Raw genomic sequence first — 57,030 nt, 5'->3', positions numbered from 1 at the left:
AGGATATGCGCTCTACTATGGATAAAGGGGCGCAGGAGATCATTGCACTGCTCGCGCGCGCGCTGGAAAACGGTCGCAATAGCCACTGTTTACATTTCACCGGCCAGCCGTTGCCACAGGCGCAGGTGCTTTACGCCCTGTGGTTGGGCGCCAATTTACAGGCCAAAATATCCCGTAGCGCCGCGCCGCTGGAAAATGCGTTGGCGCATGTTAAGACCATCATTACAACGCCTGAGCAGTAACAGGCGTTTTCATTTCCTTTATTACAAGACGACCGGTCTACTTATACCAGGAGCCACTATGTCATCAGCAAAACTGTTTACCCCCCTCAAGGTGGGCGCCATCACGGCGACAAACCGGGTATTTATGGCGCCTTTGACGCGTTTGCGGAGTATTGAACCGGGCGATATTCCTACGCCGTTAATGGCGGAATATTACCGTCAACGCGCCAGCGCCGGATTGATCATCAGCGAAGCCACGCAAATCTCCGCACAGGCGAAAGGTTACGCCGGCGCGCCGGGATTACACCGCGATGAGCAGATCGCTGCCTGGAAAAAAATCACTCAGGGAATGCATGCTCAGGGCGGTCATATTGCGGTACAACTGTGGCATACAGGCCGTATTTCACACGCCAGCCTGCAACCAGGCGGACAAGCGCCTGTCGCGCCATCCGCTATCAATGCGGGAACCCGCACCTCTTTGCGTGATGAAAACGGTCAGGCAATCCGCGTAGAAACTTCCACACCGCGCGCGCTGGATACTCACGAGATCCAGAGGATCGTCAACGACTTCCGCCAGGCTATCGCCAATGCCCGAGAAGCAGGCTTCGATCTGGTGGAGCTGCACTCCGCGCACGGTTATCTGCTACATCAGTTCCTCTCACCTTCTTCTAATCACCGTACCGATCAGTACGGCGGCAGCGTAGAGAATCGCGCCCGTCTGGTGCTGGAAGTGGTTGATGCCGGCATTGAGGAATGGGGCGCGGATCGTATCGGCATCCGCCTTTCTCCTGTCGGCACTTTCCAGAATGTCGATAACGGCCCAAATGAAGAAGCCGATGCCCTCTATCTTATTGAAGCGTTAGGCAAACGCGGCATTGCTTATCTGCATATGTCTGAACCAGACTGGGCGGGCGGCACGCCTTATAGCGAAGCATTCCGTAAAAAAATCCGCGCGTGTTTCCCCGGTCCCATCATCGGCGCTGGCGCCTATACGCCAGAAAAAGCGGAAACGCTGATCGAAAAAGGGCTGATTGACGCCGTGGCGTTTGGTCGCGATTACATCGCTAACCCGGATCTGGTGGCGCGTCTGCAACGTAACGCGAAACTCAATCCACAGCGTCCCGAAAGTTTTTATGGCGGCGGCGCGGAAGGCTACACTGACTACCCTACTCTGTAATTCCATTGATAGCGGCCTCACATCGCCGCTATACTTTGAATATCTTGACTATTTTAAGGACAACGAAAATGCGTTTATTGCATACTATGCTGCGCGTCGGCGACTTGCAGCGTTCCATCGCTTTTTACACTAACGTTCTGGGCATGAAACTGCTGCGTACCAGTGAGAATCCGGAATACAAATACTCGCTGGCCTTTGTGGGATATGGTCCGGAAACGGAAGAAGCGGTCATCGAACTTACCTATAACTGGGGCGTTGAGAGCTACGACATGGGCAATGCGTATGGGCACATCGCGCTGAGCGTTGACAATGCCGCTGAAGCCTGTGAACGTATTCGTCAGAACGGCGGCAACGTGACCCGTGAAGCAGGGCCGGTGAAAGGCGGTTCAACCATCATCGCCTTCGTTGAAGATCCGGATGGCTATAAAATCGAATTGATTGAAGCTAAAGACGCAGGCCGCGGTCTGGGTAACTGATTCCCCGTCGGGCGCAGGTCACTGTGCCCGTTGTTTTACTGCATCCCGGCGTAAAATTTGCCATAATGCGCGCTGCATTTTTTCGTATTAAGAGACTCAGATGTCCGATAACGCTCAACTTTCCGGTCTGTGCGACCGTTTTCGTGGTTTTTATCCTGTCGTCATCGACGTTGAAACTGCAGGGTTTAACGCTAAAACCGATGCGCTGCTCGAAATCGCCGCCATCACGCTGAAAATGGATGAACAAGGCTGGCTGATGCCGGACATGACGCTGCATTTCCATGTGGAGCCGTTCGCTGGAGCCAACTTACAGCCGGAAGCGCTCGCGTTTAACGGTATCGATCCCTCTAACCCACTACGCGGCGCGGTGAGTGAATATGAGGCGCTACATGCTATTTTCAAAATGGTGCGTAAAGGTATCAAAGAAAGTGGCTGTAGCCGCGCCATTATGGTCGCGCATAACGCCACTTTTGATCACAGTTTTATGATGGCCGCCGCAGAGCGCGCCTCGCTGAAACGTAACCCGTTTCATCCGTTCGTCACCTTTGATACCGCGGCATTGAGCGGACTGGCGCTGGGACAAACGGTGTTGTCAAAAGCGTGCCTGGCGGCGGGTATGGAGTTTGACGGCGAAAAGGCCCACTCTGCTTTGTATGATACCGAGCGGACAGCGGTGCTGTTTTGTGAAATCGTCAATCGCTGGAAGCGCCTGGGCGGCTGGCCGTTACCCTTGCCGACAGACAAATAACGTGGCTAACGACGCCGCTTTTGCTCACTATGACGGCAAAAAAGCGACCTTTACAGGTCGCTTTCCCCTTTCACAGATTATTCTGCGTCCGGCTCCTGAGTTTTATATTTTGCGGCAGTTTCTTTAATAAGCTGCTGCAACTCACCACGCTGATACATTTCAATCACAATATCACACCCGCCGACCAGCTCGCCATCCACCCACAGTTGTGGGAATGTCGGCCAGTTGGCGTATTTCGGTAATTCTGCGCGAATATCCGGGTTTTGCAGGATATCAACATAGGCAAAACGTTCCCCACAGGCGGAAAGCGCCTGAACGGCCTGCGCAGAGAAACCACAGCTTGGCAGTTTTGGTGAACCTTTCATATACAGGAGAATCGGGTTTTCAGCGATCTGGCGCTGGATTTTTTCGATAGTGGTGCTCATTGTCTCGCTTCCTTAACTTCTTTTACGACCGAAGCCTGTCATTGTAACGGGTCAGGCTGGCAACGGAAAATAACATTTTCATCATGCCTTATTATTTTACCGTCTGCGGGAATAAGTTGCATACAAAATATCTTTTAAGCGGGTTGCCACGCAGTGATTCGTAGATAACGCGTTCGTGTTTAGCATTAATTGCTATTTTTTTTACATCTGTTAACGAAACACAGCTTCAGAAACCAAAAGCAATTACCAATCTGTGCTTTTGTAGATTAGAATTATCAGGTTTTGTAAATCATACGCAGGCATGATCGCCTGCCTTTAACAGAGGATTGCTCAGTGGCGCGGATAAACAAAATCTCGATCACGCTCTGTGCTTTACTTTTTACTACTCTCCCTTTTACGCCAATGGCCCATGCTTCCAGGCAAGCCAAAGCGACGCCTGCTGTTTCTCATGTCACTAAAACGGCAGATAAAAAGAAAAGCACAACGCCCAAACAGATCAGTAAGACCAACAAAAAAAACGTAAAAACAACCTCAAAAACCAGCCGTTCTTCTTCCGCTTCTACGCCAAAACGTACCATCGCTTCCACGAAATCTCGTCATACGACACATCGCCGTAACAGAACCGCGCCCACGTCAATCGCCGCCCTCGACGTGACGGAAAAATGCACGACGCGTAAAGGCCGTAAGCCGCACTGCGTGAAGGGGAAAGGAACATTGCCGCTCTCTATTGCCGATGCGCATCGGACTAAAGTACAAAAAGCGACGAAAACCGCGATGTCCAAGCTCATGAATCAGATTGGTAAGCCGTATCACTGGGGAGGCGCGTCGCCGCGCACCGGTTTTGATTGCAGCGGTCTGGTTTATTATGCCTATAAAGATTTAGTGAAGATCCGTATCCCCCGAACGGCGAATGAGATGTATCACCTGCGTGACGCGGCGCCCATTGAGCGCAGCGAGTTGAAAAACGGCGATCTGGTGTTCTTCCGTACGCAGGGGCGCGGCACCGCCGATCACGTTGGCGTCTATGTCGGCAACGGTAAGTTTATCCAGTCTCCGCGCAGCGGTCAGGAAATTAAGATCACCTCGCTGAACGAAGAATACTGGCAGCGCCATTATGTCGGCGCCCGCCGGGTGATGACCCCTAAAACAATTCGCTAATATTTTATCCTGTCGTTTAACGACAGGATAACTTCTTCTTTTGCGCCCCCGCTCAATTTGCTACCCTATCCTTACGCGCACCAGGGTTATTGTGCGTGCGCAATATTAATAATAAGGAGAGAAGCAATGTCGTTCGAATTACCTGCATTACCGTATGCCAAAGATGCTCTGGCGCCGCATATTTCTGCTGAGACGCTGGAATATCACTATGGCAAACATCATCAGACTTACGTGACCAATCTTAATAATTTGATCAAAGGCACGGCGTTTGAAGGCAAATCGCTGGAAGAGATCGTGCGTGCTTCCGAAGGCGGCATCTTTAATAACGCCGCTCAGGTGTGGAACCATACGTTCTACTGGAACTGCCTGGCACCAAATGCTGGCGGCGAACCGACCGGGAAACTGGCTGATGCTATCGCGGCATCTTTTGGCAGCTTCGCGGAATTTAAAACGCAGTTCACAGATGCCGCTATCAAAAACTTTGGTTCCGGCTGGACATGGCTGGTAAAAGGCGCTGATGGCAAACTGGCTATCGTCTCTACCTCAAATGCCGGTACGCCGCTGACCACAGATGCGACGCCGCTGCTGACGGTTGATGTGTGGGAACACGCGTATTACATCGACTACCGCAACGCCCGTCCAAACTATCTGGAGCATTTTTGGGCGCTGGTTAACTGGGAATTTGTCGCGAAAAATCTCGCCGCATAAGTCTGAGCACGCAGAAGGTACGCCTTCTGCGTTTTAGAGAGGGATAGAATAGAGGAAACGCCCTCCCTCAGAAGAGAGGGAATCAGTGCAGAGCGGCCGTTAATCCACCTGCGACAATCAAGCCCAGAACAATAAGCGTAGTGATCAACGAAAATTTCAGGTCGGTACTCATCAAGTTTTCTCCTTTTTATTCCCACACAAAAAGTGATATAGCGCATTTTTGCACATTCCCGCACAAAAATCTCTCATGTTTTATATTGATAACTGTTTTTAACGCTTCCCCTTTTCCTCAAGATCAGACAAAATTCCAGGCTTACTGAATTAGCGTAACGGCCATTGACCCCTTCCTGACGTTCCGTGTCGTTTTTCCGGCATGCCGCAACCCTGACGTTGCGATTAGGGTGTGTGTAGGCAAACGTTTACCTGGCGTTTCTCAGGAGCTTAGCGAGGGTCTGGAGTGAAATGTAATGGCAACAATTAAAGATGTAGCGAAACGAGCAAACGTTTCCACTACAACTGTATCACACGTAATCAACAAAACGCGTTTTGTCGCTGAAGAAACGCGTAACGCGGTCTGGGCAGCGATTAAAGAGCTGCACTACTCTCCCAGCGCCGTCGCGCGTAGCCTGAAGGTCAACCATACCAAATCGATAGGCTTACTGGCGACCAGCAGCGAAGCGGCCTATTTTGCAGAAATTATCGAGGCGGTTGAAAAAAACTGCTTTCAGAAAGGCTATACGCTGATTTTGGGCAACGCCTGGAATAACCTGGAAAAACAGCGCGCCTACCTGTCCATGATGGCGCAAAAGCGCGTGGATGGCCTGCTGGTGATGTGTTCTGAGTACCCGGAACCTCTGCTTTCCATGCTGGAAGAGTATCGCCATATTCCGATGGTGGTGATGGACTGGGGTGAAGCGAAGGCCGATTTTACCGATACGGTGATTGATAACGCCTTTGCAGGCGGCTATATGGCGGGTCGTTATCTGGTTGAGCGCGGTCACCGGGATATCGGCGTTATTCCCGGTCCGCTGGAGCGCAACACCGGCGCGGGTCGGCTGGCAGGCTTCATGAAGGCAATGGAGGAGGCGCTGATCAACGTGCCAGACAACTGGATTGTTCAGGGCGACTTCGAGCCGGAGTCCGGTTACCACGCGATGCAGCAAATCTTATCGCAGTCACATCGCCCTACCGCCGTTTTCTGCGGCGGCGATATTATGGCGATGGGCGCGCTTTGCGCGGCAGACGAAATGGGGCTTCGCGTACCGCAGGACGTTTCGGTGATCGGTTATGACAATGTGCGTAACGCCCGCTTCTTTACCCCGGCGCTGACGACGATTCACCAGCCCAAAGACTCTTTAGGCGAAACCGCATTTAATATGCTATTGGATCGCATCGTCAATAAGCGCGAAGAGTCACAGTCTATTGAAGTTCATCCACGCCTGGTTGAGCGTCGCTCGGTCGCTGACGGCCCGTTCCGCGACTATCGACGTTAATCCCCGCTGTCGGGAGCCTCTTCAGGCTCCCGCAACCACTCCCGATTCAACGTTTCGCTATCGCCCAAATAATCCAGCAGCCATGCCAGCGCGGGCGAGGCCTCGTTTTGCTGCCACGTCAGGCAACAGGCCGCATCGGGAAACGGATTCTCTAACGTCAGCGCCACCCATTTTCCGCTGTCTATCCACTGTCGGGCAAAGTGCGTCGGCACCATTCCCACGCATAATCCTGCTGACAGGCAGGTTGCCGATGACTCCCAGTCCGGTACTACAACCCTTTTTTGGTTATCCAGCAACCAGGTAATCCGTTTCGGTAAGGTTCGCGAGGTATCTTCTCTGACCAGCGACGGCCAGTTGCGCAGGGTATCATCGCTTAACGGTCCCGGCATCGCCGCCAGCGGGTGATCGCTTGCCACTACGCAACTCCAGCTCAGGGTACCCATATCCCGAAAAGCATAACGTCCCCCTACCGGAATCGCCTGCGTCGCCCCAATAGCCAGTTCGACTCGCCCGTCGGAGAGCGCGTCCCAGACGCCGTTAAACACCTCCTGAAAAACCAGCAGTTCCACATCGTCAAAATGGCGATAGAAATCGACGATCATCTGCCGGGTACGTTCTGGTCTGACGATATTATCCACCGCAATAGCCAACTGCCCGCGCCAGCCATTAGCAATTTGCTGACACTGTTGACGAGTGATCTGCATTTTTTTGATAACAGAACGCCCTTCTTTTAAAAACCAGACGCCAGCAGGCGTAAGTTCAACATCACGGTGACGTCGTACAAAAAGCGGTACGGCCAGCCACTCCTCTAACTGACGAACGGTGTAACTGACTGCCGAAGGCACACGGTGCAGTTCCTGCGCCGCCGCGCTAAAACTGCCATTGCGCGCCACGGCGTCAACCACTTCAAGCGAGTATTCCGACCACATAATTTGCCTACAAAAATTTTGAATTCACTGGACAAATATTAACGTTTCACAACCGTAATTTCACTCCCTACACTCTGCGACAATGTCTGTCTGATAAGAAAGAGAAACAAATATGCAACCTGGAAAAGGTTTTTTAGTCTGGTTAGCCGGTCTTAGCGTGCTGGGGTTTCTGGCTACGGACATGTACCTGCCCGCGTTTGCCGCCATACAGGCGGATTTACAAACGCCTGCTGCCGCTGTCAGCGCCAGCCTCAGCCTGTTTTTAGCTGGCTTTGCCGTCGCACAACTACTCTGGGGACCGCTATCGGATCGTTATGGCCGTAAACCGATTTTACTGCTGGGGTTATCCATCTTTGCGCTCGGAAGTCTGGGGATGCTGTGGGTAGAAAGCGCGGCAGCACTGCTGACGCTACGCTTTGTGCAGGCCGTCGGCGTTTGTGCGGCAACGGTAATCTGGCAAGCGCTGGTGACCGATTATTATCCTTCGCAAAAAATTAATCGTATCTTCGCCACTATCATGCCACTGGTAGGATTATCCCCGGCGCTTGCGCCCTTACTGGGAAGCTGGATACTGACGCATTTCTCATGGCAGGCGATTTTCGCCACGCTGTTTGCGATTACGTTGTTGCTGATGTTGCCAGCGCTGCGCTTAAAACCATCGGTAAAAGCACATGCCGAGGGACAGGATAAACTCACTTTTGCGACGTTGCTACGCTCTAAAACCTATCGCGGTAATGTACTGATTTATGCCGCCTGTTCCGCCAGCTTTTTTGCGTGGTTAACGGGTTCCCCGTTCATTCTCAGCGCGATGGGTTACAGCCCGGCAGTGATTGGCCTGAGCTATGTTCCTCAAACCATCGCTTTTCTGATTGGCGGATATGGCTGCCGCGCGGCGCTACAAAAATGGCAGGGTTACCAATTGCTTCCGTGGCTGTTAGGGCTGTATGCGCTGAGCGTTATCGCCACCTGGGGAACGGGCTTCCTGAATAATGCCTCACTGGTGGAGATCCTGATTCCGTTCTGCGTAATGGCGATTGCTAATGGCGCAATCTACCCTATCGTCGTCGCGCAAGCGTTACGCCCTTTCCCTCAAGCCACGGGGCGTGCTGCGGCGCTGCAAAATACGCTGCAACTGGGGTTATGTTTCCTGGCAAGCCTGGTGGTTTCATGGCTCATCAGCACGCCGCTGCTGACCACCACCAGCGTAATGCTCTTTACCGTTGTTCTGGCGGCGTTAGGCTACAAAATGCAGTCTCATGCAGCGTGCAATGAGGCCGGATTTGCGCATGCCGATGTCGCCCACGAGAAGTCTCACTAGAGGTTTGTTAACCCCGGTTAATTAGCACGCTAACAATTTTCGGTTGAATCATCAAAAATTGCGGCCTATACTGATTCCCGGTTGTTTATATTACGATAATTATTAGGCATTAACGGGAACCGGAGCGTTCCCGATTCACCACGGATGGCCTTTTCGGCAAGGGTTCCTCCCTTCCTCTGTTCTACGTCGGATAACTGGCTCACGGAATTGTCCGTGGGATTTCTCACAAAGCCAAAAAAGCGTCTACGCTGTTTTAAGGTTCTGATCACCGTCCAGTGATGGAGAAGCTATGAGTTCATCGTGTATAGAAGAAGTCAGCGTACCGGATGATAACTGGTACCGAATCGCCAACGAATTGTTAAGTCGTGCGGATATTACAATTAATGGTTCCGCCCCGTCTGATATTCGTGTTAAGAATCCCGATTTTTTTAAACGCGTCCTGCAGGAAGGCTCGTTGGGATTAGGTGAGAGTTACATGGATGGCTGGTGGGAATGCGAGCGTCTGGATATTTTCTTCAGCAAAGTCTTACGTGCCGGTCTTGAAAATCAACTCCCCCACCATGTTAAAGATACGCTCCGCATCCTCGGCGCGCGTCTGATTAATCTACAAAGTAAAAAACGCGCCTGGATTGTCGGCAAGGAACATTACGATCTTGGTAATGACCTTTTTTCCCGTATGCTCGATCCCTATATGCAATATTCTTGCGCCTACTGGAAAGATGCCGATACGCTTGAAGCTGCACAGCAAGCCAAGCTGAAATTAATTTGCGAAAAGCTACAGCTACAGCCAGGGATGCGTGTGCTGGATATCGGCTGCGGCTGGGGCGGCCTGTCGCAATATATGGCGACCCATTATGGCGTTAGCGTGGTGGGCGTAACAATCTCCGCTGAACAGCAAAAAATGGCGCAGACGCGTTGTGAGGGTCTGGATGTTTCCATTCTCCTGCAAGATTATCGTGACCTTAACGATCAGTTTGACCGAATCGTCTCCGTCGGCATGTTCGAACATGTCGGGCCGAAAAACTACAACACCTATTTTGAGGTTGTCGACAGGAATTTAAAACCGGATGGTCTTTTCCTGCTCCATACTATTGGTTCTAAAAAAACCGATCATAATGTCGATCCGTGGATCAATAAGTATATTTTCCCCAACGGTTGCTTGCCGTCTGTTCGTCAAATCGCCGAGGCCAGCGAATCACACTTTGTAATGGAAGACTGGCATAACTTTGGCGCCGACTACGACACGACTCTGATGGCGTGGCATGAGCGCTTTATCAATGCCTGGCCGGAAATTGCGGGCAATTATAACGAGCGCTTCAAACGTATGTTCAGTTATTATCTCAACGCCTGCGCCGGTGCGTTTCGCGCACGTGATATCCAGCTTTGGCAGGTCGTATTTACGCGCGGCGTTGAAAACGGTCTGCGCGTTCCTCGCTAATCACCGCCCCCCGCATTTCATGCGGGGGTTTTTATTTTCCGTTAGCCAATGTTGGCCTGATTTCTGACCGCATTTTCTCGTGCAGCCAGTACGCGTTCTACGGTATCGACAATCGCCTGCGTTTGCGGATCGATCTCGATATTCACACGTTCACCCAGTTTTTTTCTGCCAAGCGTAGTACGCTCCAGCGTCTCCGGAATCAGATGCACGCAGAAGCGCGTTGGCGTTACCTCGCCGACGGTCAAACTAATACCGTCGACGCCGATAAAACCTTTGTACAGGATATACTTCATCAGTGACGCATCCTGCACCTTAAACCATACCTGATGGTTATTTTCGGATGTCAGGATTTTCGCGATCTCCGCCGTCGTAATAATATGCCCCGACATCAGATGTCCGCCGATTTCGTCGCTGAATTTAGCGGCGCGCTCTATGTTGACCTCGTCACCCACCTTCAACGCGCCCAGATTGGTGATGCGCAGAGTTTCTTTCATCAGATCAAAACTTATCTGATTGCCGTTTATTTCAGTCACGGTCAAACAGCATCCATTATGCGCCACGGATGCCCCCGTCTCCAGCCCCTCCAGCATGTAGTCCGGTAACGTCACCACATGGGTGCGAAAGTTGGGTTTTTCATCAATCGATACCAGTTTCGCGGTACCTTGTACGATCCCCGTAAACATATCTTCAACTCCTGAAATAAATAAAAGCAGAACTGCTCAGCACAATAGCAGGTGGAAAAACAGCTTGCCAGCAATGCCCCGTCAACAACTGTTTTTTCACTGGAGAAATAGTAATACCCCGCTACAATAGACTGAAATTTCCCCTGCTATTTCTTTTGGCTGCCACTACGGCGGCTTTTTAGTCTTTCATATAACAACAAAATAAAAGGTGAATACGTGCAGAAGTATACCAGTGAAGCGCGTCAGTTATTAGCGTTAGCTATACCGGTGATCCTTGCGCAAGTGGCTCAGACCGCAATGGGATTCGTCGATACCGTCATGGCAGGAGGCTATAGCGCTACGGACATGGCGGCCGTCGCTATCGGCACCTCTATCTGGCTTCCCGCCATTCTGTTTGGACACGGCTTACTGCTGGCCTTGACGCCTGTGATTGCACAGCTCAATGGCTCCGGCCGTCGTGAGCGTATCGCGCATCAGGTTCGACAAGGATTCTGGCTGGCGGGCTTTGTCTCTGTGCTGGTGATGATCGTCCTGTGGAACGCCGGATACATTATCCGCTCCATGCATAATATTGATCCGGCGCTGGCCGATAAAGCCGTGGGCTATCTTCGCGCGCTACTGTGGGGCGCGCCGGGATACCTTTTCTTTCAGGTAGCGCGAAACCAATGCGAAGGTCTGGCCAAAACCAAACCGGGTATGGTGATGGGATTTCTGGGCCTGCTGGTCAATATTCCGGTGAACTATATATTCATCTATGGGCATTTTGGTATGCCGGAACTCGGCGGCATCGGCTGCGGCGTTGCCACTGCGGCAGTCTATTGGGTGATGTTTATCGCCATGCTTTCTTACATTAAACACGCGCGTTCAATGCGTGATATTCGTAATGAAAAAGGCTTTGGCAAACCCGATAGCGTCGTCATGAAACGCCTGATTCAACTGGGGCTGCCGATTGCGCTGGCGCTGTTCTTTGAAGTCACGTTGTTTGCGGTTGTCGCGCTGCTGGTTTCGCCGTTAGGTATTGTGGATGTCGCAGGTCATCAGATTGCGCTTAACTTTAGCTCGCTGATGTTCGTACTGCCGATGTCGCTGGCTGCGGCGGTAACGATTCGAGTGGGCTATCGTCTGGGCCAGGGCTCGACATTGGGTGCGCAAACCGCAGCACGCACCGGTTTAGGCGTCGGCGTTTGTATGGCTGTGGTTACTGCGATCTTTACCGTCACTCTGCGTAAGCATATTGCTTTGCTCTACAATGACAACCCCGAGGTCGTGGCGCTTGCCGCGCAATTAATGCTGCTCGCTGCGGTTTACCAGATTTCCGACTCTATTCAGGTTATCGGCAGCGGTATTCTGCGCGGTTATAAAGATACGCGTTCCATCTTTTTTATCACTTTTACCGCCTACTGGGTGTTAGGCTTACCCAGCGGTTATATCCTTGCGTTAACGGATCTGGTGGTTGATCGCATGGGACCGGCAGGGTTCTGGATGGGGTTCATCATCGGCCTGACCTCGGCGGCGGTGTTAATGATGCTACGGATGCGCTATCTACAACGTCAGCCGTCCTCCATTATTTTGCAGCGCGCTGCGCGATAATACGGCAATAGCCGTCGCATGGCGGCTATTTTCTCGACATGTTGCATATTTCCACCGCAATCAGGTGATTTCAGGAAGAAAATTGCGATTTCCCTCTTGCCTCATTGCGGTTGTGACGCTAATATTCGTCCCCGTTGTCACCTACAACGTTGCGTTCATAGCTCAGTTGGTTAGAGCACCACCTTGACATGGTGGGGGTCGTTGGTTCGAGTCCAATTGAACGCACCATCATTTTAATGCGTCTGTAGCTCAGTTGGTTAGAGCACCACCTTGACATGGTGGGGGTCGATGGTTCGAGTCCATTCAGACGCACCAATACATTATCTTTCGCGATTGTTTGATTTTATAAGGCGCTATCTGGTGTTTATTCCAGGTTAAAAAATATTATATTCAGTATCTCACCTTTATCGCCAAACAAATCAATTATCTGTTCTACACTCTATTGCCTATCTTAATATTCGCAGTGGTTTGAAGAGGTATACCGAAGGCATTTATTATGTTTCAGTAGAATGCGCATAATCTATCTTCATCACCATACGTAACAAAGCTGCAACGGGTTCAAATAAAGTTTCAGGAATTTTATCTCCACGTTCCACTTCAAAAAATAATGAGCGGGCCAGATCAACATTTTCAACAACAGGAATGCAGTTGCGTTCTGCGATGTTAACAATATAGTTAGCTTGAGTATCACTACCTTTTTCCAGAACGCGTGGTATTGGCATATCGGTGGGATGATAGCCAAGACAAACTGCAATATGCGTTGGATTACGAACTACCGCAACAGATTGTTTAACAGATTGAGCTAAACTACCACTTTGTATTTCACTCTGCATTTCCCGACGCCGTGTTTTCATTTGAGGGTCGCCCTCCAGATCTTTATGCTCCTGTTTTACATCATCTTTACTCATTTTTAGATCTTTTCTAATCTTATAATATTGGAAAGAATAGTCCAGTATGCCAACGACTATATAAAAAGCCATCACCCCTACCCATAACCATTTTATTAAACACGAAACCACAGGCAGGGTACAGGCTAACCCACAGTACGGTAGCGCCCGAAAAGTACTGGCATAATAATAAAAGAAAAAGACAACGATAAGAGATAATATGATAACTTTCAAGCTGGATTTACATAATTCCACTACGCTATGTAAAGAGAATATCTGCTTAAAGTTACTTACAGGATTTATATGATCGCTTTTAAAACCAATGGCTTTACTGGCAATCACCAACCCCACCTGAAGAAACACGCTACCAATAGTGGCAATTATTATCCCTGCTCCCAGAAACAGAATTGCAGAAGTCAATGAATCCACTAAAGAATAACTCAATTGCGTTAATGCATAAGCAAATGGTTTATTTATTAATTGTAATGTAAAAGTCACTGATTCAATAAACCTCAAGATAATATATTCAGTAAAGAAATTAAAATATAAAAAAAGCGCAATAAGCTGGAACAATGACGTTAGCTCAATGCTTTTGACTACCTGCCCTTCCTTACGGCCGTCACGTAATTTCTTTTCTGTGGGTTGCTCTGTTTTTTCGCTCATACTGCTGGAAACCAATTTTTCAGATAAATATAAAATTTATCGCTCTCAATCAAATAGTGATGAAGAGCATAAGGGAATGATATCAAGAGCATTAGTAGAACCAATATACTTTTGAGCGGCATTGAGAAGAAAAACACATTCAATTGTTGCGCTGAGCGGTTTAAAAGACCTAACGCCAGGTCAGCTAATACCATACATATTATGGCAGGAAGAGAGAAGCTGATACATAGTTGATAAAGTGTTCTCCACTCTATCTGTATATATTTAAGGAATTCGCGGCCGAATAATAAATCATGCCCCGGAGGTAAATATTGGTAGGATTCATACAAAATGTTTAATATAAATTCCATACCACCACTTATAAAAAAAATCACACACAGAAACTGACTGAAAAGCAAGCCAAAGAGTGAGGTTTCAGCTTCCATTGTGGAGTTGAATATTGTACCCATTGTCGCCCCCCGTAAAGTATCAAGCAGAAACCCAGCCATATCAACTGCCCAAAAGGGTACCGCTGCACAAAATCCAATCAAAAAGCCAATAATTACCTCTCCTGTAATTAACCCCAACCAACTGTAGTCTTTACCAACATGTATAAAAATATGTTGTTGATAAATAATCGGCAATACGGGAAAGGTAAGAGATATAAGAACGCCATTACGTAAAAGCGCGGTCCCCAAACTACCAGTTTTTAGTAGTGGAAGTAATAAAGAAAGGCCTAATGGTCTAATAAAAGCCACAGCCAATACAATAAGCCATTCATTGAGCTGGTGCGTCATTCAACCATGCTCTCCAATTCGTAGCATTATTTGACGAGTATAATTTAGCAGAATGCCGCTAAGCCATGGATAGCTGACCATTAAGGTTATTGCAATTGCCAATAATTTAATCATGAATTGTAGCGTTTGGTCCTGTATTTGAGTCAGGGCCTGAACAAGGCTTACGATGACACCAACTAGCGATGCCACTAACACCACGGGCATAGAAGTAAAAAGAACGATCCATAAAAGTTGTATTACAAATTGCGTCAGCTCAGAATCGTTCATGAAAAGCTCTGTACTAATTGCGCCAGTGTCAGATCCCAGCCACCAGCCAGTAAAAATATCAGCAGCTTAAACGGTAATGAAATGGTCATAGGCGATACCATCATCATTCCCATAGCCAGCAATATATTTGAAATAAGTAGATCAATAGCCAGAAAAGGAAGATAAATAAGTAATCCAATCCGAAATGCCTGCGTTAATTGACTCACAGTAAATGCCGGAATTAATATCAGCAAAGAATCAGGATTTATTTTTCTTTGTATGTCTTCAGGCCAGGTTCATTTTATCAAATTCCGAAAATAATTTGCTTCCTTTTCTTCAGAGTTTTTTTGCAAAAATTGTCGATAAGGCGCTAATGCTTTGCTGTCCCATTCAGACATCCAGAATGGAGCGCCAGCGACCTGAACGGGATGCCAGCGCTCTTTTACAGCTAATAGCGTCGGTCCCATAATGAATAAGGAAAGTACAAGCGCAAGGCCATAAAGTGCAATATTGGGGGGGACTTGTTGAATACCCAGAGCATTTCGTAAAATAGAAAATACCACCGCCAGTTTAAGAAAAGAGGTTCCCATTACGATAGCGAGAGGCAGTATTGAAAGCAGAAACAATATACCAATCAGTTGCAAAGGCGAATCGGGTAAGGACATATATTAATCTCATGACACGACCGGAAATTAATTATACCGTTTGCATATTGTTTTTTTATCAGGTTTATACTGTATTTTGGGATAGATACCAACGTGTAATACGCACCATGAATTCATTCCCACAGGCAATCAACTCACCTTGTCCAATAACACGATCATTTACCCTTATCGTCACTTCTGGTGCAAAGCATCCCCCTACAGGCAAAACGTCCCCCGTTTTAAGTTTTCGTAATTGTCCGATTTCTACACTCGCACGACCGATCTCAAAGAGCACACTTTGCGGTATCTGCTCGAGTTCGATAGAAGACTCTCCATCACTCTTTAACAATGGACTCCCTTGCGCAAGCAGCGTTTCGATATCTTGTACTAATTCATCAAATTTCATCATATTATCCGCTGTCAGCAAAACCCTGGCATATATACCCCCAGGTAATTGAATAACAAAAAAACCGAGCCTGATATCACCAAAGCAATGAATCCGAATGCCCATTCCGATTTCGATAGACTCAAGTTCAGTTAACGTAAGCTGGCACCAACCCAAATATACGGCAACCACTATGGGAGGAGCTGGATAAATCTGTTGACGGTCAGCAGAAAATTCTCCGACTATATTTCGCAAAAACGCAGTTGGCCACTTAAAAATAATGCCATGAAACTCATGTTCCTCAACTATCCATTTGATATGCAACGTTAGCTGATGTGGTACATTACTGCAAGATGTCGGAGGCTCGTTCTGGCAGAGGGTCGCATCACTGGCTTGTAATAATGGCGCCAGCCCCCATTCAGCTATTCCATATAGCAATTCAGGATCGATAGCTGATCGATTAGCTGTGCCAATTAACTCTTCACACCAGCGCTGCCAGCATTGTTCTGCAATCCATACCCTACCCAGCTCATTATTATAATTTATGGTAAATAACGTCCCTTCCTGTACCGGATATTGTTGCATACTCAATGTCAGCGCACCAATGGTAGCACCTTCCGTTGGGAGTATATCCATCCACGGACGCTCTTCATTCGCTATTCTTAACATAGAATATCTCCAGGCAGATTACATACCCCATATTCAGCAACTGAGATTCCAGCCACTGCTTTAGCATTTTCATCGAACGATAAATCTCATGATGAGGAACATTAATTTTAAGTTGAATTTGCTCTCCTGATTCACATACTTCACATTCTACACCGTCAAGATAACCGCCAATAACGCGAAAGCGTTGCGTGAAAACTACATTCTTATTCAACAAGGTAAGGTTATTCTCACTAACGGGTAACGCCTGGTAAATGAGTTGCTCAAAGTCCGTACGTCCCGCTTCCGCCTCGTTATCATCCTGATAAGATTTACGTGGCACCCCAAGACTTCCTTCAACTTTGGTAATACGCATCGTTTAATACCATAGTGATTTTTTCTTTTTTTTTCATAAGCGCATTGAAATTCTCCTGTAATTTGCTTCTCTGGGAGACAAGCAGTTGATATTGATTCTCTAACTGCTGCCGCTGGGTCAAAAAGCTCTGTGCCTGAGTGAATAGCCCGGCCATTTGTTGTTTCTTATCCAACAGTAAATGACAAGATAACGTTCCTTGCCAGTCCATTAACTCTTTCAACCTGGCATTCACGGCTAAAGTACGCGTCTGGCAAATCTGTTGTTCAGAAATAAGCGCCTGTTGTTGCAGATCAAGTACGGCAAGTTTGCCGCGTAATTGCTTTTCACGTCGCGCTATTATTCCCAGCAAGGTTTCCAGGATCACTCGGTGAGTATTTGTTGTAATTTTTCTATTAGTAACTCGGGTCCGCATACTTCATCCTTATTTTGTCGCAAAAATGTGCAAATATTCGGATACGTATCAATGGCTTTATCAGCCGCAATATCAACCCCTCGCTGGTATTCCCCAATGCGTATTAACAGCTCAACTTCCTGGTAGAGCGCCAGGTGTCGCCGCAGCGTTATCGCCAATTGACGATGCCCATGACTGGTAACGACTGGAAAAACGCGACTTAACGTTGCCAACACGTCAATTGCAGGATAATGCCCCATTTCTGCAAGCCGCCGGGATAGCACAATATGTCCATCAAGCAGTGAACGGACTTCATCCGCCAGCGGCTCATTCATATCATCGCCTTCAACCAGTACCGTATAAAACGCGGTAATACTACCTTTTTCTCCCATTCCTGTACGTTCTAAAAGTCGTGGCAATGTACTAAAGACGCCAGGTGGATATGCTCCAGAAACAGCGGTCTCCCCGGCGGCCAGAGCGATTTCCCTTGCGCCCCTGGCATAACGCGTCAGTGAGTCGGCAAGCAAGACGACTCGCTTTCCATCATCGCGAAAAAACTCCGCTATCGTGGTAGCCACAAACAGCGCTCTCACCCGCTCTAAGGCTGGTCTGTCAGAGGTTGCGACAACAATAACACAACGTTTTCGGGTCTCTTCATCCAGTGTAAAATCAATGAATTCGCGGACTTCTCGTCCACGTTCACCAATTAAAACCAGAACATTAATATCTGCACCAGGGGCATTACACAACATCGCCAGAAGCGTACTTTTACCCACGCCTGGAGCAGAAAAAATTCCCACTCGTTGCCCTTCGCCACAGGTCGCAACGCTATCTATAGCGCGAATCCCCGTCATTAATGGTTGAGTGATAGGCCGTCGAACCATCGCGGGAGGAGGCATTGCATCATAGTCTTTCCAACAAACTTCTGGCAGTTCGCGGCCATCAAGGGGACGACCAAGACCATCAATGACTCGCCCTAATAACGCTTCTCCCACAGGAACCTGATGACGTCGCCTTAAGGCCATCACTTGCTGCCCACAGTGCAGTCCGGTAGTACTCGTAAAAGGAGATAGCAATGCTTTGCTGCCGTTAATCCCCACGACTTCAGCAAGTTCTCCGCCTGGCTTTATACAGCACAGTTCTCCCATAAATACCCCAGGCAACCACGCATTTAACAACGTTGCGCTAATATCCTGAATTCGGCCCCATCGCCGATAACCATCGGGGGGAGGATATTTCAGCCTCAGTCGTTGCATCAATTCATTCTTCATTGTCCGCCAACTCCTCTTCGCTAAGGTCAATACTTTCTACCACTTGTACAAAGCTCTCCTCTCCTAATTCCTGCCAAGACAAAATCGGTACGTCGAACAAGGTGGCTTCTGTAATTTTTCGCAAGAAACGTCGGGTGTCGACAGAGGTGACAATGAGCAATTGGGCTGAATGCTTGAGCGCTTGCTCGATCAGTTGCAGAATCTGCGACTTATGACGAGACGACAGCGCAGTATAGGTCCCCATTGCCGTCTGGCGAATGGATTCACGCACGAGATTCTCAATACCCTCGCCGATCCGCAAAATCGGCAACGGTTTTCCTTCCGGATTAAGACGACGTAGAATATGACGACGAAGCGCGATACGGACATATTCTGTCAACATCAGGACATCTTTTTCACGTGGCGCCCAGTCAATTAACGTGCCGAAAATAAGGCGTAAATCTCTAATAGAAACCCGTTCTGATACAAGCCGCTGCAAAGTTTCAGCGATTTTGTTGATGGGTAACTGACGCTGAAGCTCTTTTACCAGTTCAGAGTAGTTTTTTTCCATTGCATTCATCAGATAACGCGTTTCCTGAACACCAATAAACTCTCCCATATAACGAAGTAATGCACATTTTAGTAGGGCAGTGATACGTTGGCTGCCCGCGAAAACGTCCAGCCCAAAACCTTGCGCCTTATGGCCCATGTCTTTTGAAAGCCAACAGATCTGCCCCATTCCGTTCGGTAACGTCTGGCTGTTACCCACCACGCTAGCGTCCGCGCCCATCAATAAATAATCCGCCTGGGCGGGAATAGATAAACTAAATACGGGTTCCTGATATAGCAGTACCGTCAATTTTTCGGTGGGCTCAGGCAAAACTTCAATATTAACTTCAGGAAGAGGGACCCCGGTGTCCTCAAATAATAACCATCTCATGGCATCAATATCACGTATCAGGTCAGCAGAATGTAACATCGGTGTAAGACGTAAGATTAGGGGACATGCACCGGGAGCCATACTATCTTTTTCCGGCGCCTCTACTCCACTTACGGAGACCACCGTTTTTTTGCGGCGAATGAGGATAATTGGCAACGTCAACAAAGCTGAAAAAAAAGCGAGAATGATAAAAGGGAAGCCTGGAATAAAAGCGAGGAGCATCAAAACAACAGCGGTTAATATGAGTGACTGAGGTTGTCTGGCAATCTGAGAACTCAACTCTGTCGCCAAATTTTGGCGTTTCTCGCCAGGAACACGGGTAACAATAATCCCCGCGCTAAGTGAAATAAGCAGGGATGGAATTTGCCCACATAAACCGTCCCCGATTGAAAGTACGCTATAAGTGTGAACAGCATCACTCATCGACATATCATATTGTACGATAGCGATTATGATACCACCGATAATATTCACCAGTACGACAATAATACCGGCAATCGTATCACCTTTAACAAATTTCATCGCACCATCCATCGCGCCGAGAAAGCGGCTTTCCTGCTGGACGTGCTGTCTTAATTTACGGGCGTGGTCTGCATCAATGACTCCGGCACGCAGATCGCCATCAATACTCATTTGTTTGCCTGGCATACCATCAAGTGAGAAACGTGCGCTGACCTCCGCTACCCTCTCGATACCTTTTGTAATGACAATAAACTGTACGATAGTAATGATAGTAAATACGACCAACCCAACGGTGAGATTTCCCCCTACGACAAACCTACCGAAAGCGTCTACGATATTACCGGCGTTGTGTTGCAACAATACCAACCGTGACGTGCTAATTGTGAGTGACAAACGATATAACGTGGTAATAAGTAATAAAGACGGAAATACAGATAAATCGAGTGGGTCGCTAATATAAATGGCGATTAATAGCAGGATCACTGAAAACATAAGGTTGATAGTAATCAGGATATCGACCATCCAGGTCGGTAAAGGTAACAACATCATCACAATAGCGATTAATAACACCGTCGCCAGAACCATATCCTGCCGACCCGCACATACTTTGAGCCACTGTTGCGCCCTGATTCCCTCACCTAAACGTGAACGCATTGCGACTCCAGGAATTTTATTTGTCGATGATGTAATCGTAACCAGAGCTCGGCAGAGCTAGAGGGAGGAGGAGAACAACTAATCGCAAGCCCATCGCGCAACAAAAATAATCGTTGAGGAATGCCCATAAACCCCGCAGGTTTCCAGTTAGTCAACGCTTTAAACAGCAGGTCTTCGTCTAAGAAGGTCTGCTGGAGTATCTGACATAAGTGAACACGACCATTCTGATAGTTTAGATAGGTTTCATATTGTCCTTGCCGCCAGAACATATTTGGTGATAAAGGCCGTTCAGTTAACCCTGATAATCGAATAAAAAGCTGAATATTACGTTCAGTAATGAGATCCCAATCCATTCTGTCGCCTCAATGATGAGCCACAAAACAAATTTACCGAAATGTTGAAAACCTGGTATCAGAATAAAACCTGATTTACCTTTAATTCACGAAGAGTTTCGAGGATTTGTTCACGTTGATCTTCATCGTTAAAACAATTATCTGGTATCAGCATAAACTGCGCATCAAGTTGTTGGAGTAACCGATTAAACATCCGCGATGAAGGAACTACAGCGGTAAGTCTGTCAAGCAACCAATCACTGAAAAGCCAACGCTCACAAATGATATCAAGTAGCAACGGCAGTAATGTATTAGGCGGCAACTGGCAAATCCATTCCTCACGTTGGCACTCTTTTTCAAGGCCAAGGAATAACAGCAAACGACGCAAACGTACTAATGCTGCAGCCAAACGACTTTGCTGCGAGGATTCGATACATATGCTAAGTTCAAATGCTATTGCTCTTAGCAAAATACGGACCCGCTCACAACGATCCGGCCAGTCAGCCACGCGTCTAAACCACTGCGATAAGGGCATTTCATCGTTGTCTATCGACTGTTGCATAAAACGTTTCAGAGAGGCCAGCGTAGCAGTATCCACTTCGCCAAGTTCCATTAAACTAAAAACGGCAAGTTCCCATCCCTCCTCCGCTGTGAGCGTATCCAGTTGCGATTGCAAATCTCGTTTTTTCTTTTTTGACAACCCGCCAGCAGTAAGCGCCATTGCAAGAGAGATAATTTGATGCGCATTCTGCAAATTAGGATCGCCATTTTCTTCGGTAAGCGGACGCAATGTTACGCCATTATCCTCCTGTATTTGTTTTATTAAACGCAGCAACGCCTGCTGTCTGCGCTCCAGTTTCTCAGCATCAATAAATTTATATTTTTCCCGGAGTTTACCACTCAGCGCCATCCCTATTTCTTCCATCGTCTCATAGAGCGCAGTCCCCGTCGTTTCCTGTAATTCCTGAAGAGCCAACATTGAAGGCGAGGTAACCTCTTGTTCCTCTATAAGCTGACCAGGGGTAAACTCTGTAGGAGGCGTTATTTTTATTTCATTAACTTTAATATTCATCACTACCTCTATTATCTTCACCGTTACGTAGCCATTTCAGTAACGCATTGAAATGGCGAGAGAGTGAAAATTCAACTGAATATCGAGTTGAGGAAAGCTCAGCCTGATCGGTAGAGAAACCAGGCTCGATAATCAGCGTAAACCGTTTTCCAAAAGTTTCACGCATCAATGCCTCTTTTTCAGGGTGAATACGCAAATAAAGCCCCCCCTCTTCCGCCATAGCCGTGGCCTGGCGTGCCAGACGATGACACATAACACTGTCTACCGACTGTTGGTCGAACCAGGCCATCAGAATCTGTTCTATACTATTTTTAATATGATGCTCAGCTTGATCGACCAATAAAAGAAATTGACTTTCATCTTCTTGTAGATGTTTTACATATTGTTCTAACCACTCCACCTCCATTTTTTCCAGCGTATCTTTACGCAACCGCGATATTTCCTGCTGTAGCTCCATTTTTTGTTCACGCTGGTAACGATAGGCGTCCCGGATGATTTTTTCAGCCTTCCGGTAAGCAGCATTCACTACAGCTTGTGAAACTTTATTGGCCTGTTGCTCTTGCGCGAATAAAGTTAATTGTAAAGTTACCCAGTGTGATTCAATAATATTTTGAGCCGGCAGTTTATGGTTAATTTCCATTAACGGGAGTGAAGTGAAACTCATAGTAAATGCTCCATAAAGATAATCTCGGTAAGAGAAGTCTTCGGCCAAAGTATACGCAGTGGGGGGGGTAATAACACTAATAACGCATGTAAAACCACATCGTCATACGCTTCCCGATTAAGAATGGCGGTACCGATTTGCAACGCTGTTTGTTGCATCGCTTGCGGAGAAAGTAATTTGCCATCTCTTTGCCCCAACCAACCATATAGTTGCCAGATCTCATCCTCGCTAAACCACTGTAGAAGCAATTGCCGATACTCTGGCAGCATAAAATAGTCACTGCACCTGAGTTTGAATAACCCCAGTCCAAATGCAAATGCAGATATACGCGGCGCAAGACGAACCTGACGTTTTTGCCTGTCATTCAACCGGGCTGGAATAACAGAACTTCTCCTTAGTCTATACAATGATCTATTAAGCAGGCGATCCAACTCTGGTCGATCGCCATAACGCCAGCAACTGGAAGGATGAAAGCCCAGTTTACACAGCCATTCCGGTACAGCATAGCGAGCAGGCTGCCAGAAATAACGATAAAGTTGCAAAACCTCCGGGTCAGGTCGGCTCAGAAACGGCGTCTCAGGAAAAAATAGCCGATCAGGATGCCGCCCCCCAATAGCAGTCCTGTCATCGATAACATCAACTGATAAGGGTATTGGATCAACCACTTCACCACCTTTCCTTTATTGGCATTGATAACGTCCATAATCCAGAACGCTTGTCTCGCTGGTACGTCAGGTACCATCCTGAATTCAGCAGGTTGCATCAAGATACTGATCTTACTGTATTGCAACCCAGGGATTGACATCTCGATTAAATCTTTGATTTTTACCCGGAAGGCCTCCATATTGACCTGAGGTGAATATTTTATAAATACGGCGACAGAGCTCGGAGAAGAATGACTTCCCTCATCATAATCCGGTAGTGCAATGGTAACTTCTGCATTAATCACTCCCTCCATCTGACTCAGCATTCCTTCAATTCTTTGCTCTTTTAAAAAATTAATCTTCTGCTGTTCTTCCTGGGGTGATACCACTAACTGATTAGCTGGAAACATCTTATCTGCCGTCGTAAACTGGTGATGCGGGTAGCCATGAAGTCTAAGTAGCTCAACCGCATTAATAAATTGCGACTGCTCGACATGTAAGGTAATGCCATCCTCCTCCTGCTTTTTTTCCGCATTGATGCGATGCTGCATTAGTAATGCCAGCATCTGATTCGCCTCATCTTCCGGTAATGAACGATAAAGATCCACATCACATGCCGTAAGAAGGAACGCCAAAGCAATAAGAAATACTATACGATGAACCTTCATGTCATACTTACCAGCTTATTAAGCGCTTGTGATGCTGAGCCTGATATCCTGGCAAGAAAATCTACACCCACGGTCAATTCCATATAATCCATTTGCCTGGTCAGCATAACAGGAGGTAGTAAGACATTGGCGTTATTGACTGACACATCATCTGTCATTAATTGTTTAAAAAGATTAATTTGCTCCTGACCTGCCTCCGTAGAGGACATTACAGAAGATTGAGTGTTTACAGGCATTCCTCTGCTGATATCAGAAATATTCAATTTTTAAACTCCTCATTTGGCGCAGGAAATAACAAACGTAACGCCATAGCCTCTGGTAAATCAATACCCGCTAAAATTTCCCCGGCTTTTAGCGGTTCATTTAATCCCGCCAGCAATAATGCCAGGCATACCAACTGTAATTTTTTATCCGGAACAATAACAGATAGCGCTGGCAACATCGCATGTACCTGGGAAACAAGACTATGGTTAACGCCAGCAAACATAATTTCCAGTAGCAACCGTCGAACATCGTCGCTAATAATTTCAGATTTTAGCAATAATTCCACTAAGCATGTCCTTGATCATTTTGATCATTGAACTTTCGTAATTAATAAATGTAGAGTACTGCTGCAAGGCAAATTGCACTTTAATCATTGATTCTGGGTTGAGCAAATCATTGCCATTCATTTTGTCATTAATGGCCTGTCCCGCCTGGCGCGCCATGTGGGAGAGCATATCCACTAATTGTGCAATATCCATAATACTTTTCCTTAAAATAAATACATCGTAAGGATACTGGCAACATATCAAAATTTAGAAATAGATGAGCATCAGGTATATACCTGAAAATGGTCACTCCGGCGCACTTTGTTCTGGCATCACCTGAGCCAGCAAACGATATAATGGGCTACTGACCTGCATACCGGTCATTGCCATCCCATCCATACCAAAGCGAGTAAAACTCATTAGTCCGTAGGTAATATCATTAATACGCTCTAATAAATGAGACTGTAGTCCCAAAGTGCTACTCCAGTATGAATGCGTCATCACCGTCGCGGTTAAGGCTAATCTACCTCCCAGAGAGACAGCTTTAGCAATGGCCATACTTTTTCGTTGATTGACAAAGCAATTAGCAATATAAAAAACGGCGTTTCCTATACTATCGTGAGCCACAGGCAAGTGATGTTTATGGTGATAGATAAGACAGGCGACATCCGCAATGGCAATAGCAAGGCCAACTCCCGCCAGGGCCAGGAGTGGTGCGCCTCCACCGCTTAGCACTGTTAACGCTATTCCGGCGGAACAACATAAAACCTGTCCGCCCAAAATGACCATTTGCCAACTAAAAATTTCTTTTGGAAAAACCGCTATCATTCGTTTAGCAAGCCCGGTCAATAATCGTTCTTTTCCTTGTTGAGGATCTATTCTACCGATTTCTACATCCCTGGTGGTTTCCGGATGCGGCAATGAGGGACATGGAGATGAATCCGTAGGCGCGTAAACAGGAAGTTGCCCTCCCACCTGAGCATTTGGGCTAACAGGTTTCATGGTTCTCCGACTCCACAATATTGATTACCCATACTTTCCATTGATGCAGGTAGAGTAACTGATTTACAGGACTCTATAATTTTTTCCGCCAATAACACACTGGGATCGGCAGGAAACTCATCAAAAGTATTTTCCTGATCGGCACTTGGGGTTCGGGCAAGGTAATAATCCAGTACCGCACCTATCGCTGTCAGACTAGCGGAGGTAATGACAGTCCCCATCTCCAAAGAGGCCGCGATATTTTCAGCGGCAGGCAGTGGAAATAGTAAGGGTATAACCAGGGAAGAAATAGCGATTCCTGAACGTATTAATAAAGAAAGACAGTTGGCAAGAGTGTTAGCGCAGGTAAGGTTTGCTCCACATTTTAACGCCAGCTTACTGACCACAAGAGCAACGCTATCACTGGAAGTTTGTAACGGCTCCTTTTGCTGACATATCAATTGATAATTATGATACGCACAGCAAGCATCCCCGGTGGCAATCACTAGCGCAGCACCCGCAAGAATAACAATGGGTAACCCTGCCCCGCCAGAAATTACCGCTGCAGCGACCGATAATCCGAACACGACTGTCGCACCCAGCGCACGAATAGTGTATTGAATAAAATGCATAGCATAATCCCTCTGTTGCTTTACCTGTTCAGGCGTAAGCAACACAGATGTTATGGGGGCATCAGGGACTGGAATTTCAGGGGGAGTAAACGATGTCCCCTCCGCTTGCATATCGGAAGGAATACTATTATTCCCGGCTATATTGCTTGCCGCTGGTGGAATATGAACCTCCATATTTCGCCCTGTTATTTAAGCAATAAGAGTGTCAAACATTGTTTGAGCATTCTGGCGAATCTCACTCCATGAGGCATCCGCATAACTCATCTTGATTGCAGTTTGGAAAGCCTCCCTCGCCAGCCCTGATTCCCCCATCATTTTGAGACAGACGCCTGTTTGGTAAACCGGTTCTGGATGACTGACATCCAGCATCAATGCATGGCCATAGAAATTGATGGCCGTTGAGTATTCTTTAAGCATCATCCAGGCGCCAGCTAATGCAATATGGGCACGCCAACTCCATGGCTGGGCCATCACCAGCCAGCTAAAATCGATTACGGCGCGCGAATAATCCCCCTCCTGCCATGAGGCATAACCTCTGGCATAGACGGTTTCTGGATCAACAGATAAGAGCTGTTCCAGAATTTCTTCCGGTACTTTGTTTTTCTGATTTTCACTCATCATCATACCTATTGATTGCTATTTTTCCCTTAATAGAGGTTTACGCCAGGGATGTCATTTAAAAACGCCGCTGGGTAAGATGCTCGGCGGATAAAATTGTCCAGCTATCGCCATCCAGCAGGCTAAAGGTCGCTCCCATTACTGTCAGGATGCGCAATAATTTCCTGCGTAACAATGATTGTTTTTCATCCAGAACATCGGTGATTATTAACATCTTTAAACATGTTAACTGCGGGTGATGAACAAATATCCCGCGTAAAAGCCCCAGTAAGTGAAACAATTGCTGTGGTCGGGGCTGCCCGGACGTCAGGCGCCTTAACTCACAAATAATCATTTCCTCTGCCTCAATACGATATACCACCAGGTAAGGCGATAATATAAACTGCTGCCCAAGCAATATAGAGGTTTCCCCTAAATATGCAGGCTCAGTTAACACCTGATGCCGGCGCAACCATTGCTCTATTTCTTGCACTATTTTTACCTCGTTAATGCCCGGAGCATTTGAGCAAGAATATCGACCATTGACGTCCCCCTACCCATGATTTGCTGCATGATTTCAACCGCTTTATCCATAATATCCATCAAGCTTTTGTTATAAGAGTTGGCCCCATTTTGTTGCAGGTCGGCAATCGCTTTATCTTGATCGCTTTGACGTTGCGCTACACCAGCCCCCAGGCCCATGACGCCCCCAGCAGTGTGTCCCATGGCTTGACCTAATATAAGGCCGGTTTCCCCGCCTGCAGCCCCGAGTCCTATCGTCAGCACTCCTGACAACATTGCGCTACCCGCAGTAATCATTGATGCTGTAAACGTTTGATCAATCGTTTTCATTTGCGTCTGTAAGACATTGACCTGCAGTTCCCAAGTCAACCTCTGCCTTGTCTCGTTATAGGTACGCATAATATCGCGCAGCTTTTTGGCAAGCTCTATTAGCTTCGTCCAAATTACATCAAATAACAGAAGCAATGATTCAGTATCCACTCTCTCCCCGGATTGAGATTGAGCCGAAGAAGGCGCTAACAAGGAAGACAACATTGGTGATGCTGGTGCTACGTTACTCGCTTCCATATTTTTATCCTCGGATTAAGCGCGCCAGCCAGCCATTTTCGACTGAACGCTACCATAATTATCAATGGTATCTAATGCATCTTTAAGCGCTATGCCGCTACCTTTATAAAGCGCCTGTAAGCGTTTTTGTTCCATCTTTTTTTGGCCTTCCGTTTGTTCTATTATGAAATCCAGAAACCATTGCTGAGCCATTAATTGCTCTATTTTTTTTTCGAGCTTCGCTTTTTCTACTTTAATCACGCCTGTATTTATCTGATTACCTCCCTCGGTTACACATCTGATAGCCTGTAAGCCTTTAAATGAACAATCCCTCAGTAATGCATTCATAATTTTTTTAAACATATTGAAGAGGACCTTATTACGAAAACTTTTTGACAGAAAGTTTTCCCCTTCTTGCGCACATTTTTCCATGGCTTCTTTTGCCGCTTCTTTCGCCATGGCTTTCACCCCTGCTTTGGTAAAGCTTTTTCCTGCGCTTCGCGTCATATTTTGTTCTACGTCATGAGAAAACTCGGCAGACTCCTGTGCCATCTCATCCGTCATCACCATTTCACGTTCCAGCGGCTCAAATTGTTGGGAAAATTTTTCGCTCACCGCGTCGCCAAACTCTTCAGCCAACGCCTCCATTTCTGCTTCGCCTGCACCTACCATACGCTCAGCGATTTCTTCGCCGAAACCGGAGTCAAGCACTTTTGCAGCGGCGCCAGCCAAGCCTCTCGTCGCCATAAAAGCACGGCCAATCTGGAAAACATCCAGTGCCAGCGCGACAGTTTCACAGCCAAACTGAATTTTACTTGTAACGTCAATAATCGCCTGACAGGTATCGTGGTCAGCACCGAACATCATTGCTGTTTCGGCTCCGGCTTTAATCATTCCTGCACAACCTGCGGCCATATAGGCTACACCGCTAGCCATTTCTGCAGGATTACCGGACAGAAAACCTTCCACCACTTTTAAGGCGCCAAGCACGGTTTCAAATATGCCGGTAATCCAGTCAAAAATAGCGCCAAAAATGCCCGCTTTACGTGCTTTATCCTCCTGCTCTATCGCTTTCTGGATCTGCTCCTGATACTCCTTCACCTGCTTATCACGTACTGTATTTTGCACCTCAGTTGCTCGATCAAGCTGTTGGCATAACGATTGAGCGCTACTACCGAAGACGCTAATTATTAATGTCGTCATCATCATTGATAAAACCGTGGGATTCATCTGCATAAAGTCAGGCAATGATGATGGGCTATTATGATCTCCGGGGACGGCATTAAGCAGTTGCTTCAACGCGTTGTTTGCCTCTGGAAGGCTAATTTTCCCTGCTGCCTCACACGCTACTCTGGCATTGTCACAAGTAAAATCTACACGCGGCTGGCGTTTTCCCAGCGATCCCGAGGAAACACAACTGACATTGCTTAAATGATGATGTAATAAGGCGTTTACTCCCGCGGCGCTATCGCCATTACTGTGGATTCGATTCATTCTTAGCTCCTGTCAGAAAGTTGCTGTAACATCTTTTCTGCACGCAGTCGGAGGATTTGATGTTCACTGGCCTCGCCGCAAATACGCACCACGGCCCTTAACGCTTTCCTTGCATAACGAACGTTATCACACGCGAGATAGCATTCCGCTGCGGCCCAGGGCGCCTGCGGCGCATCCAGCTTAATCTGTGCCGCGCGTCCATAGGCGTATATCGCTTCTCCCCAGAGTTTTTGAGCCTGGCAGCATTCCCCTAACCGAAACCAGTAGTCAAATGACCAGGCATCATATATCGTCAGCAATTGAAAAAGTCGCGCTGCGCCGGCGAACTCGTTTACATCCATAAGCTGCATGGCATAGCGATACAGAGTATTAAGCGGCTGTGTCACATCCTCATCTAACAACATACGCAGCGAGCCGCCACGCCGGAAAAATCGTATCGTGTCATAGGCTTGCTGTAAGGTCGGCTCTTTTTTCATGAATACGTTTTCTGCGCTATCATACTGGAAATCTCCCCCCACTTACTGATAAGCCCCGTCAGTTGGGTAAGGACAGCATTAAGCTGCTGAGACATTTTTTGAATTGTTAACTGTCCCTGACTCATAAGATCGGTATTCCGGTTGGCGTCATTATCCAGAGCCGCTTTGACTGCCTGCAGGCCGCCTTTATCCAGTTTCCCCTTAACACCATATTTAGCTATATATTGATCAATGGTCATACCATTAACGAGAATACCATGGTCACGCATGTATTTAATTACATCCTCAGGCACCTCCTCTGTGGTTTTGGCATCTCCTTTGGCTGCTTCAGCAATAACCGCATCCATTTCATTTGACTTTTCCTGGGTATTTCTGGCACGTTCAGCGTTCTTCTGGATCTGTATAAACTTATCGTTTGCGATAGCCTGAATAACCATAAGGAGAATAAGTAAAACACCATACCCTTCGGCAAAAGGATTTTGCTGGGATAAGTCATCCTGACTCCCGGTATCTGTATTGCTGACGCCAAAATCATTATTAAATACAATAGGGTTATGATTTCCCCAAAAGACATTTCCTGAAGACATTGGGCTTTACCTTTTTGTTTTGCCTGGCGGTATCTCCACCAGGGATTGAGTATTAAGTTGTTGCAGCCGTGCTTCAAGTTGTTTAAACAAAGTTACTATTTTCTTTAAGTCTCTCTCGGCCTCCTGGTTAACCCCGGTAACGCCTTGTGGAAATAACTTATCAAGGATAGGATCTGTCTCACTGTTTTTTTTGGGATACTGCGCCCTTTCAGAAAGCTGTTGACTCACCTTAGCCCTGATTTGATTAAATTTTTTAAGGTAGTGATTTAGCTGCATGAAACTTTGCTCTAAATCGCGATATTCACTAAAAGCAGCCTTTTTCTTTATCATCATTATCCTCCTATATAACGATAGAGAAATTAACGTGCTAACTAAGCGTTTTTTCGCTTCCTCCCACAAGCGCACAGTTATGGTAACGATAATAAATGGTGTTGATGATATTTTCAGCCTGATCGATTGCTTCAATCAATAAGGTGTTTTGCTGATATTGCTGCGGGTCCTGTATCTTACTGTTGTTCTCTTCTAATTCCCGCCGGGCAGCCCTTAATTGTAAAATTATTCCTTTGGCCTCTTCACGCGAATGAAGCAGCAAGTCTTCTAACTGAGTCAGAGTTGTCATATTTCACTCACTTAAAATCTAATGGATAGTTAATCAAAGTATCATCATTTTTAATCGTTACCACATCGGCACTCAGATGGACAATTTCTCCCCCATCGGGTAACAGCGCCCCTACGCGTAAACGCTCCTTATTGGTTAGTAATAAATAATCACCATGACGGCTCTGCACAAAGCCAGCTACTGGTGCGGGCAGATATTTTCCTCCATCATGAGAAGGCGCAATATCCTGATAGATTAAAGAAAGAGCAGGGTCCTTTTTCTTTAATGCTGCCAGCATTTCTTGCAGAATACGTTGATGAGATTCATCCAGTACGCCACTGATAACAAAAGAGCACCGTATTGGCGTAACATTAACAAGGCCCACTAAACCGTTCTCTATTATCGCAGCAATAATATCATTCCCCTGAGATTGATGAGAATAACTAATCTTCCAGTGCAACAGCCCGGGGATATCTGCAAGTAACGGTTGAACCTTACGCCATCGCTGATCCATCCGTATATCATCATGAATTAACACACTACCAGGCCCTTCGCTGGATACTTCAGCATGGGGGTAATCCATTTTTATCAAAATATCCTGCACTTCTCGTATCAATAAGTCATCACAGATTACACTATCCCGGTACATAACCCCCCATGATTCGAGCGTCGCTCTCACCTTTTGCATCTGTTCGTTTGACGAGCAATAACCTGACAATTGCAGGCTTCCATCTTCTTTCCATTGTGCCCGGACATAATGAATGTTGCTTTTATCTAATAAAAGCTTAACCCGCAAAGGTAAATCATTTACCGTTTCAGGCTGACCACCAATACTTGACAAGGCCCCCATTCCACCGATGAAAATCAAGAATACGCCAGCCAACCACCAATGCCGTAATCTGGAAATCGGTATTTGGTAACTGGCAAGATCACAATCCGATTTACCAAACGCCATAGCAATCCCCGCAACCTGCAAAACCCCACTGGACGGTAGCGGCTTATTTTGATTGAATCTGCGTCCATTAACTCTAACCCTGGCTTTCCCTGCATCAACAAACAAACTCTCTTCCTGTTCTCTCAGTACAATCTTTCCATTTATAGTAAGCGGAATACAAATATCACACCCCTTCTCCCCCAGTGACAGGCGTCCTTCATTCAGCCATACTTCCCGGCCTTGTAAAAGGCGATCTAAAAAACGTATTTTCCAGGAACTCGTCGGATTAGCCATGAGATATGCCATTATTTACTACTGAAGCTTTAATTAAAAAAAGCCTGATTACACTATGTACTTGAGTCGTATCATTGCGAAACAAATGCCCTAAGACAGGAATATCGCCTAATAAAGGAATTTTATTTTGCGAACGGATTTGCTTACCTTGTTTAAATCCTCCCAGCAATAGACTTTGTCCGGCCAATAATGTGGCTTGCGAAGCAATTTCAGAATTTTGCACCTCGGGTAGCGGATTTGTTTCGCTTTGTGTATCACTTTGTTGACCATCCTGAATATTGAGATTCAGCATTATTTTTTGCATGCCATTATCGTTTAATAACCGAGGCGTAACGCGCAGCAAAGAACCCGTCGTGATGGATTCAAGCTTAGCCACTTTTTCCCCCTGTAGTTTAGTATAGAAAGTAATATTCTTATCCAGTACAGCCTGGATATTATTTAAAGTAACGACAGATGGTTGGGAAAGTACATAAGCCTGAGAACTTTTTTCCAGTGCATTCAAACGCACCATAAAGTTTGAAGTATCGCTGATTACCGTTGAAAAACCGCTAGTACCACCGTCATTCAGACCCGAATTGAAAGCAATCTTCTTCCCACCCAGCGACACTGCCGTCCCCCAGTCGATTCCTAACTGGTTAATATCTCCAGCATTAACATCAATAATTTTCACAGAAATCTCTATCATTTGTTGGCGTTGATCTAATTCTGTGATGAGTTTCCGATACCCCGCCATATTGGCCGCATAATCACGAACGATCACTGCATTTTGTCGTGGATCGGCAGCAAACATAGGTAATGCCTGTGTCGCGGGTGAACCATCACTCGGAGATGCCGCCGGTACGCCAGATTTACTCATCTCACGTAATACACTCACAACGCCAGGGACCACGACAGCTTGATCTCGATATTGGTATTGAGTATCCATCGCAGTAGCATACTTAAGTGTGTATATATTCACACTTACCGCACTATCTTTTCGTTTGACTAACGCATTATCCAGTACTGAAGCTAATTGAGTAATGCGAGTCAGACAACTGGGAACACCGCTCACCTCCACTGCGCTAGTACCGGCAATTTCTTTAACCACGCATCCCGGTGATGAAAGGACATTCTGGCTACGTAAGTAATGAATGAACCGTCCAGTAGGTAAGATATTGAAAGTGATAACCTGATGTTTTAATAATGATGTGGGATATACATATAGCATATTGCCATCAAACCAGGTAAGTAGATCATATTGTGTTGCCAGGTTATTCAGAATATCCACTGGCGGTTCTGGAGAAATCTTCCCACTAAATGTGGCTGTTATTGATGGACTAATAGTAATAGCTGTATCATAGTTCTCTGAAAGAAGATGTAAAACCTCTGCTAATGGCATTTGTCTGGCATAGAGGGTAAAGTCATTACCTTTCCATGATAGCTCATCACTCTTTGCCGTACTGAGTATAAATAGTAACATTAAGATTAAGCTTCTATTTGCTATCATTTTATAGCCCACCCGAATAAAGTTTATGACGATTGCGTATTACATTTTTTAAAACACAAGTTAAAGCCAAATGTTTTTCTATCTCGATAGCAATAAGCTCAGCGTCACTACTTGTGGTATAATAACCGTTTAACCATCCTCCATCCGTTGTGAGCTGTATAGCATAATCATGGATGTCTGGGTGTGCTGCAAGCAGTAGTGTCACATAGGCAAGACAAGGCTTAGGTAAGCTTTCCAGGTCATTTAAGAACAAAGAAATAGAAAACGCTTCTGAGAAGAGTTCTCCCCTGGCAGGATGTCCATCAATAGTCATTATCCAGAATCGACTATTACCTTCAGTCTTAATATCCCGGATCAATGGAATGCCTTTTAAAACAGCCAGCATGAACCCCTCCTCATACATAAAAAAGAGTTTCTATCAAATTCGCTCACAACCACATCCGTAAAAAGCCTGATTCACATTTATTTCAACGATACTCTTCTTATACAATATCAGGATATTGTCTACATATACATTGTTCGGCGCACTCCTATCACTCAGATTTCCCTATAGATTCACAATTATATTTTTGCCACTGACACGACTTATTACAATTAGAAAAATTATTTATCAAATAAACTGTTACGATGTTTTTGCGTTACCTCGTATTAGAAAGTAATTGTAGTCATCGAGTGGATTATATATGAAGAAATTTATCTACCTAATGTAACACACTCGATTAATCTTCTATTGAAACTATATGTACTGCGATAGTGATCAAGTGCCAAAGATTTTGCAACTGGCAACTTAAGGAAAGCATTATGAATTTGCTGAATCTCAAGAATACGCTGCAAACATCTTTAGTAACCAAGTTAACCTTTTTATTTTCATTAACAATAATAATTATTTGGATGCTATCTGTATTTTCAGCGGCTTATATATCAATGGTTCAGAAACGACAGCATATAATAGACGATTTATCCATTATCTCCAGAATGAATATTGTACTAATCAATCAACGTTTTGAAGAAGCTGAGCGTGACGCCAAAAAATTAATGTATCAATGCTTATTAGCTACTATTAATCGCCATAGCGATACCTTCCCTGGGCTTAGTCGACACCTGTCTGTCGATTCCCCAAATTGCACACCGACGCTAAACCGGGATAAGCATCGTGTCTTTCTTCCATCCTATAATATCGATAAAAGAAGTTATCATTACGATAGCTTTATTCTTAACCATAAAAATGAAATCCCATTATTACCGGCTGATAACTCTCCAGGATACTCTACTCTACAGCTTATGAGACTAATACGTTTTCCTTTATACCCAACCCATGCAGACTTCTACTGGAGTAAGCCAGAATACATAAACGGCATAGGATGGAGTGTTTCCGTTGCGTTTTCCGCTCAGCAGGGAGTATTTTTTGGGATGACTATTGAGCTTCATGATCTCATGTCTAATAGCCATCCACAATTAGATGATAGTATTCAAGTATGGATAGATCAGAATAACCACTTATTACCGTTTTCATACACATCTCAAAAAATACGTACACTGTTAGAACATGTAACGCTGCATGACGGATGGCAACAGATTCCCGGTTTTCTAATATTACGCACGCCCCTGCATGGCCCCAGATGGAGCCAGGTTATTCTATACCCATACGATAATTTATTTAGCCGCATCTTAAAAACTATCCTTCAACAAATCCCCTTTACGTTAACAGAGTTGGTGTTGATGACGTCGGCTTTTTGTTGGTTACTTCATCGCTCACTGGCCAAACCGTTATGGCATTTTGTCGATGTCATCAATAAAACTGCAACTGAGCCGCTAAGCACACGTTTGCCAGAAGAAAGACAGGATGAATTAGGCAGTATTGCCTGCGCTTTTAACCAACTACTTGATACCCTACAAGTACAATACGACAATCTGGAAAGCAAAATCGTAGAACGCACCCAGGCTCTAAATAAGGCAAAAAAACAAGCCGAACAAGCAAGCAAACGTAAAAGTATTCATCTTACGGTAATAAGTCATGAGTTACGTACCCCAATGAATGGCGTACTCGGTGCGATTGAATTATTACAAACCACCCCTTTAAACATAAAACAGCAAGGATTAGCAGATACAGCCAGGTACTGTACATTGTCTTTGCTAACTATTATTAATAATCTGCTGGATTTTTCACGCATCGAGTCTGGTCATTTCACATTGCATATGGAAGAAACGGCGTTACTACCGTTACTGGACCAGACAATGCAAACAATCCAGGGACCAGCGCAAAGCAAGAAGTTATCATTACGTACCTTTGTCGGCCAACACGTCCCGCTTTATTTCCATACCGATGGTATCCGTTTACGTCAAATTCTGGTTAATTTACTCGGAAACGCAGTGAAATTTACCGAAACCGGAGGGATACGTCTAACGGTTAAGCGTCATGCGGAACAATTAATATTTCTGGTTAGCGATAGTGGTAAAGGGATTAAAATGCAACAGCAATCTCAAATCTTTACTGTTTTTTATCAAGCGGACACAAATTCGCAAGGTACGGGTATTGGACTAACTATTGCTTCAAGCCTGGCTAAACTGATGGGCGGTAAACTAAAACTAAAGAGTATTCCCGGAGTTGGAACCTGTGTATCGCTAGTATTATCCTTACAAAAATACCAGCCGCCGCAACCAATAAAAGGGACATTGCCAGCCCCTATCAGCCTACATCGTCAACTTGCTTGCTGGGGGATACGCGGTGAACTACCCCACCAGCAAAATGCGCTTTTCAATGCAGAACTTCTGTATTTTCCTGGAAAACTCTACAATCTGGCACAACAGTTAATATTGTGTATACCGAATACACCAAACATAAATATTTTGGTACAACCCTGGCAGTTGCAAATTCTTCTGGTTGATGATGCCGATATTAATCGGGATATCATCGGCAAAATGCTTGTCAGTCTGGGCCAAAATGTCACCATTGCAGCCAGTAGTAACGAGGCTCTGGCTTTATCGCAACAGCAGCGATTCGATTTAGTACTGATGGATATTAGAATGCCAGAAATAGATGGCATTGAGTGTGTACAATTATGGCATGATAACCCGGCTAATTTAGATCCTTATTGCATGATTGTGGCGCTATCAGCTAGCGTAGCGTCAGAAGATATTAGTCGTTGTAAAAAAAATGGGATACATCATTACATTACAAAACCTGTGACCCTGGCTACCCTGGCTCGCTATATCAGTCTCGCTGCAGAATACCAGCTTTTACGAAATATCGAATTGCAGGAGCAAGATCCGAACCGCTGTTCAGCGCTACTGGCGACAGATGATATAGTCATTAATAGCAAGGTTTTCCAGTCACTGGATCTCTTGTTAGCTGATATTGAGAATGCTGTGTCTACTGGAAAAAAAATCGATCAGTTACTTCACACATTAAAAGGCTGTTTAGGTCAAGCAGGGCAGACTGAATTGGCATCCTATGTAGCAGACATTGAGAATCGCGTAAATATGGGGAAAATCATCACTATAGAGGAACTAACCGACTTACGTCAGAAAGTACGTATGATCTTCAAAAACTAAACCATCACTTAATGTTTATCTTAATTTTCGCGGAGGCAGCAAAATGAAAGAGTATAAAATCTTATTAGTGGACGATCATGAAATCATCGTTAACGGTATTATAAATGCCTTATTACCCTGGCCTCATTTTAAAATTGTAGAACATGTTAAAAATGGTCTTGAGGTTTATAATGCTTGTTGTGCATATGAGCCTGACATACTTATCCTTGATCTTAGCTTACCGGGAATCAATGGTCTGGATATCATTCCCCAATTACACCAGCGTTGGCCAGCAATGAATATTCTGGTTTACACTGCATATCAACAAGAGCATATGACCATTAAAACGTTGGCCGCAGGTGCTAATGGTTATGTTTTAAAAAGCAGTAGCCAGCAGGTTCTGTTAGCGGCGTTACAAACGGTAGCAGTAAACAAGCGTTACCTTGATCCGACGTTGAATCGGGAAGCTATCCTGGCTGAATTAAACGCTGACACCACCAGTCATCAACTACTCACTTTACGCGAGCGACAGGTTCTGAAACTTATTGACGAGGGGTATACCAATCAAGGGATCAGCGAAAAGTTACATATCAGTATAAAAACCGTCGAAACGCATCGAATGAATATGATGAGAAAGCTACAAGTTCATAAAGTGACAGAATTACTTAACTGCGCCCGAAGAATGAATTTAATAGAGAATTAGCCAGGGGTATCCTATGGTATTGAGCATTTTGTCATATTTTGATGAGCCTTACGCCATTCAGTATTGCTCATCATCTACAGAAGCCATGCGGATGCCCTACTATGCCACACAATTTATCACTACCTTAATCTCCGGTTAGTCGTGATATAGTAAAATCCCTTTATTTAATGGGCTTCATCATGTCGTATTCTATCGGCGAATTTGCCAGACTATGCGGTATCAATGCCACTACGCTCAGGGCATGGCAGCGACGCTATGGTTTGTTGAAACCGCAGCGTACTGACGGCGGACATCGCTTGTACAGCGATGACGATGTTCGACAAGCGCTTAGTATCCTCGACTGGATGAGAAAAGGCGTGCCGATAAGCCAGGTCAAACCTTTGCTGTCGCGTCCAATCATTCGCCTGGGCGATAACTGGATAACGATTCAGGAAACGATGCTTCAACATCTCCACGAAGGGCGAATTGACGCGCTACGGCAGTTGATTTATGACTGCGGCCGCGAATATCCCCGAGCGGAACTGGTGACCTACTTATTACGTCCGTTGCGCAGCAAAGTGTCAGCGCATCTTCCCGCCGTGATGACGCTGCGCGAAGTACTGGATGGCATCATTATTTCTTACACCTCTTTTTGTCTTGAAGGCGATAGAAAAGCGCCAGGCTACAATGCATTTATTAGCGGCTGGCATCTCTCAGATCAGTGCGAAATCTGGCTGGAAGCGTTGACACGTACCGGACAAGGGTTGCGGATCGATGTTCTTCCTTCCCCACCAGCCGTACTGGCGCCCGAACTTTTCGCCCAGAGAAAATGGTTTCTGGTGACTACCGGAAAGCTCACTGCCGGGCAGAAAAAGCAGCTTGCCCAATGGCGCAACGTTGTCGTTTCGCTTGAGGTTATCACGCTATAAGCCCTTAAATGCACTTTCCACCTTCATTCTATCTCATTGATATTCCAATACATAAAAAATAATCCTCACGAAAACTTAGACAAAAAAACAAAATTGTGTAAGTTTTAAATCAATGCAAGATAACATCTTGCGCCATTCGGCGTCAGTCGTCGTGCTTTCAATGAGGGGGAAATCATGAATAATAAACCCGTAGTCGGCATTAGCGGATGTCTGACTGGCGCCGCGGTACGCTTTGATGGCGGACATAAACGTATGGATTTCCTCATGAACTCTCTGGCGCCGTGGGTGACCTACAAACCGATCTGTCCGGAGGTTGCGATCGGCCTGCCCGTTCCTCGCCCTGCGCTGCGTCTTATCCAGATGACCTGCGGCGACATTCGGATGCGCTATAGTCATGTCCCGCACGATGACGTCACCGATCGGATGAACGCCTTTGCCGATCGGTTTTTACCAACGATGGGCGAACTGACGGGATTTATTGTGTGTGCAAAATCGCCCAGTTGCGGAATGGAGCGCGTTCGCCTGTATGATGAAAAGGGTAATCGGGGCCGCAAAACTGGTACCGGACTGTTTACCGCCGCAATAATGGCCAAATATCCCTGGCTGCCGGTAGAAGAAGATGGTCGTCTGCACGATCCGGTATTACGCGAAAATTTCATCGCACGCATCTTCGCGCTACATGAATTAAATGCGCTACGCGCGCAGGGCCTGAGTCGTCACAATTTGCTCGCATTTCATAGCCGATACAAACTACAGCTTCTCGCGCACCACCAGGCTGGCTACCGCGAAATTGGCCCTTTTGTTGCGCATCTGCATGAGTGGGACGATCTGGATGCCTTCTTTGTCTGCTACCGGGAAAAACTAATGGCTATCTTGCGCCATCCCGCTTCACGTAAAAATCACACCAATGTGCTGATGCATATCCAGGGCTATTTTCACCGCGCGCTGAACAGCAGGCAACGCGTGGAATTGCGCGAGGTGATTCTCGGCTATCGCGCGGGCCAGCTACCGATCCTCGCGCCGTTAACGCTACTGAAGCACTACCTGGCGGAACATCCGGATGACTATCTGCGCACGCAGAATTATTTTGAGCCGTACCCTGGTACGTTAGGGTTGCGTTTAGCCATCACCTGATAACCCTACGCATCGCTAACGGCGGGCAAATAGCCCGCCGTGATGACAATATCGCGAATGCTCAAAGGCGATACTACTATCATTTCGTTATTGCCAACAGGCCGTTTCCACCATGATACTGGCTATGACCCCGCCAGAGCGTTAATCACCGCTTCCATAGCCTGTTTTTCTAACGCGCTACGTTGGATACGTTGATTCGCCAGCGCGGTTCGTAACATACCCGCAATAACTATATGCTTCGGCTCCTGCCCCAGATCGCGCATTTCCAGCACGACTTTGCCCACCACTCTGCACATCTCGCGGTACAGTTCGTCATCTTTTGTCGGTTTTGCCATACGTTTTACTCGTCGCCAGCTCAAACCAACAGAATATAACAGTCTTCGCTATTAAACAAAATTTGATGCAAATCAAAGAAATGACGCAGTTTATTATTCATGAATCATACGTTGTTCGTATTCTGGTCTCTGGCGAGGCCAGTTTTTCGAAACGCCTAATCAGTTCCGCCAGGCTACCGGCCTGCATTTTTTCCATTACTCTGGCGCGGTGCACCTCTACGGTACGCACCGCGATATTCATCGCTTCCGCAATTTCACGGTTCATAAATCCTTTTGCCACCAGGCTGGCCAGTTCACGCTCTTTCGGCGTCAATTGCTGGTAACAAAGCATAATCTCACGACGCACCACCGCTGCCGATGAAACCGTCAGCGCACGCTCCAACGCCGCCTGTAGCGGTTTTACCGATACCGGTTTTTGCAGAAAATCGACTGCGCCGCGTTTCATCTGCTCCACGGCCATCGGTACATCGCCATGTCCAGTAAGAAAAACAACCGCCAGGGTACTTCCGCACTGGCGCAACGCATCATGAACGCCCTGCCCATCCAGGACCGGCATTCGCATATCCAGTAATACTACACCGGTCTGATAGAGACTGGCCTGCGCCAAAAAATCCGCCCCCTGCCTCCAGCATTTTACGTCATATCCCAGACTTTCCAGTAAAAACGCGCACGCGTTAGTAACCGCCGTATCATCATCCAATAGATGAATTATCGCCATCCCTGCCTCCATTTTCATGTAAGAAATGTATCGTGACTACCGTTCCCGCCAGGCCGTCCGGTGCGGTCTGGTTCCTGATGCTGATATCGCCACGACCATACCGCACCAGCCGCTGGCAAATCGCCAGCCCTAAGCCCATCCCCTCTTTGCGAGTGGTCATAAACGGCTGAAAAGCCTGACGTAATAGCGCCTGATCGATTCCCCCGGCGTTATCCTGTAAAACAATGCTGACGCCATTTTCAGTGCGTTCAGCCACGACCCATAAATGGGTGGCGCCTGCCTGAGCCGCATTAAGAATGATATTCGCCAGCACCTGTTCCAGCAGCACTGACGGCAGCGTTACGCGCAGCGCGGCGCTAACCTCGGTACGCAGAGTCACTGACGGAAACTGCTGCGCCATACGCAACAGTTGCCAGACGTGATCAATCGCCTCGCGAATGGCTATCACCTTCCACTCTTCGGTCAGCACCGGGTTGCCCTGCGCCTGGCTGACCCAGTGACGCAGGTTACGCAAAGTGTCCGCACCGCGTTGCGCCTGCTGGTCAATTTGTTCCAGCGCCGGCAGCAAGGGATGCTGTTCATCTGCAACGCGCAACCGAATCAGGCACCCCTGGGCGTAATGTCGAATCGCGGAAAGCGGTTGATTAAGTTCATGGGCAAATCCGGAGGTCATTTCACCTAACACGCTCATTTGCCGGGCGGTCTCCAGCGCCCGCTCATGCTGATGGAGTACCACGCTATTACGTTCCAGTTGTTTTCCGCGTCGACGCACCAGCAGCATGACCCAAATATAATTGAGCGTGAGCAACAGAAATGCCAGCGTCATGCCGCCAACCATCAACTGATGTTGAATTAACCAACTTTTGACATCCAGCCACAGTCGACGCTGCTGAGGGTGCTGACGAACATCACGCAGCAACGCTTCCACCTGACTGGTTGACGCAGGCGCGCCCCAGTGAAATGACGCGGCGGCGGGCGAGTTGAATAGCGCCCGCGTTACGCGATCCGCCAGCGCATCACTTACCGCGGGTAGCGCCGCGAACGACCAGTCAGGATATAACGGCGTACTGGTTAAACAAGGAAGGGTCGTCGGTCGGGAAAGCAGCGCGATAAAATCCTTTTTATTAATCAATCCTTCCTGATCCATATTTTCTAATAGGCACACCGGCACAATTGCCACCTGCACCGCTTTTTCGCGCAGCATATAGACTAAGGCATCGCCAGGAAACCCGGTAAAACGGAGATGGAAATCGCGCTCCGGGCGTAAGCCCACGTCGCTGAGCGCTTTATAGCCTAATAAATAACCGCCAAATGCCTGAGCATCAATCGCGCCGACTGTCTTACCGATCAGATCGTGCGCCGTGGTGATCCCGCTATCGCGCCGGGTAAGGATCACGCTACCAATGACATTGCCAATCGTTTTCCCATCGCGCGTAGAGCGCAGGGAAGCCAACCAGCGGAGCGGCGCATGGCTGTTCAGTTGGACAAATTGCGCCGGGTTGGTTATCACAAACTGTACGGTTCCCCGGTTAACGGCCTCCTGCATTTGATGCAGATCCAGCGGCTGGATGTGAAAGGTTTCGCCGGGAAGCTGTTGATTTAATGTTTTTGCCAACGGCTGCCAGTGGCTGCGCGTAGACGCCTCGCCGCGCATGGCCAAAATACCGATGTTCCACGTCCCTGCCCATGCGCCATGACAAATTAGCCCTACTGCCGCCAACACCGCCAGGCGACTTACGGTTTTACCTCTCACCCCAATATCCCTGTCAATTATGTTGTTTTAGATCAACAACAAGCCGGGTATGTGGTTAACCACAATAGAGCTCTCCCCGTCTCGATTTTTACACTGTAAATCATCGACATTCTTTATTCATTACACATGAACCAACATCGTGACAAATGTTTCATTGTTGGCAATGTGGACGGGAGTCAATATGGACAGCAGTAAACGGCAATTTCTCCAGCAACTTGGCGTCCTGACCGCTGGCGCCTCACTGGTTCCGCTGGCTGAAGCGAAATTTCCTTTTTCGCCGGAGCGACATGAAGGCTCTCCCCAACACCGCTACGCCATGCTTATCGACCTGCGACGCTGTATCGGCTGCCAGTCCTGTACCGTAAGTTGCACTATTGAAAATCAAACGCCGCAGGGCGCGTTTCGTACGACAGTGAACCAATACCAGGTCCAGCGTGAAGGCAGCCAGGAGGTCACGAATGTGCTATTACCACGTCTGTGCAACCATTGCGATAACCCTCCCTGTGTGCCGGTCTGCCCGGTACAAGCCACCTTTCAGCGGGAAGACGGCATTGTGGTGGTGGATAACAAACGCTGCGTCGGCTGCGCCTACTGTGTACAAGCGTGTCCTTACGACGCCCGATTTATCAATCATGAAACGCAAACTGCCGATAAATGCACGTTTTGCGTCCATCGTCTGGAAGCCGGGCTGCTACCCGCTTGCGTAGAGTCCTGCGTCGGCGGCGCGCGTATTATTGGCGATATCAAAGATCCCCATAGCCGCATCGCCACCATGCTTCATCAACATCGCGACGCTATCAAGGTATTAAAGCCGGAAAACGGCACGTCGCCCCATGTTTTCTACCTGGGTCTGGACGACGCCTTTGTCACCCCCTTAATGGGCCGTGCGCAGCCCGCGCTTTGGCAGGAGGTTTGAATGACGCATTCACTCATCATTGAAGAAGTGCTGGCTCACCCGCAGGACATTAGCTGGCTACCGTGGGCAGTACAATATTTCTTTTTTATTGGCATTGCCGCCTGCGCCGCACTGTTTGCCTGTTATCTTCACTGGCGGAAAAAAGACGCCGCGACAGAAGAAAATCGGGCATTACTGATTGCCATTACCTGTGCGATTACCGCACCGCTGGCGCTGACGGCGGATCTGCACCAGACCGCGCGCGTCTGGCATTTCTATGCCTGGCCGACCCCCTGGTCGTGGATGCCCTGGGGAGCATTATTCCTGCCGCTGTTTACCGGATTTCTCGCCCTGTGGTTCCTGGCGCAGCAGATGAAACGATTATTGAATAAAAGTTACAACGTCACTAAATGGTTGGCGTTAGCCAGCGCGCTTTGCGCGGTGGGTCTGCTGATTTATACCGGCCGCGAAGTCTCCGTTGTGCTGGCGCGCCCGATCTGGTTTAGCTACGCCTTCCCCGTGGCGATGTTTCTTAGCGCCTTACAGGCATTCTTCGCCCTGATGATTGTCGCCGCCCGACGCGACTCGGTAAGGCTGCCAAAAATACTGTGGGGACAAATCTGGACGCTGGCGGCGCTGGGGCTGCTTGTGGCCATGTGGGTCAGCGGCGATACCCTTTCCGGCACGGCAATCCGTCAGTGGATTACCGTCGCCCTGTCAGCCAAATATTACGCTGTCGGCTGGATAGCGCTGTGGGTATTAACACTGCTGTTCTGTAGCCTGGCGCTACGTCATCCCTTATCGCAGCTAAGACGCGTCCTGCTGGTTCTGAGTGCACTGGCGTTATGTTGGCTGATGCGCTGGACATTGTTGATTCAGGTACAAACCGTACCCAAGTTCAACGCGCAATTTAACCCTTACTCGTTACCAGGCGGAACGGATGGCTGGCTGGCTATTCTCGGCACCTTCGGCCTGTGGATCGCGCTACTGATTATTATTCGTGAAACGCTGAACGGACTCACCAGGAGATTACAACATGGCTAATTTAACCCGTCGTCAGTGGCTAAAAGTCGGTCTCGCCGTCGGTGGGATGGTCACTTTTGGTTTGAGCTACCGTGATGTGGCGAAACGCGCAATTGATGGCCTGTTAAACGGGACGTCCGGCAAGGTAACGCGCGACCGCATCTTTGGCAATGCGTTAATTCCGGAGGCGCAGGCGCAAACGCACTGGCAGCAAAACCCACAACAAACCATCGCCATGACGCAATGCTTCGGCTGTTGGACACAGTGCGGTATCCGCGCCCGGGTTGATGCAGATGGCAAAGTGATTCGCATCGCCGGCAATCCATATCACCCCTTGTCGCAGGAACACCCGATTGATCCGTCCGTCCCTTTTAGCAAAGCCATGGAGCAACTGGCGGGAGAAAGCGGTCTTGACGCCCGCTCAACCGCCTGCGCGCGCGGCGCCACGCTGCTGGAAAGCCTGTACAGTCCGCTACGACTGCTTGAACCAATGAAACGCGTGGGTAAACGCGGCGAAGGGAAATGGCAGCGCATCAGCTTTGAGCAGCTTATTGAAGAAGTTGTGGAAGGCGGCGATCTGTTTGGCGAAGGTCATGTGGACGGACTGCGCGCTATTCATGCGCCGGATACGCCAATCGACGCAAAGCACCCCAGTTTCGGGCCAAAAACCAATCAGTTATTGGTCACGAATACCAGCGACGAAGGCCGCGATGCGTTTCTGCGTCGTTTTGCGCTAAATAGCTTCGGCAGCAAAAATTTCGGCGCGCATGGCGCCTACTGTGGACTGGCTTACCGGGCTGGCTCCGGGGCGCTGATGGGTGATCTGGATAAAAACCCGCATGTCAAACCCGACTGGGAAAACGTAGAGTTTGCGCTCTTTATGGGCACCTCCCCGGCACAGTCCGGCAATCCATTTAAACGCCAGGCGCGCCAGTTGGCGAGCGCCCGGCTGCGTGAGAATTTTCAATACGTCGTGGTCGCCCCCGCGCTACCGTTATCAACGGTGCAGGCCGATCCTCGCGGTCGCTGGCAACCGGTCCTGCCCGGCAGCGATTCGGCGCTGGCAATGGGGATGATCCGCTGGATCATGGATAATCAACGTTATAATGCTGATTATCTGGCGATTCCCGGCGTACAGGCGATGCAGCAGGCCGGAGAGCAAAGTTGGACCAACGCCACGCACCTGGTCATTGCGGATGAACTTCCGACGCTTGCCGGACAACACCTGACGCTGCGGCATCTTACGCCCGATGGCGAAGAGACCCCCGTCGTGCTTAATACCGACGGCGAGTTGGTCGCTGCGTCCACCTGTCAACAGGCGCGGCTTTTCGTGACGCAGTACGTTACGCTCGCTGATGGCCAACGGGTCACGGTGAAGAGCGGGTTGCAACGCCTGAAAGAGGCGGCAGAAAAACTCTCGCTGGCGCAATACAGCGAACAGTGCGGCGTGCCGGAAGCGCAAATTATCGCGCTGGCGGAAACCTTTACCGGTCACGGACGTAAAGCCGCGGTCATCAGTCACGGCGGCATGATGGCCGGCAATGGGTTTTATAACGCCTGGTCGGTCATGATGCTTAACGCGCTGATCGGCAACCTCAGCCTATCCGGCGGCGTCTTTGTCGGCGGTGGCAAATTCAACGGCGTAAGCGACGGCCCCCGCTACAACATGAACAGTTTTGCCGGAAAAGTGAAACCGTCCGGGTTAAGTATTGCCCGTAGCAAAACCGCTTATGAAACATCGGAAGAGTACCGCGACAAAATTACCGCCGGGCAATCCCCTTATCCAGCCAAAGCGCCATGGTATCCCTTTGTGGCAGGCCAGCTTACCGAACTGTTGACCTCTGCGCTCGAAGGCTATCCTTATCCGCTTAAGGCCTGGATTTCCAATATGAGTAACCCGTTTTACGGTGTTCCCGGTCTACGCGCCGTCGCGGAAGAAAAACTAAAAGACCCTCGTCGACTGCCGCTCTTTATCGCGATTGACGCCTTTATGAATGAAACGACGGCGCTGGCGGACTACATTGTGCCGGATACGCATAATTTTGAGAGCTGGGGCTTTACGGCGCCCTGGGGCGGCGTAGCCAGTAAAGCCACTACCGCCCGCTGGCCGGTTGTCGCCCCCGCCACCCGCCGAACGGCGGACGGGCAACCTGTCTCAATGGAAGCATTTTGTATTGCGGTAGCAAAACGGCTCCGTCTGCCCGGCTTCGGCGACCGGGCGATAACCGATTCGCAGGGCAACGCTTTTCCACTGAACCGGGCGGAAGACTTCTATCTGCGCGTAGCCGCTAATATCGCCTTTATGGGCAAGACGCCAGTTGCGCCGGCAAATCAGGAAGATATTACGCTTACCGGCGTCACCCGCATTCTGCCAGCGATTCAGCACACGCTTAAACCTGATGAGGTCAGTCGCGTAGCGTTTATCTACTCCCGTGGTGGCCGGTTTGCGCCAGAGGGTAGCGGCTATACGGATCAACAATTGGGTAACGCCTGGGAAAAACCCTTACAGGTCTGGAATGCGGATGTCGCCGCCCATCGTCACGCCATCACCGGGGAGCGCTTCAGCGGTTGCCCGGTCTGGTATCCGGCGCGTTTGTCGGATGGACGAGCGATTGACGACCAGTTTCCCGTTGGGCAGTGGCCGCTGAAACTGATTTCATTTAAATCCAATACCATGTCCAGCTCAACAGCCGTCATCCCGCGCTTACACCATGTGAAGCCAGCAAACCTGGTGGCGCTGAATCCACAAGACGGCGAGCGTTATGGACTGCAACATGGCGATCGGGTACGGATCATTACGCCGGGCGGTCAGGTCGTGGCGCAAATCAGTTTGTTAAATGGCGTGATGCCTGGCGTCATCGCCATCGAACACGGATATGGCCACCGCGAGATGGGCGCAGCGCAGCACTCTCTGGACGGCGCGCCCATGCCGTATGATCCGCAAATCAGGGCAGGCATAAACCTTAACGATCTGGGTTTTGCCGATCCGACAAGAACCGTCAACAATACGTGGCTCGACTGGGTTTCCGGCGCAGCGGTACGTCAGGGGCTGCCGGCAAAAATCGAGCGTATATAACCCCGGGGCCGGAGAGCGACATCGTTTATTTCATCGACTGATAAGCGAACGCTGTCCGGCTTCGTATACTCACTGAATCGTGCAAGCCCAACTATTTTAAGTTCATGCCGTCATATTACATAGAAAATATATGACAACACTCATAAAACTATTTCCCCCTTCTGTAAGCAATTAATATTTAACACATTGCCTGCGCTTCTGGTTATTTACACTTATTTGGGGTTACTTCCGGTTCAGCGCATAATCTGTGATTGAATTCACCGCATGACAACATTGCCATAAATACAATTCAACTCACTACCCGGAGGCAATATGTTTAAAGAAGAAAGACGTCATGCCATCATTAATTTACTGATAAAAGATAATAGTGTTAGCGTCAGTAAACTTTCAGGCCTTTATAAGGTCAGCCAGGAGACTATTCGTTCCGATCTGCGCTTTTTTCAGAAATCCGGTATGCTTCAGCGTTGCTATGGCGGAGGGATTTTAAACCATGACGCGCTTAGTAAGCTTATCACTGAAAATAAGATTGATATCTCCAGCACTATCGCCACGCCAATCCATCAGGATGCAAAACTGCGCCGGGAAAGCACAAAAAAGCAGGCAAGGTATGTGTCTTAGGTTCATTTAATATTGATGTCTCAGCAACCGTGCCGTGGTTTCCGCAAAGCGGAGAATCCATTCTGGCCAGTCATTTTGGATTCTATCCTGGCAGTAAAGGAGCCAACCAGGCGTTGGCGGCAAACAATGCCGGTGCTGCGGCACATTTTATTTTTAAAGTGGGCAAGGATCAGTTCAGCGCATTTGCGATGAATCATATTATTCAATCAGGCATCGCCTCATACAGCGCATATCAAACAGATAAAGCGCCAACCGGCAGCGCATTGATCTATGTCTCCTCCGTTGATGGCGATAATATTATCGCCATCTATCCTGGCGCCAATATGATGCTCACCACGCAAGAGATTAACGAACAATACCGTTATATCGCCGAGTCTGACGTTATGTTAATGCAGCTCGAAACAAACATTGAAGCACTGACTGAGTTTATTCGGTTGGGAAAACAAGAAAATAAAACAATTATCCTGAATCCTGCCCCCTATACAAAACAGGTGACGCATTTATTATCTGATATTGACATCATCACGCCGAATGAAACTGAAGCCTCTTTTTTATCCGGCGTAACCATTACTGATATTAATGATGGGAAAAAAGCCGGAAATATTATTCTGCAATCCGGGGTGAAAAAAGTCATCATTACCCTTGGCGCCCGTGGTTCTCTGCTCTGTGAGCACGCCCGCACGTTGTATATTCCTGCGTGGAGCGCCGTGGTAAAAGATGCCGCTGGGGCCGGCGACGCTTTTAATGGCGCTTTAGCCGCCGCGCTGGCGCGACAAGCAGACCTGGTCGCTGCCATTCAATATGCCTCCGCTTTCGCTTCTCTGGCGGTGGAACAAGTCGGTGCGTCGAGTATGCCTCAGCACTTGCAGGTTTTACATCGAATGCGTACCCAATCTAATAAAGTAATTAACATTAATTAACAGGTGACATAATGAAAATTTTATTTATTGGCGAGTCATGGCACATTCATATGATTCACTCTAAAGGTTTTGATAGCTTTACATCGAGCAAATATGAAGAAGGCGCAGACTATTTATTATCCTGCTTACGCCAGGGTAATATCGATGTGGACTATATGCCTGCCCATATTGTGCAAACTCGTTTTCCACAAACCGCCGAAGCGTTAGCCTGCTATGATGCGATCGTCATCAGTGATATTGGTAGCAATACCTTCCTGTTACAAAACAGAACGTTTTATACTATGAATATTATTCCTGATGCGTTACAACTTATCGCAGATTATGTTGCTGAGGGCGGTGGCCTGTTGATGATCGGCGGGTATTTATCCTTTACCGGAATAGAAGCGAAAGCCAATTATAAAAATACAATTCTGGCGGAGGTGTTGCCGGTTGATATGCTGGACGTAGATGACCGCGTAGAATTACCGCAAGGATGTAAAGCAGTAAATACAGCGGTAGAACACGTTATTACCCAGCCGTTTAGCGAATGGCCGCCGCTGTTAGGCTATAACAAGCTTATCGCCAAAGAAAAAAGTCATACCCTTGCTGAAATTAATGGCGATCCGCTGTTAGTTATGGGCACCTATAATAAAGGGAAAGTATGTTGCTTTGCCAGTGATTGTTCGCCGCACTGGGGAAGCCCACAATTTCTGCAATGGGAACACTACGCCACATTCTGGTGTAATGTTCTACTCGCGATAAAAAAATAATATTACCCAGGCGAACATGGATTTCGCCTTCCCTGCCACACACTGAGTAGTTAAAAATATGAATAATACTTATCTCTATGGCGAAATGTTTTCTGAAAGCATATTGACGAGCTATCGAATTTATGGCGACAGAAAATCATTACTCACGCCGCTAATTATCCTTCATGGCGGCCCTTCTGGCGGCTTTGATTATTTATTAAATTATCGTCATCTGGCTGATGACGGGCGCATGGTAATATTTTACGATCAATATGGTTGCGGTCGTTCAACACATTTTCCTCATGCCGATGCGTCTTTCTGGACTATTGCGCGTTACCTCCGTCAATTAACCCAATTAATTGATCACCTGGGTATTGGGCACGGGTATTCTATACTGGGACATTCCTGGGGCGGAATGCTTGCCGCAGAGCACGCCTGCTTACAGCCTGCCGGGCTTCGCGGGGCGATACTGGCCAGTTCACCGGCCAGTATCGCCCTGTGGCAACAGGAAGCCATGCGGCTCTTTAACGCCCTGGCGCCGATGTCCGATGACAATATCAAAGACGTCATTATGCCCGCCGTCATTTATCAAAACCCACCAGAACAGCTCGTCGCTTACTATGCCAGACACGTTTATACCCTCGCGGAAGAAACCGTTCATGTTCAGATCTCTAATGCGCAGTTCGCCGCCGACCCTACGGGTTATCACATTTTATGGGGAACCAATGAACTGGCGGTAAATGGCAAGCTTGCCAACTGGGATATTACGCCCCATTTGCGCCAGATACGTTGCCCTGTTCTGGTGCTACGCGGCGAAAACGATCAGGCAACCGAGCGCGTCGTCTCTCCGCTTCTCTCTCACATTTCAGACTGCCGCGCGGTCACTATTCCCCACAGCAGCCATAACCCGCATGAAGAAAATATCGCGCCCTGCCTCGCAGCGGTAAGCGCGTTTTTACGCGACCTGGCATAAAAAGCCATTAAGGTATTTATCATGAAAAAAGTCAAAAAATTGTCTCTCACTGATTTAGTGCTTTATGGTCTGGTGTTTATGGTGCCTATCGCGCCAGTCTCTCTTTATGGCGTCGTTTATAATCTTTCGCACGGTATGGTTGCACTGGTTTATATTATTGGCGCTATTGCGATGTTTTTTACTGCATACAGCTACTCTACCTTATCGCAGCATATTTCATCGTCGGGTTCGGCCTATGCGTATGCCGGCGTATGCATTAATCCCGCCGCAGGGTTTCTTACCGGATGGATATTATTGCTGGATTATCTTTTGTTCCCTACACTCGTGGCAGTGCTGGGCGGCGTCGCGGTCCACGCTATTTTACCGCAAATCCCGGTCTGGGTCTGGCCGTTGATTTATGTGGCTATCGGCACCGGAATCAACTATCTCGGTATACAGCAAACGGCGAAATTCGATAAGTTACTGGTCGTTATTCAACTCAGTATTCTGGCGATTTTCGTTCTACTGATTGTACGTCTGATGATGCTGGACAGTAGTCAGATAACGCTTTCCTTCCGGCCTTTTTTCGATTCACAGTGGTTCACCCCCGGACTAATCGCGACGGCGATTTCGGTAGCTGCGCTGAATTTTCTCGGCTTTGACGCTATCAGTACATTAAGTGAAGAAAGCGAAGGCGGGGGGCGCGCCGTCAGTAAAGCAACGCTGTTAGCGTTAGTTTTAGCGACGGTACTGTTTATTATCGTTGTGGCGTTTGCGGCTTTCGCCACCGGTAACGTCGACCGCTTCGCGGAAGGTAATGCGACGAATGAAGCATTTTTCACCATTGCCGGCAACGTTGGCGGTATCTGGCTTAAAGTGGCGTTTTCCATCATCGTGGCGTTTGTGTGCGCCGTCGGCAACATTATTACTGCGCAAACGGCGGTGTCCAGAGTGCTATTTTCAATGGGGCGCGACCGAATGTTGCCCGCCTTCCTCGCTCACATCCATACCACGCGTAAAACGCCGGATTATGCCATTCTGTTTACCGGCGGCGTCACCCTGCTGCTCAGCTACCTGTTTTCCGGCAAGATTGAATCTATCTCCACGCTGGTGAACTTTGGCGCACTTTTCGCTTTTTTTGTCGTAAACCTGTGTGTGTTTATTCTGTTTAATTTCCGGATGAAAGCCCAGCGGCGCATTTTTGCCCATGTTATTTCGCCAATCATGGGGATGATCGTCATCGGCTACGTCTGTTTAAACATGAACATTCACGCTTTGATACTCGGAATTAGCTGGGCGGCGATCGGGATAGCGATTCTGTGCTATCGAAAAGCGCACAACCAAAACATCGCCATCGACCTGGAAGGCAAAAAGTTGCTTGATTGACATCATACGCAACAATACTCCCTGTTGCGCAACGCCGCCCATGTTCGGGCGGCGTCATCGCCAGATACATTGTAAACATTGTAATAACAAACCGTTGTGGATCTGCACAGATGTCCTGTGAAACAGGGTTTTCATTTTCCTTTTATGTAAATTTCAGCGTATAATGCGCGCCAATTGTCTCTTGAATGGTTTCAGCGCATTGGACTGTAAAACTCAACGACTAAAACTATCCCCTTTCCGTTGGGCTGAAACGCGAGCACACATTCCTCTGCACGCTCTTTCGATGTCACCTATCCTTAGAGCGAGGCATCATCACTTTAGCAACACAGGCTTAGCTTCCGGGCCGTGCGCGCCTGAAGCCAGATTTTCATATCCTCCTCAACTTAAAGACTAAGACTGTCATGAAAAAGACGAAAATTGTTTGTACTATCGGTCCGAAAACCGAATCCGAAGAGATGTTAACCAAAATGCTGGACGCGGGCATGAACGTGATGCGTCTGAACTTCTCTCATGGCGATTATGCAGAACACGGTCAGCGTATCCAGAACTTGCGCAACGTGATGAGCAAGACCGGTAAAAAAGCCGCTATTCTGCTTGATACTAAAGGACCAGAAATCCGCACCATTAAACTGGAGGGCGGCAACGACGTTTCTCTGAAAGCGGGTCAGACCTTTACTTTTACCACCGACAAATCCGTGATCGGTAATAATGAAATCGTTGCCGTCACCTATGAAGGCTTCACCTCCGATCTGTCAGTTGGCAACACCGTACTGGTTGACGATGGTCTGATCGGTATGGAAGTAACCGCCATCGAAGGCAATAAAGTGATTTGTAAGGTGCTGAACAACGGCGATCTGGGCGAAAACAAAGGCGTTAACCTGCCGGGCGTTTCTATCGCTCTGCCCGCACTGGCTGAAAAAGACAAACAGGACCTGATCTTTGGTTGCGAACAGGGCGTTGACTTTGTTGCGGCTTCCTTTATCCGTAAACGTTCTGATGTTGTCGAAATTCGCGAGCATCTGAAAACCCACGGCGGCGAAAACATCCAGATTATCTCCAAGATCGAAAACCAGGAAGGCCTGAACAACTTCGATGAAATTCTCGAAGCTTCCGACGGCATCATGGTTGCGCGTGGCGACCTGGGTGTAGAAATCCCGGTTGAAGAAGTGATCTTCGCGCAGAAGATGATGATCGAAAAATGTATCCGCGCACGTAAAGTCGTGATCACGGCGACTCAGATGCTGGATTCCATGATCAAAAATCCGCGTCCGACCCGCGCGGAAGCAGGCGACGTTGCGAACGCCATCCTCGACGGTACGGATGCAGTTATGCTGTCCGGCGAATCTGCAAAAGGAAAATACCCGCTGGAAGCCGTTTCTATCATGGCGACCATCTGCGAACGTACCGACCGCGTCATGAGCAGCCGTCTGGATTACAACAACGACAGCCGTAAACTGCGCATTACGGAAGCGGTATGCCGCGGCGCGGTAGAAACCGCCGAGAAACTGGAAGCGCCGCTGATCGTGGTAGCGACCCAGGGCGGTAAATCCGCTCGCGCCGTGCGTAAATACTTCCCGGACGCCACCATCCTGGCGTTGACTACCAATGAAGTGACCGCCCGTCAGTTAGTGCTGAGCAAAGGCGTGGTGTCGCAGCTGGTGAAAGAAATTAATTCTACTGATGATTTCTACCGTCTGGGCAAAGATGTCGCCCTGCAAAGCGGCCTCGCCCAGAAAGGCGACGTTGTAGTGATGGTCTCCGGCGCGCTGGTTCCAAGCGGCACCACTAACACCGCCTCTGTTCACGTACTGTAATAATTGTTATGTGAATTAAGTTGTTTAAAAAAGCGCCCTCGCGGCGCTTTTTTTATTTAATCGATAGCTGCTATTAATAAAAAATCAAATCGGATTTTACTATCTAATTGCAGATTATCTAAGAAGAATCCGATGGAAGCCCCCTGTTTTATTTCGGTTTTTAGGGACTTTCATGCTTTTCGATGCTTCTTTGAGCGAACGATCAAAAATAAGTGCATTCCCATCAAAAAAATATTCTCAACCTAAAAAAGTTTGTGTAATACTTGTAACGCTACATGGAGATTAACTCAATCTAGAGGGTATTAATAATGAATCGTACTAAACTGGTACTGGGCGCGGTAATCCTGGGTTCTACTCTGCTGGCTGGTTGCTCCAGCAACGCTAAAATCGATCAGCTGTCTTCTGACGTTCAGACTCTGAACGCTAAAGTTGACCAGCTGAGCAACGACGTGAACGCAATGCGTTCCGACGTTCAGGCTGCTAAAGACGACGCAGCTCGCGCTAACCAGCGTCTGGACAACCAGGCTACTAAATACCGTAAGTAATAGTACCTGCGTAATAAAAATGGCGCACATTGTGCGCCATTTTTTTGTCCGTCTGTTTGCCGCGAAAGCTACTGCGTCGCGCGCGTTTGCCCCTCTTCCCCGACAAAACCGTTCTGAGCGGATTCGACTGCTGTCGTATTTGCCACCGACGTCTGCCTGGCGCTCACGCTGACAGGATACCCGGCTCGCCGGTATAGCGCCTTATCGACCAGGCGACTATCCACCCCTTCCGCGTTTCTGAACGAGGTAAACTCCGTAGGCAGCGCGTAAGGCATCGTCTGCACGTTTTGCTCTTCTTCCGGTGATAGCGGCCTGTGCACCTCTACATAACGAATGCCATTCGGCTCGACAGAGAATTTCACCGGCTGGTTAATCACTTTTACCGGCGTCCCCGTTCTGACCTGCGCAAATAACGCTTTAATGTCAGGCGCATTCATGCGAATGCAACCGGAGCTCACGCGCAGGCCAACGCTATCCGGCGCGCTGGTGCCATGAATAAGATATTCTCCATTACCGTGCGCCAGACGCAGCGCATAGCGTCCCTGCGGGTTATTTGGCCCGGCAGGGATCACCGGCGGTAGCGTGATCCCCCGCTCAAGCGAACGTTGGCGTATGCCCGCCGTCGGCGTCCACGTCGGGTTGGGGATCTTTTGCCCTATCCGGGTGTCCATGACGGGAGTCTCCAGTCCCTGCAAACCGATGCCGATGGGATACACCTGAACGCGATTTTCTCCCGGCGGGTAATAATACAACCGTAGCTCCGCGAGGTTGACGATAACGCCTTCCCTGGGCGCATCCGGCAATAGCATCTGCGAGGGAATGGTAATTAACGTACCAGGCTTAGGCACCGGCGCAATCGTATTGTTCGCTTCAAGAATGAGCATCGCCGCCGTATCAAAACGCCGGGCGATAGCCTGCAGGTTTTTATCACCTTCCTGTACGGTATAGGTTTGATTCTGACCAATAAGACGGCTGCCTTCGGGCGGCAATGGATAATCAACCGCCCAGGCCGCCTGTAACGCGCTATACGCGCTGATAAATGTAAGAGTAATGAAAGACGCACGTTTCATACCAAACCTCCTGTATTCCTGGTGATGTCCCCTGCGACGACTGATAGCGCTTCGCTTATCAGAACAACAAAATACACGCTCTGTCCACTCTGGATAAAGCGACGTCGCCGTCCGGCAAAGGATTTGACATCAGGTAGAACGCTGTCTGTATAGTTTAGCTAAGAGTGGCGGCCTTAGCGCGAATTGCGCGAATCATTGCTTCCAGCCCCTGAGAACGGGAAGGCGTGAGGTGCTGCGCAAGCGCCATTTTTTCAAACCATGGCCGTACATCAAAATGCACAATATCCTGCGCCGTCATTTGGTGGTACAAAATAAACACCACCGCCATAAGGCCTTTAACGATCGCCGCGTCGCTGTCGCCCTGCAATTCGATAATGCCGCCAGCGTTTCGCCGCATCACGATCCACACCTGGCTCTGACAGCCCTGAATCGTATTTTGCGGATTACGATCCTGCGTATTTAATTCCGCCAGGCGCTGCCCCAACTCAATAATATATAAATATTTCTCTTCCCAATTAGCGCAACGCATAAAGTTACGCAGCAATTTTTCTTTATCCGGTAGCGCAGCCATAAAACCTCACTGTTATCCTAATAAACGGTGGATACGCGTTAATCCTGCCACCAGTCGGTCCACTTCTTCATGGGTGTTATACATCGCCAGCGAAGCCCGGCACATTGCCGGCACGCCATACCAGGCCATGAGCGGCATCGCGCAGTGATGCCCCGTTCGTACCGCGATACCGTAATTATCAAGGAAGCTGCCAACGTCATAAGCATGGTGTTTACCCAGGTTAAAAGCGACGACGCCCAACCGCTGCGCCGGACCATATAGCGTAATATCAGGCACCTGCGCCAGTTGCTCCAGCGCATAGTGCATCAGTATCTGCTCATAATCGCCAATCTTATCCAGGCCCAGCGACGTCACATAGTCAATTGCCGCGCCGAGACCGATGATACCGCCAGTATTCGGCGTTCCCGCTTCAAAACGCCAGGGCGCCTGCGCCCATGTCGTTCCCTGCGTCAGGCTAACAGTCGCGATCATCGACCCGCCCCCTTCCCACGGCGGCATCTCTTGCAGCAACGCCTCTTTAACATACAGAATACCGATGCCGGTCGGCCCGTAGAGTTTATGGCCGGAAAAAACGTAAAAATCGCAGTCCAACGCCTGGACGTCAACAGCA

The 57,030-nt window shown here is 48.0% G+C and carries 61 protein-coding genes, 2 tRNA genes and 2 pseudogenes (2 of these 65 only partly in view); 25 read left to right on the top strand and 40 right to left on the bottom strand.

The genetic code is table 11. The features are described 5' to 3' along the window. The 4 genes from ACE15A_RS10050 to rnt all read left to right on the top strand — a co-directional run. On the top strand, window positions 1–242 hold the 3' portion of the coding sequence (locus tag ACE15A_RS10050) for a TetR/AcrR family transcriptional regulator (RefSeq protein WP_023248104.1). It extends 358 nt beyond the left edge of the window; the window shows 242 of its 600 coding nt (coding positions 359–600); its start codon lies off the left edge, out of view; its stop codon occupies window positions 240–242. A 58-nt stretch (window positions 243–300) separates the two neighbouring features. After that, window positions 301–1,398 (top strand): alkene reductase, encoded by a 1,098-nt coding sequence (locus ACE15A_RS10045; RefSeq protein ID WP_064055788.1) that lies wholly within the window; start codon window positions 301–303, stop codon window positions 1,396–1,398. Between the two features lie 68 nt (window positions 1,399–1,466). Beyond that, window positions 1,467–1,874: a lactoylglutathione lyase gene (gene gloA, locus ACE15A_RS10040; RefSeq protein ID WP_001237787.1), complete on the top strand. Its 408-nt coding sequence runs from the start codon at window positions 1,467–1,469 to the stop codon at window positions 1,872–1,874. A gap of 100 nt (window positions 1,875–1,974) precedes the next feature. Further along, window positions 1,975–2,622 (top strand): ribonuclease T, encoded by a 648-nt coding sequence (gene rnt / locus ACE15A_RS10035; RefSeq protein WP_001282270.1) that lies wholly within the window; start codon window positions 1,975–1,977, stop codon window positions 2,620–2,622. Between the two features lie 77 nt (window positions 2,623–2,699). Here the strand turns inward: rnt and grxD are convergent, their stop codons facing one another. After that, entirely contained in the window at window positions 2,700–3,047 is a 348-nt protein-coding gene (gene grxD / locus ACE15A_RS10030; RefSeq protein WP_000108176.1) for a monothiol glutaredoxin 4, read from the bottom strand. 333 nt (window positions 3,048–3,380) lie between these two features. Between grxD and ACE15A_RS10025 the strand changes: the two genes are divergently transcribed. Then, entirely contained in the window at window positions 3,381–4,205 is an 825-nt protein-coding gene (locus ACE15A_RS10025) for a C40 family peptidase (protein WP_023248102.1), read from the top strand. A 126-nt stretch (window positions 4,206–4,331) separates the two neighbouring features. Continuing rightward, complete coding sequence (gene sodB, locus ACE15A_RS10020; protein WP_023248101.1) at window positions 4,332–4,913, top strand: superoxide dismutase [Fe]; 582 nt, start codon at window positions 4,332–4,334, stop codon at window positions 4,911–4,913. Window positions 4,914–4,995: 82 nt separating this feature from the next. Here the strand turns inward: sodB and ACE15A_RS10015 are convergent, their stop codons facing one another. After that, on the bottom strand, window positions 4,996–5,085 hold the full coding sequence (locus ACE15A_RS10015) for a YnhF family membrane protein (RefSeq protein WP_000102276.1): 90 nt from the start codon (window positions 5,083–5,085) through the stop codon (window positions 4,996–4,998). A gap of 295 nt (window positions 5,086–5,380) precedes the next feature. On the opposite strand from ACE15A_RS10015, the gene purR reads away from it, so the two are divergent. Further along, window positions 5,381–6,406 carry an HTH-type transcriptional repressor PurR gene (gene purR, locus ACE15A_RS10010; protein ID WP_000190992.1) on the top strand — a complete coding sequence of 342 codons (1,026 nt, stop codon included), beginning with the start codon at window positions 5,381–5,383 and terminating at the stop codon, window positions 6,404–6,406. On the opposite strand, the gene punR is transcribed toward purR, so the two are convergent. Continuing rightward, window positions 6,403–7,335, bottom strand: a complete 933-nt coding sequence (gene punR / locus ACE15A_RS10005; protein ID WP_023248100.1) for a DNA-binding transcriptional activator PunR — start codon at window positions 7,333–7,335, stop codon at window positions 6,403–6,405. The genes purR and punR overlap by 4 nt on opposite strands. Before the next feature lie 112 nt (window positions 7,336–7,447). On the opposite strand from punR, the gene punC reads away from it, so the two are divergent. Both punC and cfa read left to right on the top strand, forming a co-directional pair. Further along, the gene (punC, locus tag ACE15A_RS10000; RefSeq protein WP_023248099.1) at window positions 7,448–8,653 is read left to right on the top strand and encodes a purine nucleoside transporter PunC; all 1,206 of its coding nucleotides are present in this window, start codon (window positions 7,448–7,450) and stop codon (window positions 8,651–8,653) included. Window positions 8,654–8,942: 289 nt separating this feature from the next. Further along, entirely contained in the window at window positions 8,943–10,091 is a 1,149-nt protein-coding gene (gene cfa / locus ACE15A_RS09995; RefSeq protein ID WP_023248098.1) for a cyclopropane fatty acyl phospholipid synthase, read from the top strand. A 41-nt stretch (window positions 10,092–10,132) separates the two neighbouring features. Here cfa and ACE15A_RS09990 read toward each other — a convergent pair whose 3' ends face one another. After that, window positions 10,133–10,774, bottom strand: coding sequence for a riboflavin synthase (locus ACE15A_RS09990; protein WP_053508074.1), 642 nt, complete (start codon window positions 10,772–10,774; stop codon window positions 10,133–10,135). Between the two features lie 216 nt (window positions 10,775–10,990). On the opposite strand from ACE15A_RS09990, the gene mdtK reads away from it, so the two are divergent. The 3 genes from mdtK (at window position 10,991) to ACE15A_RS09975 (ending at window position 12,679) form a co-directional block, all read left to right on the top strand. Next, the gene (gene mdtK, locus ACE15A_RS09985; RefSeq protein ID WP_023248097.1) at window positions 10,991–12,364 is read left to right on the top strand and encodes a multidrug efflux MATE transporter MdtK; all 1,374 of its coding nucleotides are present in this window, start codon (window positions 10,991–10,993) and stop codon (window positions 12,362–12,364) included. A 151-nt stretch (window positions 12,365–12,515) separates the two neighbouring features. Beyond that, window positions 12,516–12,592 (top strand) — tRNA-Val (locus tag ACE15A_RS09980). Window positions 12,593–12,602: 10 nt separating this feature from the next. Continuing rightward, window positions 12,603–12,679, top strand: a tRNA-Val gene (locus tag ACE15A_RS09975). A gap of 179 nt (window positions 12,680–12,858) precedes the next feature. On the opposite strand, the gene ACE15A_RS09970 is transcribed toward ACE15A_RS09975, so the two are convergent. The 30 genes and pseudogenes from ACE15A_RS09970 to spiC form a co-directional block, all read right to left on the bottom strand. After that, entirely contained in the window at window positions 12,859–13,914 is a 1,056-nt protein-coding gene (locus ACE15A_RS09970) for an EscU/YscU/HrcU family type III secretion system export apparatus switch protein (protein WP_129382413.1), read from the bottom strand. Next, window positions 13,911–14,690, bottom strand: coding sequence for an EscT/YscT/HrcT family type III secretion system export apparatus protein (locus tag ACE15A_RS09965; protein ID WP_053508075.1), 780 nt, complete (start codon window positions 14,688–14,690; stop codon window positions 13,911–13,913). The genes ACE15A_RS09970 and ACE15A_RS09965 overlap by 4 nt, the downstream gene beginning before the upstream one ends. Next, window positions 14,691–14,957 carry an SPI-2 type III secretion system apparatus protein SsaS gene (gene ssas / locus ACE15A_RS09960; protein WP_023248094.1) on the bottom strand — a complete coding sequence of 89 codons (267 nt, stop codon included), beginning with the start codon at window positions 14,955–14,957 and terminating at the stop codon, window positions 14,691–14,693. Continuing rightward, window positions 14,954–15,601 (bottom strand): annotated as a pseudogene (ssaR, locus tag ACE15A_RS09955) (SPI-2 type III secretion system export apparatus protein SsaR). The gene ssas and the pseudogene ssaR overlap by 4 nt, the downstream one beginning before the upstream one ends. 64 nt (window positions 15,602–15,665) lie before the next feature. Continuing rightward, window positions 15,666–16,634 (bottom strand): YscQ/HrcQ family type III secretion apparatus protein, encoded by a 969-nt coding sequence (locus ACE15A_RS09950; protein WP_053508078.1) that lies wholly within the window; start codon window positions 16,632–16,634, stop codon window positions 15,666–15,668. Beyond that, window positions 16,615–16,986, bottom strand: coding sequence for an SPI-2 type III secretion system apparatus protein SsaP (gene ssaP / locus ACE15A_RS09945; protein WP_023248091.1), 372 nt, complete (start codon window positions 16,984–16,986; stop codon window positions 16,615–16,617). The genes ACE15A_RS09950 and ssaP overlap by 20 nt, the downstream gene beginning before the upstream one ends. Next, window positions 16,967–17,344: an SPI-2 type III secretion system apparatus protein SsaO gene (gene ssaO / locus ACE15A_RS09940; protein ID WP_024149674.1), complete on the bottom strand. Its 378-nt coding sequence runs from the start codon at window positions 17,342–17,344 to the stop codon at window positions 16,967–16,969. The genes ssaP and ssaO overlap by 20 nt, the downstream gene beginning before the upstream one ends. A gap of 2 nt (window positions 17,345–17,346) precedes the next feature. After that, the gene (gene ssaN / locus ACE15A_RS09935; protein WP_129382411.1) at window positions 17,347–18,648 is read right to left on the bottom strand and encodes a SctN family type III secretion system ATPase SsaN; all 1,302 of its coding nucleotides are present in this window, start codon (window positions 18,646–18,648) and stop codon (window positions 17,347–17,349) included. After that, complete coding sequence (gene ssaV / locus ACE15A_RS09930) at window positions 18,638–20,683, bottom strand: SPI-2 type III secretion system apparatus protein SsaV (protein ID WP_064055789.1); 2,046 nt, start codon at window positions 20,681–20,683, stop codon at window positions 18,638–18,640. The genes ssaN and ssaV overlap by 11 nt, the downstream gene beginning before the upstream one ends. Beyond that, entirely contained in the window at window positions 20,668–21,036 is a 369-nt protein-coding gene (locus ACE15A_RS09925; RefSeq protein WP_023248087.1) for a type III secretion system apparatus protein, read from the bottom strand. The genes ssaV and ACE15A_RS09925 overlap by 16 nt, the downstream gene beginning before the upstream one ends. Before the next feature lie 58 nt (window positions 21,037–21,094). Continuing rightward, window positions 21,095–22,087, bottom strand: coding sequence for a SepL/TyeA/HrpJ family type III secretion system protein (locus ACE15A_RS09920; protein WP_053508083.1), 993 nt, complete (start codon window positions 22,085–22,087; stop codon window positions 21,095–21,097). Beyond that, on the bottom strand, window positions 22,077–22,751 hold the full coding sequence (gene ssaK / locus ACE15A_RS09915; protein WP_023248085.1) for an SPI-2 type III secretion system apparatus protein SsaK: 675 nt from the start codon (window positions 22,749–22,751) through the stop codon (window positions 22,077–22,079). The genes ACE15A_RS09920 and ssaK overlap by 11 nt, the downstream gene beginning before the upstream one ends. Continuing rightward, a complete protein-coding gene (locus ACE15A_RS09910; protein ID WP_071790779.1) occupies window positions 22,748–23,317 on the bottom strand; it encodes a type III secretion system domain-containing protein in 570 nt (189 codons plus the stop codon). The genes ssaK and ACE15A_RS09910 overlap by 4 nt, the downstream gene beginning before the upstream one ends. Then, window positions 23,314–24,063, bottom strand: coding sequence for an EscJ/YscJ/HrcJ family type III secretion inner membrane ring protein SsaJ (ssaJ, locus tag ACE15A_RS09905; RefSeq protein ID WP_023248083.1), 750 nt, complete (start codon window positions 24,061–24,063; stop codon window positions 23,314–23,316). Before ssaJ ends, ACE15A_RS09910 begins: the two co-directional genes overlap by 4 nt. Then, window positions 24,060–24,326: a type III secretion system inner rod subunit SctI gene (gene sctI, locus ACE15A_RS09900; RefSeq protein WP_023248082.1), complete on the bottom strand. Its 267-nt coding sequence runs from the start codon at window positions 24,324–24,326 to the stop codon at window positions 24,060–24,062. Before sctI ends, ssaJ begins: the two co-directional genes overlap by 4 nt. Beyond that, complete coding sequence (locus ACE15A_RS09895; RefSeq protein WP_024149673.1) at window positions 24,323–24,613, bottom strand: EscG/YscG/SsaH family type III secretion system needle protein co-chaperone; 291 nt, start codon at window positions 24,611–24,613, stop codon at window positions 24,323–24,325. Before ACE15A_RS09895 ends, sctI begins: the two co-directional genes overlap by 4 nt. Next, on the bottom strand, window positions 24,591–24,806 hold the full coding sequence (ssaG, locus tag ACE15A_RS09890; protein ID WP_023248080.1) for a type III secretion system needle filament protein SsaG: 216 nt from the start codon (window positions 24,804–24,806) through the stop codon (window positions 24,591–24,593). Before ssaG ends, ACE15A_RS09895 begins: the two co-directional genes overlap by 23 nt. A gap of 93 nt (window positions 24,807–24,899) precedes the next feature. Then, complete coding sequence (sseG, locus tag ACE15A_RS09885; RefSeq protein WP_023248079.1) at window positions 24,900–25,595, bottom strand: pathogenicity island 2 effector protein SseG; 696 nt, start codon at window positions 25,593–25,595, stop codon at window positions 24,900–24,902. Then, window positions 25,592–26,380 (bottom strand): type III secretion systems effector SseF, encoded by a 789-nt coding sequence (sseF, locus tag ACE15A_RS09880; RefSeq protein ID WP_023248078.1) that lies wholly within the window; start codon window positions 26,378–26,380, stop codon window positions 25,592–25,594. Before sseF ends, sseG begins: the two co-directional genes overlap by 4 nt. A gap of 15 nt (window positions 26,381–26,395) precedes the next feature. Continuing rightward, on the bottom strand, window positions 26,396–26,830 hold the full coding sequence (locus ACE15A_RS09875; protein ID WP_023248077.1) for a SycD/LcrH family type III secretion system chaperone: 435 nt from the start codon (window positions 26,828–26,830) through the stop codon (window positions 26,396–26,398). A 52-nt stretch (window positions 26,831–26,882) separates the two neighbouring features. Beyond that, entirely contained in the window at window positions 26,883–27,299 is a 417-nt protein-coding gene (locus tag ACE15A_RS09870; RefSeq protein ID WP_024149672.1) for a pathogenicity island 2 effector protein SseE, read from the bottom strand. Window positions 27,300–27,301: 2 nt separating this feature from the next. Next, window positions 27,302–27,892 carry an SPI-2 type III secretion system translocon protein SseD gene (sseD, locus tag ACE15A_RS09865; RefSeq protein WP_129382410.1) on the bottom strand — a complete coding sequence of 197 codons (591 nt, stop codon included), beginning with the start codon at window positions 27,890–27,892 and terminating at the stop codon, window positions 27,302–27,304. Between the two features lie 15 nt (window positions 27,893–27,907). Further along, the gene (locus ACE15A_RS09860; RefSeq protein ID WP_053508087.1) at window positions 27,908–29,365 is read right to left on the bottom strand and encodes a type III secretion system translocon protein; all 1,458 of its coding nucleotides are present in this window, start codon (window positions 29,363–29,365) and stop codon (window positions 27,908–27,910) included. A 2-nt stretch (window positions 29,366–29,367) separates the two neighbouring features. Beyond that, window positions 29,368–29,841 (bottom strand): CesD/SycD/LcrH family type III secretion system chaperone SscA, encoded by a 474-nt coding sequence (gene sscA, locus ACE15A_RS09855; RefSeq protein ID WP_023248073.1) that lies wholly within the window; start codon window positions 29,839–29,841, stop codon window positions 29,368–29,370. Further along, on the bottom strand, window positions 29,838–30,428 hold the full coding sequence (gene sseB / locus ACE15A_RS09850) for an SPI-2 type III secretion system translocon protein SseB (RefSeq protein ID WP_053508088.1): 591 nt from the start codon (window positions 30,426–30,428) through the stop codon (window positions 29,838–29,840). Before sseB ends, sscA begins: the two co-directional genes overlap by 4 nt. 6 nt (window positions 30,429–30,434) lie before the next feature. Continuing rightward, window positions 30,435–30,761, bottom strand: a complete 327-nt coding sequence (gene sseA, locus ACE15A_RS09845; protein ID WP_023248071.1) for a type III secretion system chaperone SseA — start codon at window positions 30,759–30,761, stop codon at window positions 30,435–30,437. 34 nt (window positions 30,762–30,795) lie between these two features. Beyond that, window positions 30,796–31,047: a type III secretion system chaperone SsaE gene (gene ssaE, locus ACE15A_RS09840; protein ID WP_064055790.1), complete on the bottom strand. Its 252-nt coding sequence runs from the start codon at window positions 31,045–31,047 to the stop codon at window positions 30,796–30,798. A 7-nt stretch (window positions 31,048–31,054) separates the two neighbouring features. Continuing rightward, complete coding sequence (gene sctD, locus ACE15A_RS09835) at window positions 31,055–32,266, bottom strand: type III secretion system inner membrane ring subunit SctD (RefSeq protein WP_023248069.1); 1,212 nt, start codon at window positions 32,264–32,266, stop codon at window positions 31,055–31,057. Further along, window positions 32,247–33,740, bottom strand: a complete 1,494-nt coding sequence (locus tag ACE15A_RS09830; protein WP_023248068.1) for an EscC/YscC/HrcC family type III secretion system outer membrane ring protein — start codon at window positions 33,738–33,740, stop codon at window positions 32,247–32,249. Before ACE15A_RS09830 ends, sctD begins: the two co-directional genes overlap by 20 nt. A gap of 1 nt (window position 33,741) precedes the next feature. Further along, on the bottom strand, window positions 33,742–34,143 hold the full coding sequence (gene spiC / locus ACE15A_RS09825) for an SPI-2 type III secretion system protein SpiC (protein WP_053508089.1): 402 nt from the start codon (window positions 34,141–34,143) through the stop codon (window positions 33,742–33,744). A gap of 398 nt (window positions 34,144–34,541) precedes the next feature. Here spiC and ACE15A_RS09820 point away from each other — a divergent pair, with 398 nt between their 5' ends. The 4 genes from ACE15A_RS09820 (at window position 34,542) to mlrB (ending at window position 40,016) form a co-directional block, all read left to right on the top strand. Next, window positions 34,542–37,292 carry a two component system sensor kinase gene (locus ACE15A_RS09820; RefSeq protein ID WP_053508090.1) on the top strand — a complete coding sequence of 917 codons (2,751 nt, stop codon included), beginning with the start codon at window positions 34,542–34,544 and terminating at the stop codon, window positions 37,290–37,292. 43 nt (window positions 37,293–37,335) lie between these two features. After that, window positions 37,336–37,974, top strand: coding sequence for a two component system response regulator (locus tag ACE15A_RS09815; protein WP_023248065.1), 639 nt, complete (start codon window positions 37,336–37,338; stop codon window positions 37,972–37,974). 179 nt (window positions 37,975–38,153) lie between these two features. After that, on the top strand, window positions 38,154–38,882 hold the full coding sequence (locus ACE15A_RS09810; protein ID WP_023248064.1) for a MerR family transcriptional regulator: 729 nt from the start codon (window positions 38,154–38,156) through the stop codon (window positions 38,880–38,882). A gap of 174 nt (window positions 38,883–39,056) precedes the next feature. Next, window positions 39,057–40,016 carry a transcriptional regulator MlrB gene (gene mlrB / locus ACE15A_RS09805; protein WP_053508092.1) on the top strand — a complete coding sequence of 320 codons (960 nt, stop codon included), beginning with the start codon at window positions 39,057–39,059 and terminating at the stop codon, window positions 40,014–40,016. A 122-nt stretch (window positions 40,017–40,138) separates the two neighbouring features. On the opposite strand, the gene fumD is transcribed toward mlrB, so the two are convergent. From fumD to ttrS, 3 genes are all read right to left on the bottom strand, one after another. Next, entirely contained in the window at window positions 40,139–40,351 is a 213-nt protein-coding gene (gene fumD, locus ACE15A_RS09800) for a fumarate hydratase FumD (RefSeq protein ID WP_023248062.1), read from the bottom strand. Window positions 40,352–40,448: 97 nt separating this feature from the next. Then, entirely contained in the window at window positions 40,449–41,069 is a 621-nt protein-coding gene (gene ttrR / locus ACE15A_RS09795; protein WP_023248061.1) for a tetrathionate respiration response regulator TtrR, read from the bottom strand. After that, window positions 41,044–42,822, bottom strand: a complete 1,779-nt coding sequence (gene ttrS / locus ACE15A_RS09790; RefSeq protein WP_077950629.1) for a tetrathionate respiration histidine kinase TtrS — start codon at window positions 42,820–42,822, stop codon at window positions 41,044–41,046. The genes ttrR and ttrS overlap by 26 nt, the downstream gene beginning before the upstream one ends. A gap of 181 nt (window positions 42,823–43,003) precedes the next feature. Here ttrS and ttrB point away from each other — a divergent pair, with 181 nt between their 5' ends. The 9 genes and pseudogenes from ttrB to lpp all read left to right on the top strand — a co-directional run bounded on the left by ttrB (window position 43,004) and on the right by lpp (window position 54,779). Further along, a complete protein-coding gene (gene ttrB, locus ACE15A_RS09785) occupies window positions 43,004–43,738 on the top strand; it encodes a tetrathionate reductase subunit TtrB (protein WP_023248059.1) in 735 nt (244 codons plus the stop codon). Beyond that, window positions 43,739–44,761 carry a tetrathionate reductase subunit TtrC gene (gene ttrC / locus ACE15A_RS09780; RefSeq protein WP_023248058.1) on the top strand — a complete coding sequence of 341 codons (1,023 nt, stop codon included), beginning with the start codon at window positions 43,739–43,741 and terminating at the stop codon, window positions 44,759–44,761. Continuing rightward, window positions 44,754–47,816 (top strand): tetrathionate reductase subunit TtrA, encoded by a 3,063-nt coding sequence (gene ttrA / locus ACE15A_RS09775; protein WP_053508093.1) that lies wholly within the window; start codon window positions 44,754–44,756, stop codon window positions 47,814–47,816. The genes ttrC and ttrA overlap by 8 nt, the downstream gene beginning before the upstream one ends. A gap of 312 nt (window positions 47,817–48,128) precedes the next feature. Then, window positions 48,129–49,354: pseudogene (locus ACE15A_RS09770) on the top strand (PfkB family carbohydrate kinase). Window positions 49,355–49,365: 11 nt separating this feature from the next. Next, a complete protein-coding gene (locus ACE15A_RS09765) occupies window positions 49,366–50,103 on the top strand; it encodes a glutamine amidotransferase (protein WP_053508094.1) in 738 nt (245 codons plus the stop codon). A 58-nt stretch (window positions 50,104–50,161) separates the two neighbouring features. After that, on the top strand, window positions 50,162–51,055 hold the full coding sequence (locus ACE15A_RS09760) for a proline iminopeptidase-family hydrolase (RefSeq protein ID WP_053508095.1): 894 nt from the start codon (window positions 50,162–50,164) through the stop codon (window positions 51,053–51,055). A 21-nt stretch (window positions 51,056–51,076) separates the two neighbouring features. Beyond that, window positions 51,077–52,420: an APC family permease gene (locus ACE15A_RS09755; RefSeq protein ID WP_053508097.1), complete on the top strand. Its 1,344-nt coding sequence runs from the start codon at window positions 51,077–51,079 to the stop codon at window positions 52,418–52,420. A gap of 401 nt (window positions 52,421–52,821) precedes the next feature. Beyond that, entirely contained in the window at window positions 52,822–54,234 is a 1,413-nt protein-coding gene (gene pykF / locus ACE15A_RS09750) for a pyruvate kinase PykF (RefSeq protein WP_023248052.1), read from the top strand. 308 nt (window positions 54,235–54,542) lie between these two features. Next, window positions 54,543–54,779 carry a murein lipoprotein Lpp gene (gene lpp, locus ACE15A_RS09745; RefSeq protein ID WP_001082307.1) on the top strand — a complete coding sequence of 79 codons (237 nt, stop codon included), beginning with the start codon at window positions 54,543–54,545 and terminating at the stop codon, window positions 54,777–54,779. Between the two features lie 68 nt (window positions 54,780–54,847). Here the strand turns inward: lpp and ACE15A_RS09740 are convergent, their stop codons facing one another. The 3 genes from ACE15A_RS09740 to sufS all read right to left on the bottom strand — a co-directional run. Continuing rightward, window positions 54,848–55,849 carry a L,D-transpeptidase family protein gene (locus tag ACE15A_RS09740; protein WP_053508098.1) on the bottom strand — a complete coding sequence of 334 codons (1,002 nt, stop codon included), beginning with the start codon at window positions 55,847–55,849 and terminating at the stop codon, window positions 54,848–54,850. A gap of 154 nt (window positions 55,850–56,003) precedes the next feature. Continuing rightward, window positions 56,004–56,420, bottom strand: coding sequence for a cysteine desulfuration protein SufE (gene sufE, locus ACE15A_RS09735; protein WP_023248050.1), 417 nt, complete (start codon window positions 56,418–56,420; stop codon window positions 56,004–56,006). A 12-nt stretch (window positions 56,421–56,432) separates the two neighbouring features. Next, a protein-coding gene (sufS, locus tag ACE15A_RS09730; RefSeq protein ID WP_053508099.1) for a cysteine desulfurase SufS crosses the window boundary here: on the bottom strand, window positions 56,433–57,030 show its 3' end. It continues 623 nt past the right edge of the window; the window shows 598 of its 1,221 coding nt (coding positions 624–1,221); its start codon lies off the right edge, out of view; the stop codon is at window positions 56,433–56,435.

It is taken from the genome of Salmonella sp. HY31 (assembly GCF_042604575.1).
Lineage (GTDB): Bacteria > Pseudomonadota > Gammaproteobacteria > Enterobacterales > Enterobacteriaceae > Salmonella > Salmonella diarizonae.
Note: the sequence above shows the minus strand (reverse complement) of the source record. Positions and strands in the feature narration are given on the sequence as shown.

Excerpts from the sequence above, each read along its gene's own strand:
- ssaV (WP_064055789.1), bottom strand. The coding sequence starts at position 20,683 with ATGCGTTCACGTTTAGGTGAGGGAATCAGGGCGCAACAGTGGCTCAAA.
- ACE15A_RS09875 (WP_023248077.1), bottom strand. The coding sequence starts at position 26,830 with ATGATGATGAGTGAAAATCAGAAAAACAAAGTACCGGAAGAAATTCTG.
- mlrB (WP_053508092.1), top strand. The coding sequence starts at position 39,057 with ATGAATAATAAACCCGTAGTCGGCATTAGCGGATGTCTGACTGGCGCC.
- ACE15A_RS09815 (WP_023248065.1), top strand. The coding sequence starts at position 37,336 with ATGAAAGAGTATAAAATCTTATTAGTGGACGATCATGAAATCATCGTT.
- ssaP (WP_023248091.1), bottom strand. The coding sequence starts at position 16,986 with ATGCGTATTACCAAAGTTGAAGGAAGTCTTGGGGTGCCACGTAAATCT.
- ACE15A_RS10045 (WP_064055788.1), top strand. The coding sequence starts at position 301 with ATGTCATCAGCAAAACTGTTTACCCCCCTCAAGGTGGGCGCCATCACG.
- ACE15A_RS09950 (WP_053508078.1), bottom strand. The coding sequence starts at position 16,634 with ATGTTAAGAATAGCGAATGAAGAGCGTCCGTGGATGGATATACTCCCA.
- sodB (WP_023248101.1), top strand. The coding sequence starts at position 4,332 with ATGTCGTTCGAATTACCTGCATTACCGTATGCCAAAGATGCTCTGGCG.
- ACE15A_RS10015 (WP_000102276.1), bottom strand. The coding sequence starts at position 5,085 with ATGAGTACCGACCTGAAATTTTCGTTGATCACTACGCTTATTGTTCTG.
- ACE15A_RS09990 (WP_053508074.1), bottom strand. The coding sequence starts at position 10,774 with ATGTTTACGGGGATCGTACAAGGTACCGCGAAACTGGTATCGATTGAT.
- sctD (WP_023248069.1), bottom strand. The coding sequence starts at position 32,266 with ATGGCATATCTCATGGCTAATCCGACGAGTTCCTGGAAAATACGTTTT.
- ssaK (WP_023248085.1), bottom strand. The coding sequence starts at position 22,751 with ATGAGTTTCACTTCACTCCCGTTAATGGAAATTAACCATAAACTGCCG.
- ACE15A_RS09810 (WP_023248064.1), top strand. The coding sequence starts at position 38,154 with ATGTCGTATTCTATCGGCGAATTTGCCAGACTATGCGGTATCAATGCC.
- ACE15A_RS09765 (WP_053508094.1), top strand. The coding sequence starts at position 49,366 with ATGAAAATTTTATTTATTGGCGAGTCATGGCACATTCATATGATTCAC.
- ttrB (WP_023248059.1), top strand. The coding sequence starts at position 43,004 with ATGGACAGCAGTAAACGGCAATTTCTCCAGCAACTTGGCGTCCTGACC.
- ssas (WP_023248094.1), bottom strand. The coding sequence starts at position 14,957 with ATGAACGATTCTGAGCTGACGCAATTTGTAATACAACTTTTATGGATC.
- lpp (WP_001082307.1), top strand. The coding sequence starts at position 54,543 with ATGAATCGTACTAAACTGGTACTGGGCGCGGTAATCCTGGGTTCTACT.
- cfa (WP_023248098.1), top strand. The coding sequence starts at position 8,943 with ATGAGTTCATCGTGTATAGAAGAAGTCAGCGTACCGGATGATAACTGG.
- ssaG (WP_023248080.1), bottom strand. The coding sequence starts at position 24,806 with ATGGATATTGCACAATTAGTGGATATGCTCTCCCACATGGCGCGCCAG.
- ACE15A_RS09755 (WP_053508097.1), top strand. The coding sequence starts at position 51,077 with ATGAAAAAAGTCAAAAAATTGTCTCTCACTGATTTAGTGCTTTATGGT.
- ACE15A_RS09760 (WP_053508095.1), top strand. The coding sequence starts at position 50,162 with ATGAATAATACTTATCTCTATGGCGAAATGTTTTCTGAAAGCATATTG.
- spiC (WP_053508089.1), bottom strand. The coding sequence starts at position 34,143 with ATGTATGAGGAGGGGTTCATGCTGGCTGTTTTAAAAGGCATTCCATTG.
- punR (WP_023248100.1), bottom strand. The coding sequence starts at position 7,335 with ATGTGGTCGGAATACTCGCTTGAAGTGGTTGACGCCGTGGCGCGCAAT.
- ssaJ (WP_023248083.1), bottom strand. The coding sequence starts at position 24,063 with ATGAAGGTTCATCGTATAGTATTTCTTATTGCTTTGGCGTTCCTTCTT.
- ACE15A_RS09820 (WP_053508090.1), top strand. The coding sequence starts at position 34,542 with ATGAATTTGCTGAATCTCAAGAATACGCTGCAAACATCTTTAGTAACC.
- ttrR (WP_023248061.1), bottom strand. The coding sequence starts at position 41,069 with ATGGCGATAATTCATCTATTGGATGATGATACGGCGGTTACTAACGCG.
- sseA (WP_023248071.1), bottom strand. The coding sequence starts at position 30,761 with ATGATGATAAAGAAAAAGGCTGCTTTTAGTGAATATCGCGATTTAGAG.
- ACE15A_RS09830 (WP_023248068.1), bottom strand. The coding sequence starts at position 33,740 with ATGATAGCAAATAGAAGCTTAATCTTAATGTTACTATTTATACTCAGT.
- sseB (WP_053508088.1), bottom strand. The coding sequence starts at position 30,428 with ATGTCTTCAGGAAATGTCTTTTGGGGAAATCATAACCCTATTGTATTT.
- ACE15A_RS09920 (WP_053508083.1), bottom strand. The coding sequence starts at position 22,087 with ATGAATATTAAAGTTAATGAAATAAAAATAACGCCTCCTACAGAGTTT.
- punC (WP_023248099.1), top strand. The coding sequence starts at position 7,448 with ATGCAACCTGGAAAAGGTTTTTTAGTCTGGTTAGCCGGTCTTAGCGTG.
- ttrA (WP_053508093.1), top strand. The coding sequence starts at position 44,754 with ATGGCTAATTTAACCCGTCGTCAGTGGCTAAAAGTCGGTCTCGCCGTC.
- gloA (WP_001237787.1), top strand. The coding sequence starts at position 1,467 with ATGCGTTTATTGCATACTATGCTGCGCGTCGGCGACTTGCAGCGTTCC.
- ssaE (WP_064055790.1), bottom strand. The coding sequence starts at position 31,047 with ATGACAACTCTGACTCAGTTAGAAGACTTGCTGCTTCATTCGCGTGAA.
- sseF (WP_023248078.1), bottom strand. The coding sequence starts at position 26,380 with ATGGAGGTTCATATTCCACCAGCGGCAAGCAATATAGCCGGGAATAAT.
- ACE15A_RS09860 (WP_053508087.1), bottom strand. The coding sequence starts at position 29,365 with ATGAATCGAATCCACAGTAATGGCGATAGCGCCGCGGGAGTAAACGCC.
- ACE15A_RS09740 (WP_053508098.1), bottom strand. The coding sequence starts at position 55,849 with ATGAAACGTGCGTCTTTCATTACTCTTACATTTATCAGCGCGTATAGC.
- sseD (WP_129382410.1), bottom strand. The coding sequence starts at position 27,892 with ATGGAAGCGAGTAACGTAGCACCAGCATCACCAATGTTGTCTTCCTTG.
- purR (WP_000190992.1), top strand. The coding sequence starts at position 5,381 with ATGGCAACAATTAAAGATGTAGCGAAACGAGCAAACGTTTCCACTACA.
- ACE15A_RS09970 (WP_129382413.1), bottom strand. The coding sequence starts at position 13,914 with ATGAGCGAAAAAACAGAGCAACCCACAGAAAAGAAATTACGTGACGGC.
- sscA (WP_023248073.1), bottom strand. The coding sequence starts at position 29,841 with ATGAAAAAAGAGCCGACCTTACAGCAAGCCTATGACACGATACGATTT.
- ssaN (WP_129382411.1), bottom strand. The coding sequence starts at position 18,648 with ATGAAGAATGAATTGATGCAACGACTGAGGCTGAAATATCCTCCCCCC.
- sseG (WP_023248079.1), bottom strand. The coding sequence starts at position 25,595 with ATGAAACCTGTTAGCCCAAATGCTCAGGTGGGAGGGCAACTTCCTGTT.
- ttrC (WP_023248058.1), top strand. The coding sequence starts at position 43,739 with ATGACGCATTCACTCATCATTGAAGAAGTGCTGGCTCACCCGCAGGAC.
- grxD (WP_000108176.1), bottom strand. The coding sequence starts at position 3,047 with ATGAGCACCACTATCGAAAAAATCCAGCGCCAGATCGCTGAAAACCCG.
- rnt (WP_001282270.1), top strand. The coding sequence starts at position 1,975 with ATGTCCGATAACGCTCAACTTTCCGGTCTGTGCGACCGTTTTCGTGGT.
- sufE (WP_023248050.1), bottom strand. The coding sequence starts at position 56,420 with ATGGCTGCGCTACCGGATAAAGAAAAATTGCTGCGTAACTTTATGCGT.
- fumD (WP_023248062.1), bottom strand. The coding sequence starts at position 40,351 with ATGGCAAAACCGACAAAAGATGACGAACTGTACCGCGAGATGTGCAGA.
- ACE15A_RS09965 (WP_053508075.1), bottom strand. The coding sequence starts at position 14,690 with ATGACGCACCAGCTCAATGAATGGCTTATTGTATTGGCTGTGGCTTTT.
- pykF (WP_023248052.1), top strand. The coding sequence starts at position 52,822 with ATGAAAAAGACGAAAATTGTTTGTACTATCGGTCCGAAAACCGAATCC.
- ACE15A_RS09925 (WP_023248087.1), bottom strand. The coding sequence starts at position 21,036 with ATGGATTGGGATCTCATTACTGAACGTAATATTCAGCTTTTTATTCGA.